The organism is Gordonia rubripertincta (assembly GCF_038024875.1).
Taxonomy (GTDB): Bacteria; Actinomycetota; Actinomycetes; order Mycobacteriales; family Mycobacteriaceae; genus Gordonia; species Gordonia rubripertincta.
In genome coordinates this window covers 230,073-287,113 of record NZ_CP136136.1, presented here as the reverse complement: position 1 = coordinate 287,113, position 57,041 = coordinate 230,073, and the positions used below count along the sequence as shown (strand labels likewise).

Genomic DNA, 57,041 nt, shown 5'->3' with positions numbered 1-57,041 from the left:
TCCGTGCGTCGGGGGAGAAGCGGTCGCGGTAGACATCGGCCATCGGCGCGAGGATCGACTCCATCATCTCGCGTTCGGCAGCACCGGGCAGCGGCATCTCCTCCAGCAGCGCGGCGTCGTTCCAGCGGGGTGCGTGCAGGCCGGCCGCGGCCACGGCGACCGATTCGGCCTGTGCCGCCGTGCATCCGGTGATCTGGTCGCCCTGCACGGCCTCGCCCATGTCCTCGAGCAGGAGCACGAACTCGGTGCCGGGGTCGGAGATCGTGGCGGCGTAACACCGCGGCTTCGGGACGGTGAAGCCGGCGGCCAGATCGCGGTAGAAGCGGACCTCGTTGCGGAACACCCCGGACCCGAACTCGCGTTGCTCGGGAGCGCCGGTGGCCAACTTGGCGACCATGGTGGCGGGCAGGTCCGTCGGACCGCAGTGATCGAGTGTCAGTCGGTACGAGCCGGCCATCTGCCCGGTCCCGACGGCCTCGGAGGTGACCGCGCTGATCGACGCGTCGTGGCCGTTCTCGCCGAGGAAATCCGTCAGCCACGTCGACGTGAGTTGCTCGACGCTCGTGGGTATCTCGAGGGTCCCTGTCATGCGGGTCTCACCGTCACGAGGGCATCCTTCCGGGGTTGACCGGTAGTCCGACCCCGCGGTCGGGGCGAAGGTCGCGGTACGCCGCGACCACCGGTGCCAGTTCGGTCGGCGTCGCGCCGTGCAGGATCACCGAGTCGACGCCGAGATCGAACTGCTCGGCGACGGTCTTCGCGCAGTCCGACGCCGAACCGGTCGCGGAGTCGGCGACCCACGCCTCAGGGATGGTGTCGGCCAGTTCGGCGAGTTCGTCGTCGGTGGCGGTGGCATCGATCGGTCCGCGGGCACCGGTGAACGCGGTTGTCGCCCGCACTCGTTCGAGGTCGGCGGGGTCCCATTGATTGGCACCCATGAGCTGGTCGGGGTAACCCTGCAGGTAGGTCGCAAGGCGCCCGTGCAAACGGCGCACCCGGTCGGCGGGGTCCAGGTCGTCGGACACCGTCGCCACGACCGACCAGATCCGGACGGCCGCCGGATCGCGGCCGGCGCGTTCGGCCGCCCCGCGCACCTGGGCGACGGCGCGCCGGGTGGCGTCCGCGCTGAAGTACGTGTGCAGCACGACGCCGTCGGCGATCTCGCCTGCCAATGCGAGCGTCCTCGGGCTCATCGTCACGAGCATGACCGGCGGCGGGGAGTCCAGGGTCACCCCCAGGCTGAGCAACGGGTATGAGCCGATGGGCCCGTCGTGGCCGACGACCATCTCGCCGGCCCACAGTCTCCGCAGCAGCCCGGTGATGTCGCGCAGGGCCGCGCCGGTGACGAGCGGGACGCCGAGGATCTGCCACTGCGGGGTGATCCCGCGACCGAGTCCGAGAGCGAAACGGCCGCCGGACACCTCGGCCAGGGTGGCGCCCATCGTCGCGGTGATGATGGGGTGCCGGGTGTTGTGGTTGGTTGCCGCGGTGGCTATCCCGAGGTTCTCCGTCGCTCCGGCCAGGGCCCCGCACAGGGTGGCCGCGTCCTTGACGTTGAACCGCTCCGAGACGAAGGCCGTCCCGAGGCCGATCTCGTCGGCCAGCCGGGCCTCGCCGGCGAGCTCACGCGGGGTGACCGGGTGACGGGAGAGTGCGTAGTAGCCGAGCTCGGTGAGCTGTTCCATGGACTCAGGCGCTCGCGCTGACAGCCTCGCGGTATTCCTGCGACCGCGCCTCGCGCACCCAGAGGGTGCCACCGCCGGCGGTCACACCTTCCTGTTTCAGGGTGCGCTTGAGGATCTTGTTGGTGGCGGTCGTGGGCAGGTCGTCGGCGATCCGCACATACCTCGGCCAGGCCTTCGGTGACAGATCAGCCTGTGAGGCAAGCCGTTCCGCGAACGACTCCGGGCTCAGCTCGACGCCGTCCTGGAGCACGACGGCAGCCATGACGGCGTCACCGACGTGTTCGTCGGGCACCGCGTACACCGCGACGCGGTTGATCTCGGGCACCCGCAAGAGGATTCGCTCGATCGGTCCGGCGGCGAGGTTCTCGCCGTCGACACGCATCCAGTCGCCGGTTCGGCCGGCGAGGTAGATCCATCCGTCGGCGTCCTTGTAGGCGAGGTCGCCGGACCAGTACATGCCGTGGCGCAGACGCTCGTTGGTGGCGTCGGCATCGTTGTAGTACCCCATGAACATGCCGCCGCCCTCGACGTTCACCAGCTCGCCGATCGCCTCGTCGGGATTGAGAAGAGCTCCGGTGTCGTCGAATTCGGCTGTGGGACACTCGGTGACCGTCGAGGAGTCATAGATCGCGACATTGGGGAAACCGCGGCCGATCGATCCATGCGGAGTGCCCGGTTCGCGGGTGATGATGATCGCGAGTTCGGTGGAGCCGAAACCGTCCCAGACCGTACAGCCGAAGCGGCGCGAGAACTCGTCGATGTCACGGTCGGTGGCCTCGTTGCCGAAGGCGACGCGCAGCGGATTGTCGGCGTCGTCGGGCTTCTCCTCGGTGGCGAGGATGTAGGCGAGGGGTTTGCCGACGTAGTTCATATACGTCGCGTTGTAGCGGCGGATGTCGTCGAGGAAGGTCGACGCGGAGAACTTGGCGGGCGCGATCGCGGCCCCGCCGCACAGTGCGACGCAGTAGCCGCCCATCAGTGCGGCACTGTGGAAGAGCGGCATCGACAGGTAGCAGACGTCGCCGGGGCCGATGTCGTACTTGTCGGCGAGGACCGGGCCGGCGAACGGGATCATCATGTGCGCGAACTGAACCGGCTTGGGGTTGCCGCTGGTGCCCGAGGTGAAGATCAGCATGAACGTGTCCATCGCACCCGGCACGGACTGCGGGGTGAGTTCGCCCGCCCCGGCGACGAGGTCGGTCCACTGCGGGGTCGAGGTGTCCAGGACGGTCACGCCTGGGAGGCCCAGGCCCTCGAGAAGGGGTCGGTGCTCGGCGTCGGTGATCAGGATCTGGCAGTCGGCGCGCAGGATGTCGGCGGCCAGGCCGTCGCCGCGTCGGGTGTTGTTGATGCCGGCGGTGACGTAGCCGCCGAGAGCTCCGGCCGCGAGCGCGATGAGCATGTCCGGGGTGTTCCCCAGGAGGGTGCCGACGTGCATCGGGCGAGAGGCGTCGGCTACGGACAGTACTGCGGCAGCGGTCTTCTCCGCGTCGCGGACGTACTCCCGCCACGTCCAGCGGCGTCCCTCGTAGGTGATCGCCAGGTTGTCGTCGTCGGCTCGTGCCTGGAGGAGCTGGGTCACTGTCTCGGCCATGCGGCCAAATCTAGAACGTGTTCATCAGGCCCGTGTACAGATCTGAGAAATTGTCTACTGCCACCCTCGGAGACGCCTGACGGCACAGTCGGAGACGCCTGGGGCCACTCAGACGGATGTGTCGGGAAACAACGCGGTCGGGGACGCCGAAGCGTCCCCGACCGAGGGATGTGGGCGGCGGCTAGCGCGTGAAGGTACCGCTACCGGGCACGACGGTGAATGTCCGGTCGTTCTTGCCGATGATCGTCGTGGTGAACTGGATCGACCCGGCGCCGGTGGCGAGGGCGACACCGTCCGACGGGCGCGCATCGGTGCACGCGTCGAAGACGTCGCTGCCGGTCTTGCCGGTGGAGGTGTTGGTCCACGAGATCCCGACGCGTGCGTCCTTGAGGCTCGTTGCGCACGATTCGGTGGGGGTCGTGTTCAGCGTGACCTGGGTGACGCCGGGTTCAGTCGCGGATGCGAGGATCGACGCGAGGAAGCCGCCGGTGACACCGTTGGAGCCGACGGTGATGCCCGTGTTCGGGACCTGCTCGACACTCAGCGGCTGTTCGCCCGGTGCTGCCTGTGCGGTCGTGGCGCCCAGCGTCAGTGCGCCGAATGCGGCAACGGCCCCGAATCCAGCAATGGTCTTACGTCCCATGTGTATCTCCCGTCACTCTGGACACTACGAACCCACAGCGTACGGGAGTGATGTTGGACTCCTCAAGGTGAGGTCGGCGGCACTCTGCTGATACAGAAGACGTATGAGCGATCTGGATCTTCCCGAGTCATCGAACCCGGGGCCGCACGACCCGCTGTCCGCCTTCCACCTCGGCGACCTCACCGTCGAGGAGAAGGGTGTCCGTGCTTCCCAGTTGCTGTGCTCGCAGTTCGCCGACCATCGCGGCCTGATCGAGCTGCCCGCGCTCGCCGTCCTCTTCGATCACTGCGGCGGCCTCCCGTTCCATCGCGTCCACGGAGACCCGGCGGCTGCGACCCTGCAGGCGCGTCTCTCGCTGTCGACACATGGTCGCGCACAAATAGGCGACCTGCTCGCGGCGCGTGCCGAGGTCGTGATGCACGATGACGGCTGGGGTTCGACGAGTATCGAGATCCGCTCTGGCGCAGGGCAACTGTGCTGCTTCGGTACCGCGCGCAATGTTCGGGTGGGGCGCGCTGTGGCGGGTGCGGCATCGGCCGCCGAGCTCGCGACGGCATCGCCGAAGTGCGACGACCACCACGGCGTGACGCTGCCCGCGGCGATCCCGGCGGGTCTGTCCGGCCGGGCGGTGGTGGAAGAAATAGCCACCAAGCAGCGCGATCCCGGGCCGCTCGTCGAGATGCTCAACGGCACGGTCGAGGTGCTCGACGGGGCCACCGAGCGTGAAGCGGGCGTCCGCTTCCGCAGCGCCACCGATCCCTGGATGGGCAACATGTTCGGCACCATGCACGGCGGCGTCATCGCCGCCATCGTCGGTCAGGCGGGTTCGTTCGCCGGCCACCTCCATGCCGGGGTCGGTCAGGAGTACTCGATCGGCGACATGGCCATCGGTTTCTACCGGTCGCCCGCAGTCGACGGCGGTGAGGTCACGGTCGAAGTGACACCGATCAAGACCGGGCGTCGGATCGCCTCCTTCGAGGCGACAATGACTTCGTACGACGACGTCCTGCTCAGCCGCGCAACGTTGGACATCCACTACCGCTGACACGACATCCCCGCGGCGGTTCTCTGTGCGCCGGGTAAGAAACAATCAAGCGTGCTTGATTCCTCCCCGGTCCTGTGTGACGCTGTGCGCATGACCGATCGAGCAGCGGCCGTGTACGGCGTCGTGGCAGACCTCGAAGCCGAGTCAGACCAGCTCGACGCGCTGGTCCGTGACCTCGACGACGCGGGATGGGCCACGCCGACGCCGGCCCCGGGGTGGACCATCGCCCACCAGATCGCGCACCTTGCGTGGACCGACGAGGTCGCCGCCATCGCGGCGACCGATCCCGAGCGCTTCACCGAGCTGGTGACCGAGGCTCTGCAGAACAGCCCCGAGACCTACGTCGACGATGCCGCCGAGGCCGGGGCGGGTGCCCCGGTCGAGGAGATCCTCGCGGGCTGGCGACTCGCGCGAGCAAAGCTGGCGGACGCGCTCCGGGAAGTGCCCCAGGGTGTGAAGATCCCGTGGTTCGGCCCGCCGATGTCGGCGGCGTCGATGGCGACCGCGCGGCTGATGGAGACCTGGGCGCACGGTCTCGACATCGCCGACGCCCTCGGGGTGACGGTGCTGCCCAGCGACCGCATCCGCCACGTCGCGCACATCGGTGTGCGCACACGCGATTTCGCCTACATCGTCAACGGCAAGGTCCCGCCGGCCGAACCGTTCCGCTACGCCCTGACCTCGCCGGCGGGTGAGTTGTGGACCTGGGGTCCCGAGGACGCGTCGAACATCGTGCGCGGCTCGGCGCTGGACTTCTGCCAGCTCGTCACCCAGCGACGCGCCGTCGCCGACCTCGACCTGGAGTTCGTCGGCGAGGATGCGCTCGAATGGTCCGGTATCGCACAGTGTTTCGCCGGGCCTCCGGGTGCCGGCCGCGAGCCGCGCGGCGCCTGAACGCCCGTCTCGAACCCTCCATTCGTTCCACACCGCAGCCACATCACCTAAGGAGCCTCGGGTGCCCATCACCAGCCCCAACGTCTGGGACACGCCGGAACGTCTCGAACTGCGTTCGATGGTCCGCAAGTTCGTCGAGAAGCACATCCTGCCCTTCCAGGACGACTGGGAGCGCGACGGCGAGATCCCGCGTTCGCTTCACCTCGAGGCCGCCAAGCTCGGCCTGTTCGGCCTCGGGGTGCCCGAGGAGGTCGGCGGCTCCGGCGGCGACATCATCGACACGACGATCCTCGCCGAGGAACTGCACTACGCCGGTGCGGCCGGCGGCATCTTCGCGGGCCTGTTCACCCACGGCATCGCCCTGCCGCACCTGATCGCCGCCGGCGATCCGGAGCAGATCGACCGCTGGGTACGCCCGACTCTCGCCGGTGAGAAGATCGGCTCGCTCGCGATCACCGAACCCGGTGGTGGCAGCGATGTCGGCCACCTGGCCACCAAGGCCGAGCGCGACGGCGACTTCTTTGTCGTCAACGGCGCGAAGACCTACATCACCTCGGCCGTCCGGGCCGACTTCGTCGTGGCGGCCGTCCGCACCGGCGGACCGGGGGCCGGCGGCGTGTCCCTCCTCGTCATCGACAAGGACACCCCCGGATTCACCGTCACCCGCAAACTCGACAAGATGGGCTGGCGCTGCTCGGACACCGCGGAGCTGTCCTTCGTCGACGCACGTGTCCCGGTGAAGAACCTCGTCGGACCGGAGAACTCCGGATTCGCCCAGATCGCCATGGCTTTCGTCACCGAGCGGTCGGGTCTGGCCGTCCAGGCCTACGCCAGCGCCCAGCGGTGTCTCGACCTCACCGTGCAGTGGGCCCGTGATCGCGAGACCTTCGGCAAGCCGATCATCGCGCGACAGTCGGTGCAGGACACCCTGACCGAGATGGCGCGTCGTATCGACATCGCCCGCATCTACACGCGCGCCGTGGTGGAGCGGAAGGCGACCTCGCACGACGACCTCATCGCCGAGGTGTGTTTCGCCAAGAACACCGCGGTCGAAGCCGGAGAATGGGTGGCCAACAAGGCCGTTCAGCTGCACGGTGGACTCGGTTACATGACCGGCACCGAAGTCGAGCGCCAGTACCGGGACATGCGCATCATCGGCATCGGCGGCGGCACCACCGAGATTCTCAACGGACTGGCCGCCAAGCGACTCGGCTTCCACGCCTGAGCCGCCGCCATCATCCGAAACCACACCTACACAGAGGAAAGACGCGATGACAGCCTTGGAGAACCCCTTCGTCGAGACCCCGGAGCGTGCCGCGCTGCGTTCCGCGGTCGCCGGTCTGGCCGCGAAGTACGGCCAGGAGTATTTCCGGGATTGTGCCCGTGAGGGGCGCAAGACCGACGAACTGTGGGCGGAGGCGGGCAAGCTCGGCTTCATCGGCGTCAATCTGCCCGAGGAGTACGGCGGCGGCGGTGCCGGGATGTACGAGCTCGCGATCGTCATGGAGGAGATCGCCGCCTCCGGTACCGGCCTGCTGATGCTGGTGGTCTCGCCGGCGATCTGCGGCAACGTGATTGCGCGCTTCGGCACCGACGAGCAGAAGCAGCAATGGCTGCCGGGCCTCGCGGACGGCTCGATCACGATGGCGTTCGGCATCACCGAACCCGACGCGGGATCGAACTCGCACAACATCACCACCACCGCCCGTCGGGACGGGGCGGACTGGCTGCTGTCGGGCCAGAAGGTCTACATCTCCGGTGTCGACCAGGCCCAGGCCGTCCTGATCGTGGCGCGTACCGAAGACGCCAAGACCGGCAAGCTGAAGCCGGCGCTGTTCATCGTGCCGACCGACGCGGAGAACTTCTCCTACACCATGATCGACATGGAGCTGCAGAACCCGGAGAAGCAGTTCCAACTGTTCCTCGACGACGTTCGGTTGCCCGCCGAGGCACTCGTCGGCGACGAGGACGCGGCCCTCAGCCAGCTGTTCGCCGGGCTGAACCCGGAACGGATCATGGCTGCGGCCTCGGCTGTCGGCATGGGACGGTTCGCACTCGACAAAGCGGTCTCCTACGTCAAGGAGCGCACGGTGTGGAAGACGCCGATCGGCGCACACCAGGCCATCGCGCATCCGTTGGCGCAGGGCAAGATCGAGCTCGAGATGGCCAAGCTCATGATGCAGAAGGCCGCGACGATGTATGACGCGGGCGACGACTGGGGTGCCGCCGAGCCGGCGAACATGGCGAAGTACGCCGCTGCCGAGGCCGCGGTGAAGCTCGTCGACCAGGCTGTGCACTCGATGGGTGGCAACGGGCTGACCACCGAATACGGCATCGCACCGATGCTGAGTCTCGTCCGCATCGCCCGCGTCGCACCGGTCAGCCGCGAGATGATCCTCAACTTCGTCGCACAGGCCAGCCTCGGCCTCCCGAAGTCGTACTGAGGTAGTACCGATGGTTTCCGCGCGAGTCTCGTCGAATCGTCGTGAACCGCAGCAGGAACGCTCACGCCTGACGCGTGAGCGCCTGCTGCGGGCGACGATCGACGCACTCGCGGCGGACGGCTGGGCGGCTGCCACCGTCGCCGCGGTCGCCGAACGCGCCGGCGTCTCGCGAGGCGCTGCGCAGCATCACTTCCCGACGCGGGAGTCGCTCATCACCGCTGCGCTCGAGCAGGTCTTCGACGACCTCACGACGGCGGCGGACAGCAGGTCCGGGGCGTCGGTCGAGCCGGGCGGGCCGATCACCCCGGCGCGCGTGCTGGCAGCCGTCCAACGAATGGTCGAGGTCTACACCGGAACGGAATTCAAGGCGGCCCTGCAGGTGTGGGCGGCCGCAGCCTCCGATCCCGCCCTGCGCACCCTGATCCTGCCGCTGGAGGCGAAGTTCGCCCGTGCGGCCCATCAGCGCACGATGGCGGCGATGGGGGTTTCGCCGGCCGACGAGAAGGGGCACCGTCTCGTGCAGGCGACCCTCGACTTCGCGCGCGGGCTCGGCCTGGCCGACACCCTGACCGACGATTCGGCGCGCCGTGCGCAGGTCGTCGACACCTGGTGCGAGCAGCTCGCGGTGTCGCTGGGGGTCGACGAGAACGACTGATGTACGGGGGCGGTCAGGCCGGCGACTCGTCTCGCGACCGCCCGCGCGTCCCGACCCAGTACACGCCGAAGGACATGAGCGTCATACCGACGAACACGACCACCAGCGAGATGGTCATCGACACGTAACCCTGCTCGCGCGGGTCGAGGAACGGGTACGGGTACCAGTCGACGATGGGCCCGCGGATGAGTGAGTACACGCCGTACACCAGCGGGATGGCCAGCCAGGTCAGCCAGCTGCGATCGGGAAGTCGCCTGGCGCGCACCAGGGCCCAGTCCACCAGCATCACCAGGGGGACGATGCGGTGGAGCACGTCGTTCACCCAGCTGTAGGTGACGTCCACGTCGACCCCGCTGAGCAGCAGCGCGTAGACGATGCCGGTGATCACCATGCAGGTGGTCACGGCTCCGCGGAACCACTCCCACGCCGGCCCGGTGGGGGCGAGTAGTCCGCCGACGAGCAGTACGACCGCGGCGGCGATGTTGCTGAGCACCGTGAAGTAGCCGAAGAAGTTCCACAGGGTGAAGTCGGGGTCGTCGAGGCGGACCATCACCTGATAGATGAGGGCCCAGGTGCCAAGCGCCGCGAACACGATACGGAGTACACGGATCCACCAGGTCGCAGTCACACGGTGATTGAAGCACCACCGCTCGAGTAGGCGTGTGCGACCGCACCCGAGCGGCACGAACATGCTGCTGTGACGCCGGGCGTACCCATCCGGCGATGAGATGATTCCGGGCATGGCACCGCCTTTCGCACTGACCGCTCTGCTCACCACGCGTGACCCCGGAGCGGCCCGCTTGCGCAAGGCGGCGCGGGGCGCGTCGGCGATGGCCATCGGCGCCCTGGTGGTGCTCGCGATCCGCTCCGTGGTGAGCCTGCCGGTCGCCGCCGAACTGTCGGCCGCCTTCCTGTCGCTGTGGGCGACGGTCGGTGCGGTCAAGGACACCACCGCGCGCGCGCGGATCATCACGACCGTCGCGCTGCTCGTCCCCGGCTTCGCGGCGGCACTCCTCGCGTGCCTGTTGCATCCGTGGCCGGTCGCGCGGGCGGTCGCCTTCGTCGCGATCGCCGGTCTCGCCGCCTGGACGACGCGCTACGGGCCGCGGGGGAGTGCGCTCGGCTTCTTCGGCTTCTTCGCCTTCTTCTTCGCCGTGGTGATGGGGGCCGACCTGCACACGCTGCCGGTGCTGTGCGGCCTCGTCGTCATCGCCGTGGCGAGCGCACTGTTCGTGCGCCTGGTGCTGGTCCCCGACCGGCCGGGTGAGGAACTGGGGCGCCTCCTGCGGAGCGTGGAGGTCTGCGCCGACGATCTGCTCAGGGTCGCGAGCGAACCGGAGACCGGGCGGCAGCGGCTGGCGGGGGCGGTGACCCGGCTGTCGGCCGCGACGAGCGCGGTCGCCGGATGGCAGAAGAACTACGATGCCGCGCACTACACGGATCTGGATGACACCACCCTGTCGCGCCGGGTCTCGATGCTGCATCTGGCGAGCGAACAGACAGCTTTCCGGGTGGCCGAGCACCCAGCGGATCCCGCCGTCGCCCAGGCGGTGTCGCAGGTCCGCGGTGCGCTGAGGTCGCCGGGTGACGCTGCCACCCCGGCGTTCGTCGCGCCGGACCCGACCCGCGAGACGTTGCGCAACGTCGTGTCGGCGACGGCCGATCTGCGCTCGATCACCGTCCGGCGCCGAAAGGCGACCACGCCTGCGACATCAACCGGGGCGACATCCACCCGGAAGACCTCGGCGCCGTCGAAGAAGGCACCGAGGCCCGACACCACCCGATTCGCACTCCAGGTCATGGTTGCGTGTTCGGTGGCGCTCGCCGTCGGCGAGCTGATCTCGGCGAGCCGCTGGTACTGGGCGGTGCTCAGCGCCTTCATGGTCTTCAACGGAATGGCAACTCGCGGAGCCATTCTCACCAAGGCCGTCAAACGCGTTCAGGGCACGGCGGTCGGCCTGGTGATCGGCGTCGCCGCCGTGTTGGTCATCGGTGAACACCCCGCGGTGCAGTACGTGATCGTGGTCTGCGCGGTCTTCTTCGCCTTCTATCTCGGTGCGATCTCCTACACCTGGACGATCCTTTTCATCACGATCGTCCTCACCAACAGCTACGACCTGCTCGGTGTCCTGAACCGCCACGTCCTCGAGTGGCGCATCGAGGAGACGCTGTGTGGTGCCCTGGTCGGTGCGGCCGCGGCCTTCCTCATTCTGAGCACGCCGACCTCACCCGTCCTCGACACCAAGCTGCGGGCATACTTCGACGCCCTCGTCGACCTGGCCTCCGTCGCCCTGCGCGGAGGCGAGAACCGGCCGGGGGAAGCCGATTCCGACGCGTCCCTGGCCGCCGTACGGGTGCTCGACGGGGCCGAGGCCGCCATGCTCGACACCGCGACCTCTGCGGTGTTCTCTCTCAGCCGATTCCATCGATCGATGTTGCGTCGTCTGCGGCCGCACCTCCACGAGACGACACGCGAGGCGAGGGGGCTCGCGTGGTCGGCGATCGGTCTGGCGCGGTCCGCCGAACACACCGGGAACAGCGACCGAGTCGAGCCGGAGATCGAACAGGATCTCGTCGCGGAGCTCCGTCGTGCCGCCGACGCGACGGTGTCGGCGATCGAACACGGCGGTGTCGCGGCGACGACGATGGGAAAGCGGACGAAGGACGTCAGGGTCGAGAACACCGTCCCTGCGACGGAGCTCGCTGACGCCTCACCGGTCCGGCAGGCCCGACGACTCATCGCCTCGGTGCAGCGCATGCGCGCGGCGATCGCCGGGCCCGTCCGCGCCTCTCGTGCAGACGAACAGCTCGCCGGCGAGTGAGCCGCCGGCGAGCTGTTCGCGTGTTCCGGTCATCGGCTCATTCGCCGTGGATGATGACCCCGCGCAGGTTCTTTCCGTCACGGAGGTCCTGGTAGCCCTCGTTGACCTGGTCGAGGGTGTAGGTCGTGGTGACCAACTCGTCGAGCTTGAGCTGACCCTGATCGTAGAGACGCAGCAGCTTGACGATGTCGTACTGCGGGTTGGCCGAGCCGAACAGGCTGCCCTTGATCGTCTTCTGGTTCAGCGTCAGGTCGGTGCCCGACACGTGCACGGTTAGCTTGGCCGGATCGGCGAGCCCGGTGATGACCACGGTGCCACCCTTGCCGACGACGGCTGTCGCGTTGGACACGACCTCCTCGTCGACCGTGCCCACCAGGATCAGTGCCTGATCGGCGCCCTGACCCCAGGTCAGCTCGTTGACCTTGGCGGCGGCCTCCTGCGGATCGGAGTAGGCGTGGGTCGCACCGAATTTCAGTGCGGCGTCACGCTTCATGTCGACCGGGTCGACGACGACGATGAACTTGGCGCCGGCCGACACCGCACCCTGCACCGCGTTGATACCCAGTCCGCCGATGCCGTAGATGACCACGGTGTCACCGGGGCGCACCCCGCCGGCGTAGACGGAGGTGCCCCAGCCCGACGGCACGCCGCAACCGACGAGCACGGCCTTGTCCAACGGGAGCCAGTCGTCGACCTTCACCACCGAGTGCTGGGAGATGATGGCGCGTTCGGAGAAGGTGCCGAGCATGCACATCGCGCCGAAATCTTCCTTGCCCGAATGGAATCGGAAGGTGCCATCGGGCATCGAGCCCTCGAGGATGGTCGCGCCCATGTCGCACAGGTTCTGTCGTCCCGTCGAGCAGTAACGACAGGTGCCGCAGTTGGGGATGAAGCTGCACACGACATGGTCGCCCGGCTTGACCTTGGTGACCCCGGGCCCGACGGCCTCGATGATGCCGGAGCCTTCGTGACCACCCACGATCGGGTATCGCGGCGGCAGGTCGCCGTCGGTGAGGTGGAGGTCGGAGTGGCACAGACCGGCAGCGGTGTACTTGATCAGGACCTCACCCTCACGGGGCTCGTCGAGGTCGAGTTCGACGATCTCGAAAGGCTTTCCGGGGGCGGTCAGAACGGCGGCCTTGGTGGTGAGTGTCATGTCGTGCTCCTTTGCACTAGGGGAATTCTGGGGTGGAGTGGGAACCGGTCAGAGCGCGATGTTCACGGCCTTCGTCTGGGGTGTAGAGGTCGATCGCCGAGGAACCGAGTTCGCGGCCCCAGCCGGACTGCTTGTAGCCGCCGAAGGGCATCGCGGTGTCGAAGCCGTTGTATTGGTTGACCCAGACCGAACCGGCCTTGATCTGCCGGGCCGTCCGATGGGCCTTCGACAGGTCGGTGGTCCAGATGCCCGCGGCGAGTCCGTAGATGGAGTCGTTCGCGGCGGCCGCGACCCCGGTGTCGGCGTCGAAGGGCAGCGCGGCGACGACCGGTCCGAAGATCTCCTCCCGCACGATGGAGAAGTCCGGTTCGACGTCGACGAACACCGTCGGCTCGATGAAGAATCCCTCGTCGCCCCAACGCTTTCCGCCGGTCAGCGCACGAGCTCCGTCGGCGATTCCGGCCGCGAGATAACCGGAAACGCGGTCGAACTGTTCCTGACTCACCAGCGGACCGAGCTCGGTGGCGGGATCGAGGCCCGGCCCGATCTTCGCCTGGGATGCCGCCTCGGCGACCGCCGCGGTGAAGTCGTCGAAGATGGGGCGTTCGACGTAGAGTCGGGTGCCGGCCACGCAGCACTGGCCGTGATTGAACATCCACGCGGCCACCGAGCCGGCGACCGCCTTCTCGAAATCGGCGTCGGCGAAGACGATGTTGGGGCTCTTGCCGCCCAGTTCGAGCGACACCTTCTTGAGGTTGCCCTTGGCCGCCTCGACGATCTTCTTGCCGACCTCGGTGGAACCGGTGAAGGCGATCTTGTCGACGTCGTCGTGGGCGGCGAGGGCTGCTCCGGCCTCGCCGTAACCGGTGACGATGTTGACCACACCCGGCGGGAACCCGGCCTCGTCGAAGATCTCGCCGAGCAACAGGGCGGTGAGCGGTGTCTGCTCGGCGGGCTTGAGGATGACGGTGTTGCCCGCGGCCAGCGCCGGCGCGAGCTTGAAGGCGGCCATCAGCAGCGGGAAGTTCCACGGGACGATCAGCCCGCACACGCCGACCGGCTCGCGAAGGGTGTAGGCGTGGAACTCGCCGCCCGGCACGAAGGGCATCGACACGTCGACCGTGGAACCGGTGATCTTGGTGGCCAGGCCCGCGTTGTAGCGGAAGATGTCGGCGGACCAGGCGGTGTCGACGGCGGCGGCGATGGTCGCAGCCTTGCCGTTGTCGAGTGCTTCGAGCTGACCGAACTCGGCGGCCCGTTCGGTGAGCAGATCGCCGACGCGCCAGAGCAGCCGTTCGCGTTCGTTCGGCTTCATCCGCGACCACGGGCCGGCGCCGAAGGCCTCGCGGGCGGCGCGGACCGCGCGGTCGATGTCGGTGGCGTCGCCGTGAGCAACCGAGGTGAGGGGACGGCCGGTGGCGGGGTCGATGGTCTCGAAGGTGCGACCTGACGCCGACGACACCCACTCACCGCCGATCAGCATCGGACGGTCAGAGCCGATGAAGTCGCGGACCTTCGGCAGCAGTTCGGTGGCGACTGCGGTCATGAATACCTCCTGGTGAAGCGCTCGACGTCGGGGTCGGATCGAGCGGTCGAGATGAGACGGTCAGGGGTGACCTGGGTCATAGCTGTGACCTGACTCATTTCTGCCACCTATCGGAGTGGTCGCCGTGTCCAGAAACTGAACAGTCCGTTTTGTCCTGAACGGCTGCGGTGAGCAGGAGGGCGGGAAAAGTTCGCGATGCGTCGTCGCTAGCGTGTCCGGGGGTGGCGACGGCCGCCCGTTCACCGAGAGGGACCCGATGGCAGCGCGCATGACCGATCGTCTCCGCGGTGCGCTGCAGGCGTGGGGCCCGTCGGGGGCATCGGTGTCGCCGCGTGAAGCGGCACGTGCCGGGGTCGGCTCGGCCCTGGGCCTCGCGCTCGTCGGACTCGTACTCGCGACGTCCGGTACCGACCTGACGACGGGCCTGTTCCTGATCGCGCCGTTCGGTGCGTCGGCCGTGCTGTTGTTCGCCGCGCCCAACAGTCCGCTCGCCCAGCCGTGGTCGGCGGTGATCGGCAACACCGTGTCGGCGTTCGCGGGCGTCGCGGTGACCCTGCTGGTCTCGCCGGGTCAGCTGCGGGTCCCGCTCGCGGTCGGTGTGGCGGTGGTGGCCATGGTGCTGTGTCGTGCGGTGCATCCACCCGGCGGTGCGGTCGCGATGACCGCCGGACTCAGTCCGGACCTGGTCCACGCTCTCGGATTCCGGTTCGCCCTGGCGCCCGTTGCCGTCGGCACGATCGCGCTGGTCGCGCTCGCCGCGGTCTACGCACGCGTGACCGGCCGCCGGTACCCGGCTCGCCGGTTCGACGACGAGTCGTCGGCCACCGCGCGGATCGGTCTGGATGAAACCGAGTTGACCGACATCCTCGACCGGTACAGCCAGTCCCTCAACCTCGGGGTCGCCGACCTCGCGCGACTCATCGGGGCCGCCGAACTGCAGGTCGCCGGGCACCGCGCCGACCCGCTCGTCGCCGGTGACGTCATGTCCCGGGACCTCGTGACGGTGGGGCCGGACTCGACCCTCACCGAACTGGCCCAGATGTTCGACACCCACCGGTTCACCTCGCTGCCCGTGGTGACGCGCGGCGGTCGGTTCCTGGGTGTCGTCTTCCAGATCCATCTCGTCTCCCGGCTACGCGGGGGTTCGGCACGACGCGGTTCGGACCGCATGTTCGGCCGGCTGTTGCGCCGGGACGGGAGCGTCCTGACCGCGGCCGACGTCATGGACACGACCCTGCCGATCGCGTCTCCCGACGCCCCGGTGACCGCGGTGCTCCCCATGCTCGCCGGCAGCGACTGTGACGCTGTCCCCGTGCTCGACGGGGATCTGCTGGTCGGCATCGTCACCCAGACCGACCTCATCGCCGCGCTCGCCCGGCAGACCCTCGCTGACCCGCTCGTCGACTGATGTCCGGCTCGGCCACATCGCGAACCTAGATCCCGAGGGCTCGCATCCGCGCGTACAACGTGGTGCGACTGATCCCGAGGTCCCGCGCGGCGTGGACCTTGTTGCCGCCGGCACGGTCGAGGGCGTCGACGATCGCGGCGCGCTCGGCCTGCTCCCGCCCCGACAGATGGGCCGCCCGACTCGTCGTCCGATAGCCAGACGGGAGATCGGCCGCCTCGACCACCCGTGCCATTCGACCCCGGCACGCTGCCGCGGCCTGCCGCAGAACCGCGATCAGCTCGGTGAAGTTGCCCGGCCAGTCCTGGCTGAGCAGGGCATCGGTCGCCGGCCCGGACAGGGTGAGTTCCGGATCGATGTCACCGACGACTCCGCTCGCGATGGCCGCGAGCTCCGAGGTGCGGTGGCGCAGCGGCGCGGGATCGACGCGTCTCGCACACCGGCCGAGCAGAGCGGCGACCGCGGGTGACGCCTGCGCGCGAGGACCGCTGACGAGGATCAGGGGAGACGCTGCCGGCGTCGATACCGTGGCGCGGGTGAGCAGCGCGATCGACCGGTCGTCGAGCAGGTCCACACCGTCGATGACCAGGGGGACGCCCGACGATCTGGCTCGCGCGAGGGCGGTGGTGATGTCCACCTGCCGGCCGTTGATCAGCTCGTCGGCGACGTCGACGATGACCGCCCTGAACTCGGTGTCGACCGCCTCGGTGCCGCCTGTCTCCAGGTCGCCGGCCTCGGTGTCCGAGGCTTCTGCCGCCAACTCGAGCGCCAGCGTCGTGCGTCCGGTGCCGGGTTCACCGGACACCGCGACGGTCGTCGACGACGGCCGGACCGGGGCCGGGCGGGTCGGAGTGGGTGTGATCAGGGGGCGAAAGCGGAACAGTGCGGCCCCCCGGGTACCGGCCACGGGTTCGACGGCGATCTCGACCGACGCGCCCGAGACGAGCGTCAACGGCAGCGTCGTCGCCCGCAGCGCCGGGTCGGTGGCGATCGCCCGGAGCGCACCGATGTCGGTGGGGGAGAGCAGTTCGGCGGCCAGGGCATTGGTGAGCTGCAGATCGTCGCCGATCGCGGCCACCGCGACGTCCCGGCGCGGGGCGGCGCGTTGGAAGGCGTCGAGCACGCGGCGCTGGTGTGCGCGGGACCGGTCGAGCAGACGGTCGGCGATGTCGGCCACGATGCCGTTGACGACCGGGACCGCGAGAGGGTTGATGCGGTCGGCGATCTCGGACATACAGATGATCCCGGCCAGGCGCCGGGTCGCGGGATGGATGATCGGCTGTCCGAAGCAGCTGATCGACCGGAACTGTTCGAGATAGTGCTCGGAGCTGTTGACGATCACCCCGCCGCGCGTCTCCGCGGGTGTCCCGAGGGCAGTGGTCCCGACCATGTCCTCGCCGAACGGGACGCCGGGCGCCGCGCCGATCGCGTCGAGGCGACGTTCGACGGCGGTCCCGAACGCCACCCGCGTCACCATCCGGCACTCGTGATCGACGAGCAACAGTGACACGTCGGTGTCGGCGAGCCGGGCCGCCGCGTCGTCGAGGACGGGACGCGCCGCGTCGAGCAGAGGGTCGGCGGATCCGATGTCGCCCAGACGCGCGGGGATGTTGTCCTCCGGCCGCACTCCCGACAGCGCCGACCGACGCCACGAGTGCTCGATGACCGGGCGGTGCGGCGTTCGATCGGGACGGGCCGGGAGAGTGTCGATGAGACCAACGTGACACACATCACCGGCGAAGGAAAGCCCGGATGCCGTGTCGGATCGGCGTCGGTGCGTCGTACTACCGTGGGCCCATGCGCGTCGCGACCTGGAACGTGAACTCGGTGAAACAGCGGATTCCGCGCCTCCTCCCATGGCTCGACGAACGGCACCCGGACGTCGTCTGCCTGCAGGAGACCAAGCTCTCCGATGACGCCTTCCATGAGGTTCTCGGTGCCGATCTCGCCGAACGCGGCTACGAGATCGCGCACGCGGGGCAGGGTCAGTGGAACGGTGTCGCACTGCTCTCGAGGGTCGGGCTCGACGATGTGCGCGTCGGTTTCGACGGCATGCCCGGTTACCCGACGCCGGAGACGCTCGAGGCGCGCGCGGTGTCCGCGGTGTGTGGCGGTCTGCGCATCCACTCGCTCTACGTCCCCAACGGCCGTAGCCCCGACTCCGATCACTACGCGTACAAGCTCGAATGGCTGGCCGCCCTCGCGAAGGCGGTCGCCGACCCGTCGACGACGCTGCTCTGCGGTGACATGAACATCGCGCCCGCCGACGCGGACCTGTTCGATCCCGACGCCTTCGCCGGGCACACGCACGTCACCCCGCCGGAGCGTGCCGCACTCGCCGAGTTCGCGGCGCTGGGCCTGCGCGATGTCGTCCGTGACCGCTGGCCGGACGACCGGGTCTTCAGCTATTGGGACTACCGTGCCGGAATGTTCCACAAGGACCTGGGCATGCGGATCGATCTGATCCTGGCGGGGGAGTCCGCCGCCGGCCACGTCGAAGCGGCCTGGATCGACCGGAAGGCTCGCAAGGGCAGCAAGCCCAGCGACCACGCCCCGGTCATCGTCGACCTCGACGAGGCCCCCGACGGAAACATCGGGCCGGTGGTTCCGCCGCCGTCGAACCCGGCGAAACCCGGTGGCGCGAAGGTCAAGCTGCCCCAGACCCCGGACTGACGCAGTCTCGCGATCGCCGCGACGGCCGGCGTCGGCGCCGTGTTCGACGCGCCGCCCGCGCCGGGTGATGCTCACCACGAATGGGCCGACCACAACCGCGAACGCCGGGCGACGATCGTGGACCGGCGTTCGGCGGCCAGACCTTCCCCGACCTGACGGTCGATGGATCCGGGCAGTCCCTTCGCGGCGTCGATCGCGCTGGTCCGGGCCCATGTCGGAGGGTCGGCGGGTACCGGTCGGGCTGCGGTTCGCGGAAGTCTCGACGCGCCGGGTCCAGGGGTGTAAGAGTGGACAAGGTAATGCCATGTCTCAGCGTCGCCGGACCCCAGCGCACACGACCTGTTCACCTGCAGGTCGCGCGGAGGATCCGTTTTTTGACCTGTGCAAACCCGATCGGTAGAGTGGATCGTCGGTGCCCGGCCCATGCTGGGCCAGTCCGCATGCCCGGCCAACGGCTCTCGAGTCGGTCCTGATTTCGAAGAGAAGTCGGGGCGGGGCGGCAGGAGGGACTGACAAGCGAATCCGCTGTCGAGTGTATGACACGCCCGACCCCGGGGTAGCGAAAATGTACTGACCAGTGCGAATGCGCTGGTGGGGCGAGTTGTGGAAGCGCGCCGGAGTCGGTGTAGAGCCGATCCGCGGGCTTGCCCGGAGCACCAACCACAACTGACAACAAAGAGGACTGAACACCTAGTGCCAACTATCAACCAGCTGGTCCGCAAGGGCCGTCACGACAAGGCTGCAAAGACCAAGACTGCGGCCCTCAAGGGGAGCCCGCAGCGTCGTGGTGTGTGCACCCGCGTCTACACCACCACCCCCAAGAAGCCGAACTCGGCTCTTCGTAAGGTCGCCCGCGTGCGTCTGACCAGCTCGGTCGAGGTCACCGCGTACATCCCCGGTGAAGGCCACAACCTGCAGGAGCACTCGATGGTGCTCGTCCGCGGCGGTCGTGTGAAGGACCTCCCGGGTGTGCGCTACAAGATCATCCGCGGCTCGCTCGACACCCCAGGGTGTCAAGGACCGCAAGCAGGCCCGTAGCCGCTACGGCGCGAAGAAGGGGAACTGATAAGTCATGCCACGTAAAGGACCCGCACCCCAAGCGCCCCCTGATCAACGACCCGGTCTACGGTTCGCCGCTGGTCACCCAGCTGGTCAACAAGATCCTGCTGGACGGCAAGAAGTCGACCGCCGAGCGCATCGTCTACGGCGCCCTCGAGCAGGCCCGCGAGAAGACCGGCACCGACCCGGTCGTCACCCTCAAGCGCGCGCTCGACAACGTCAAGCCCACCCTCGAGGTGAAGAGCCGCCGCGTCGGTGGCGCCACCTACCAGGTGCCGATCGAGGTCAAGCCGAACCGCGCGAACACCCTCGCGCTCCGCTGGCTCGTGACCTTCAGCCGTCAGCGTCGCGAGAAGACGATGGTGGAGCGTCTGGCCAACGAGCTGCTCGACGCCTCCAACGGCCTCGGTGCTTCGGTGAAGCGCCGCGAGGACACCCACAAGATGGCCGAGGCCAACCGGGCGTTCGCGCACTACCGCTGGTGATCACTGCCGGCCGCGGCGGCCTTCGGGTCGCCGCGGCCGGACTCACCTCAGACCCAACAGCTCTCTAGCGAAATTGCGAGGCGATTAAGTGGCACAGGAAGTGCTCAGCGACCTGAACAAGGTTCGCAACATCGGCATCATGGCCCACATCGATGCCGGCAAGACCACCACGACCGAGCGAATCCTCTTCTACACCGGTGTGAACTACAAGATCGGTGAAACCCACGACGGTGCCTCGACCACCGACTGGATGGAGCAGGAGAAGGAGCGTGGTATCACCATCACCTCCGCGGCCGTGACCTGTTTCTGGAATAAGAACCAGATCAACATCATCGACACCCCCGGACACGTCGACTTCACCGTCGAGGTGGAGCGCAGCCTCCGCGTCCTCGACGGCGCAGTTGCGGTCTTCGACGGCAAGGAAGGCGTCGAGCCGCAGTCCGAGCAGGTGTGGCGTCAGGCCGAGAAGTATGAAGTTCCCCGTATCTGCTTCGTCAACAAGATGGACAAGCTGGGCGCGGACTTCTACTTCACCGTTCAGACCATCAAGGATCGTCTCGGCGCCAAGCCGCTGGTCCTGCAGCTCCCGATCGGTGCCGAGGACAACTTCGACGGCGTCGTAGACCTGATCGAGCAGAAGGCCATCACCTGGCGCGGCGTCGTGCCGACCGGTGCCGAGCCGACCATCGAGGAGATCCCGGCCGACCTGGTCGAGAAGGCTGCGGAGTACCGCGAGCAGCTCCTCGAGACCGTCGCCGAGTCCGACGAAGCCCTCATGGAGAAGTACTTCGGCGGCGAAGAGCTCACCGTCGAGGAGATCAAGGCTGCGATCCGCAAGCTGACCGTCTCCCGCGAGCTCTACCCGGTGCTGTGCGGCTCCGCGTTCAAGAACAAGGGCGTCCAGCCGATGCTGGACGCGGTCATCGACTACCTGCCGTCCCCGCTGGACGTGCCGTCGGTCGAGGGCCACGCCGTGGGCGACGAGGAGGAGATCCTCTCGCGCAAGCCGTCCGCCGACGAGCCGTTCTCGGCTCTCGCGTTCAAGATCGCCGCTCACCCCTTCTTCGGCAAGCTCACCTTCGTGCGCGTGTACTCCGGCAAGATCAACGCCGGCACCCAGGTGCTCAACGCCACCAAGGGCAAGAAGGAGCGCATCGGCAAGCTCTTCCAGATGCATGCCAACAAGGAAAACCCGGTCGAGGACGCCACCGCGGGTCACATCTACGCGATGATCGGCCTCAAGGACACCACCACCGGCGACACCCTGTGTGACGCGAGCGCTCCCATCGTGCTCGAGTCGATGAGCTTCCCGGACCCGGTCATCAACGTCTCGATCGAGCCGAAGACCAAGTCCGACCAGGAGAAGCTCGGCACCGCGATCCAGAAGCTCGCCGAAGAGGACCCGACCTTCTCGGTCCAGCTCGACGAGGAGACCGGCCAGACCGTCATCGGCGGCATGGGCGAGCTCCACCTCGACATCCTGGTCGACCGCATGAAGCGCGAGTTCAAGGTCGAGGCCAACGTCGGCAAGCCGCAGGTGGCGTACCGCGAGACCATCCGCAAGACGGTCGAGAAGCACGAGTACACCCACAAGAAGCAGACCGGTGGTTCGGGCCAGTTCGCGAAGGTCATCATCAAGCTCGAGCCCCTCGTGGACGCCGAGGACGGTGCGACCTACGAGTTCGACAACGCCGTCACCGGTGGTCGAGTCCCGCGCGAGTACATCCCGTCGGTGGATGCCGGTGCTCAGGACGCCATGCAGTACGGTGTCCTCGCCGGTTACCCGCTGGTCAACCTGAAGGTCACCCTGCTCGACGGTCAGTACCACGACGTCGACTCGTCGGAAATGGCCTTCAAGATCGCCGGCTCGCAGGCCCTCAAGGAAGCTGCGAAGATGGCCAGCCCCGTCATCCTGGAGCCGATCATGGCCGTCGAGGTCACGACTCCCGAGGATTACATGGGCGACGTCATCGGCGACCTGAACTCCCGCCGTGGCCAGATCCAGGCCATGGAGGAGCGCAGTGGTGCCCGTGTCGTGAAGGCACAGGTTCCGCTGTCGGAGATGTTCGGCTACATCGGAGACCTTCGGTCGAAGACCCAGGGCCGGGCAAACTACTCCATGGTGTTCGACTCCTACGCGGAAGTTCCCGCGAACGTGTCGAAGGAAATCATCGCGAAGGCCACCGGAGAGTAATTCCCCGGTCGCCCTGGCGACACGCGCTGGCCGACAAGCGGGCGCAACAACGTAAATGAAAACCCCTGCTGGGATCCGCCCAGTAGAGAACGACAGTCCAGGAGGACAATCAAGTGGCGAAGGCGAAGTTCGAGCGGACCAAGCCGCACGTGAACATCGGCACCATCGGTCACGTCGACCACGGCAAGACCACCCTGACCGCGGCGATCACCAAGGTGCTGCACGACAAGTACCCGGAGCTCAACAAGAGCTTCGCGTTCGACCAGATCGACAAGGCTCCTGAGGAGAAGGCGCGCGGTATCACGATCAACATCTCGCATGTTGAGTACGAGACCGAGAAGCGTCACTACGCTCACGTCGACGCCCCGGGTCACGCCGACTACATCAAGAACATGATCACCGGTGCGGCTCAGATGGACGGCGCGATCCTCGTGGTTGCCGCCACCGACGGCCCGATGCCGCAGACCCGCGAGCACGTGCTGCTGGCCCGCCAGGTCGGTGTGCCCTACATCCTCGTCGCCCTGAATAAGGCCGACATGGTCGACGACGACGAGATCATCGAGCTCGTCGAGATGGAGGTCCGCGAACTGCTGGCCGCCCAGGACTTCGACGAGGAAGCTCCGGTCGTCAAGGTCTCGGCTCTCAAGGCTCTCGAGGGCGACCCCGAGTGGGCCAAGTCGGTCGAGGAGCTCATGGCTGCCGTCGACGAGTCGATCCCGGATCCGGTTCGCGAGACCGAGAAGCCGTTCCTCATGCCCGTCGAGGACGTCTTCACCATCACCGGCCGCGGCACCGTGGTCACCGGTCGTGTGGAGCGCGGCGAGGTCAACGTGAACGAGGAAGTCGAGATCGTCGGCATCCGCGAGAAGAGCACCAAGACCACCGTCACCGGTATCGAGATGTTCCACAAGCTCCTCGATTCCGCACAGGCAGGCGACAACGCCGGTCTGCTGCTCCGCGGCCTCAAGCGTGAGGACGTCGAGCGCGGTCAGGTCATCGTGAAGCCGGGCACCACGACCCCGCACACCGAGTTCGAGGGCCAGGCATACATCCTGTCCAAGGACGAGGGCGGCCGTCACACCCCGTTCTTCAACAACTACCGTCCGCAGTTCTACTTCCGTACCACGGACGTGACCGGCGTCGTGACCCTCCCCGAGGGCACCGAGATGGTCATGCCGGGCGACAACACCGAGATGAGCGTCAAGCTCATCCAGCCGGTCGCCATGGACGAGGGCCTGCGCTTCGCCATCCGCGAGGGTGGCCGCACCGTTGGTGCGGGTCGAGTCACCAAGATCACCAAGTGATTCTTGCTTTGACGCACTGACTCTCGGAGTCGACAAGGCGCCCCAGCCGCGAAAGCGGTTGGGGCGCTTTTGTCATTGCGCTGCTGTCGTTACGGCAGGTCGCGACGATCGCGAGTGTGACGCGGTCCGCTCTGCAGCTTTTCGTAGGCTCGTCTCCATGCGTGTGCTCAGTCGACAGGCCGAACCCGACCTCGCGGTGCGGGTGGCCGGTGAACCCGACCGTGGCGTGCCGGTGGTCCTCGTCCACGGGATGGCGTCGGATCATTCGACCTGGCGGCCACTCGCCGCGTCGTTGCGCCGGCAGGGTCGCGGTGTGGTCAGTGTCGATCTACGCGGGCACGGCCGCAGCGGCCGGCCGGAGGGTCCGTACCGACTCGACGATTTCCGCGACGACCTGGTCTACGTGCTCGACAACCTCGGTATCCACGTGGCCGACGTGGTCGGTCACTCGCTCGGCGCCCACACCGCGCTACGTCTGGCGATGTACGAACCGTCCCGCGTGCGTCGGATGGTCCTCGAGGAGGTCCCGCCGATGCCGCACGACGAGGCCGATCTGTCCGAGGGCATCACCATGAAGGCGACACTCGGTGAGCAGATCCGCGGGTTCGTCGCGCTGGCACGCAACCCGTGGCCGGTCATCCGCTTCGACGGCCGGATGGGCGACGAGATCGTCGCCGAGTTCGACGTGTGCGCGCCGGAGTGGTGGTCGGAGCTGCCGCGGGTCACCGCCTCGACGATGGTCATCTCGGGTGGGGAGCGCAGCTTCCTGCCGCCCCGCCACCTGCGGACGGTCAGCGACGCGCTGCCGGACTCACAATTCGTCACCCTCGACGCCGGGCACAGTGTGCACCGCGACCGTCGTGCGGAGTTCATCCGGCACGTCGAGGAGTTCCTGGGTCGCTAGGCCGCAGGCCTGTTGTGCAACGGTCTGGGGTCGATGCCGACCTTCTGCCACGCCTCGTGGGCCCAGGGGACGTAGAGGTACTTGAGCGGGAGCCGGTTCACCAGCGGGTTGACCGCGCGCATGAACGCGGCGAAGCGCTGGAAGTTCTTCTCCTTCTTGTCGTCCCACTCCAGGTCGCAGACGTCCCGCATCTGCTGGGGGAGCGTCCCCACGATGACCGTGCGGATGAACGCGTTGAGCGGAGCAGACAGGACCTTCCACACCGGGGCCGGGATCTTCTTGGGCCGCGGCAGGCCCTGGCGGATGTAACCGGTCGCGTAGACGATCGTCTTGTGGGGGACGAAGCGGTCGAGCATGTCCTCCCAGTAGGCGACGAACTCCTCGTACGTCTGGGGCTGGCCGCGGTCGCTCACACCGTAGAGCTGGTACCAGACCTTGCTCTCCTCGAAGATCTGGACCTTCTCGGCATAACTGAGGCGACGGATGAACGTGTCGGTGATGTAGAGGACCTGGTCGACGAAGGTCGCGTGCGCCCAGTAGAACAGTTCGGGATTGAGCGCGTGGTAGCGCGAGCCGTCGCTGATGGTGCCCTTGATGTCGCGGTGGAAGTCGCGCACCGTCCGGCCCCATTTCTCGGGTTCGGTGCTGTACACGGTCTTCATCACCGGCGGCCCGGTGCGCTTGGCGCGGCCGAGGAAGTCGCTGAAGATCACCGAATGGTCGAGGACGGCCTGCCCGAGCTGCTCGATGCAGTTCTCGGTGCCGGCCAGGCGCTGGAAGCCGAGGATGCCCCGCGAGTCCCCGTAGAACTTCCACACGAGTGACTCGGCTCCGAGCCGAGGTCGCACGATCTCGCCGGCGGTGTCCGGGGTGTCGTCGACGATCATCGGTTCCGCCTCGCGGATACCGGCATCGAATCCCTGGTTGACTGACATGAGAGCGAGGGTAGCGGACTTGGAACAAACTGAAAAGGTTGTTCCATCGAATTCACATAACCCTCGTTCAAAGCTGACGCGAGCGACTCAGGAGGAAGCGATGCCCAGCGGCATGAGAGGCGAGTGGGAGCTCCCGGACGTCGAGGAACTGCTCTCGACTGCCGTGGTGGTCCGCCTGCCCATGCGGACCCGGTTCCGGGGGCTGACCTCCCGCGAGACGATGGTCTTCGCCGGCCCGGCGGGCTGGGGCGAGTTCGGTCCCTTCGTCGAATACGACGACGCGGAGGCATCCGCGTGGCTGCGCGCCGGCATCGAGGCCGCGTACCTCGGTCCGCCGCCCGCAGTTCGCGACACCGTGCCGGTGAACGCGACGGTGCCCGCGATCCCGGCCGAGGAGGTGGCCGACCTGTTGAAGCGGTACCCGGGGGCGGGGACGGCGAAGGTGAAGGTCGCCGAACCGGGGCAAACCCTCGACGACGACGTGGCGCGGGTCGCGGCCACGCGTGAGGTGATCGGGCGGGTGCGGGTCGACGCGAACGGCGGCTGGTCGGTGGACGAGGCGATCACCGCCTTGCGTGCGATCGGAGACATCGAGTACGCCGAACAGCCCTGCCGCACGGTCGAGGAGCTCGCGCAGGTGAGGCGTGCCGTCGAGGTCCCGATCGCCGCCGACGAATCCATCCGCAAGGCCGACGACCCATTACGCGTGGTGGCGGCGGACGCGGCCGACGTCGCGGTCGTGAAGGTGGCGCCCCTGGGGGGGATGCGAGCCACGCTCGAGCTGGCCGACACACTCGGCCTCGAGGTCGTGGTGTCGAGCGCCCTCGACAGTGCGGTCGGTATCGCGGCCGGGGTCGCCGCGGCCGCGGCACTGCCTCGGCTCGACCTCGCCTGCGGCCTCGGCACCGGATCTCTGTTCACCGCCGACGTCGCAGCGTCGTTTCTGATGCGCGAGGGCGTCGTCGAACCGCGCTGGTTCGGGCCGGGTGCCGAACTCGACCCCGTCGCTCACGCCGCGCCGGAGGACCGTAAGCAGTGGTGGTGGGATCGGTTACGACGGTGTCATCGGCTGCTCGCCGAGATCTGAGTTAGGAACGCTTTTCCTGAATTGTCTCAACATGGTCTAGTATGCGATGTGGATCACATTTCCGTAGGACTCTACCCCGGAAGGAGACGGTCATGGCATCGGTACTGGCGACCCCGCCGGCGGGGAGCGACCTGCAGGCCATTCCGTGCTCGGACCGCAACAGCTTCCTCGAGATCATGTCGATGCGGCGTGACCCGTTCGCCTTCGCCGACCGTCGCCGGGCGCAGTACGGCAGCGTTTCCGGACTGAACGCCTTCGGCGTGCAGATGGTCATGACCGGGAACCCGCGCGCCGCCCAGGAACTCTTGATGAACAAGGACCGGGCCTTCGCCAACGGTCCGGCGTGGAGCTATTTCATCGGCCCCTTCTTCAATCGCGGTGTCATGCTCCTCGACTTCGACGAGCACCGTCATCACCGGCAGATCCTGCAGCAGGCGTTCAGCACGACTGCGCTCAAGGGGTACATGCAGGAGATGCAGCCGATGATCGCCGAGCGCGTCGCGGAGTTCCCGGTCGGTTCGGTGAAGCTGTTCGAGCAGTTCAAAGCCCTCACCCTCGACCTCGCACTCGAGGTCTTCCTCGGGCTGAACCTACCCCGGGATGAGGCCGACCGGATCAACAAGGCGTTCATCGACACCGTCCGCGCAGGTGTTGCCTACGTGCGCCAACCAGTGCCCGGTGGCCGCTGGTGGAAGGGCCTGCGTTCGCGCAAGGTCCTCGAGGAGTTCTTCTACGCCAACATCGCGGCCAAGCGTGCGCGGGAGACACCGGATCTCTTCTCGGTCCTGTGCCACGCGGAAAGCGATGAGGGACACAGCTTCTCCGACGACGACGTGGTCAACCACATGATCTTCGTGCTCATGGCCGCGCACGACACCTCGACCATCACCATGACCCAGATGGCCTACAACATGGCCAAGCATCCCGAATGGCAGGACCGCGCCCGCGCCGAGTCCCTCGAACTCGGGCCGGAGCTCGGTTATGACGGTCTCGCCGGCATGACGGCCCTGGACCTGGTCATGAAGGAGTCGCTGCGGCTGTGCCCGCCGGTCCCGGCGCAGCCCCGCATGGCCGTGAAGGACACCTCCATCGAGGGCTTCTTCGTTCCCGAGGGCACCATCGTCACCACGTCGTCCCTGTCCAGCCATCGCGATCCCGAGTTCTTCACCAACCCCGACATGTTCGACCCGGAGAGGTTCAGTCCCGAACGCGCCGAGGACAAGTCCCACCGGTTCGCCTGGATGCCATTTGGTGGTGGCGTTCACAAATGTATCGGCCTGTATTTTGGCCAGATGGAGATCAAGACGATCATGCATCACCTGCTCCGCGGGTACGAGTGGTCGGTACCGGCCGACTACGTGTTGCCCATGGACTACAGCGCGCTGCCCGTGCCCAAGGACAAGCTCCCCGTGACCCTCCGGCGTCGGTGATCGCGTGTCGGACAATCTCGTGAAGGACACCGTGAACAGCGCTGCAAGGGGAAAGGGCGCTCGCTCGTCCAACCGCAAGGTGCGCAACACCGCCAGCCCGGCCGACCAGGAGGCGGCGATCCTGGCCGCTGCAGGTTCGGAGTTCGCCGAGGTCGGGGTGCGACGTGCCAACATCGACGAGGTCGCGGCCCGTGCGGGCGTCAGCCGCAGCACGCTATACCGACGCTTCCCCAACAAGGAGGCCCTCCTCTACGCCGTCGCCAACGACGCCTACGAGCGGGGCATGAAGAGGCTCGAGGAATCGGTCAAGGGGATGGGCCCCAAGGATGCCCTGGTCGAGGCTTTCGCCGTGGGCGCCGAGCTGGTCAAATCCGACCCGTTGCTGAGCCGGATCGTGCTCACCGACTCCGAGATCAAGAGCGTCACCGCGAAGATGACGTCGCTGTTCATCGACATGGTCACCGATCGGGTCGCCGCCACGTTGCGCGACGAGGGTGCGCAGATGCCGGTGGAAGATCTTCTCGAGGCCGTCGAGATTCATGTGCGCCTGGTGATCTCGCTTCTGGAGACCCCGCCGTCGGACCCGGCCCGTACGGATCCGCAGCAGGCGCGTGCGTTCGCCGCGAAATTCCTCGCCCCGATGATCTGGTGATCGACACCTGACTCTCGGTGGCCCGTGACGCCGTCACCCGCTTTCGATTCAACGACAACCACCCGAGGGGGAAACCGATGAGCCTGCGCGACAAGCTGTCCGGAAAGCCTGATCACGACGCCATCCGAACGGCGCTGAAGGACAAGGTCGTCGTCGTGACCGGTAGTGCGCGCGGAATCGGATTCGAGACCGCGACGCAGCTGTTCCAGGCGGGAGCGAAGGTCGCCATCGGTGACGTCGACGGCGAGGCGGTGGGCAAGGCCGCCGCCGACCTCGGCATCGAGGGCATCGAGGTCGACGTCACCAAGCGGGAGTCCTTCGACGCGTTCCTCTCCGAGGTCGAATCCCGGCTCGGACCGATCGACGTCCTCGTGAACAACGCCGGCATCATGCCGGTCGGTCCGTTCCTCTCCTACGACGACACGATCATCCGGCGCACCTACGACATCGACGTCCTCGGCGTCATCATCGGCTGCCAGGAAGCCGCCCGCCGGATGGCCCCGCGTCGTACCGGCCACATCGTCAACATCGCGTCGACGGCCGGCCGCATCCCGACCCCGGGTCTGACCATCTACAACGGCGCGAAGGCCGCGGTGATCGAGTTCTCCGAGGCCCTCGGCGCGGAGCTGGAGCCGGAGGGCGTCACCGTCAGCGCTGTTCTCCCGACCTTCACCCGCACCGCCCTGATCTCCGGTCTGCAGACCAATAAGTTCATCCAGACCGTCGCGCCCGAGGAGGTCGCGGCGATCGTGGTCGAGACCATCGCCCGCCCGGTGACCCGCGTGTACGCCCCGCGGTCGATGCGCTGGGCCGACTCCAGTCCGCTGTTCCCGCAGGCGATGAAGCGGTTCACCCGCAAGCTCACCAAACTGGATTCGATCTTCCTACGACCGGACCAGGAGGCGCGCGCCGCCTATGCGAGTCGCATCCGCGGGGAGAAGATCGAGGACAAGCCGACCACGCGCCTGTCGTAGAGGAGGGCGTGTCGGTGATGGAAGAGGCGCGGTCGGGCGCCGCGGAGATCGCCGCCGAGCGCAGCGCCCGGCGTGATCTGCGCGAGGCACTCGAAGAGTTGCACGCGCGCGAGGTCGACGCCGACCTGCGACGGCGGGTGCCGCGGAGCCGATGGATTCTGGCGACGCTGGTGGCGGTCGTCGCCGTGGTCCTCGCCGGAGTCGCGGTCGTGGCGTGGTCCGGCGCGCGGAATGTCCCTACCGACGACGACTTCGAGCGCGCGGCGGCCGACCGCGTCGCCGTGCTGATCGCACCGGACCATCGTGATCCGAGTCGCGCGCGCAAGATCCTCGCCGGTGCCACCGGTACCTTCTACGACGAATTCGCCCAGTCCGCCGACAGTTACAGCGCTTTCGTGCAGGCCAACGGATCGGTCTCGAAGTCCTCGGTGGACGGTACCGGGGTCTCCGCCCGGGACGGTGACAGTGCCACGGTTCTCGTCGCGGCGACCGTGGTGTTCGACACCGCCGGCGAGACAGGGGAAGGGCAGGCACGCCGGTTCCGGCTTCGTGTGCTCGTGGCCCCGGACGACGGCTCCCTGAAACTCGGGGCGGTGCAATACCTTCCATGACCAAGTCCGGATACATCTCGCTGCGCGCGGGAGCCCTCCGACTGCTGGTGGCCGCGCTGGTGCTGGCCGTAGCACTCGTCGCTGTGGCAGTCGCGTGGCGTGCACACGCGGCGGGAGACGCGCTCCAGCAGAGCCGCGAACAACTCCGCGAACGCGCGGGGACGATCGTCGCCGACGTCTTCTCGGTGGATTCCGCACGGTGGCAACAGGATCGGTCGCGGGCCCGTGCGCTTGTCGCCCGCGACTTCATCGACAGTTACGGTGCACAGCTCACCAGGCCGCCGGAGCAGGGGACGGCTGCCGTGGTGTGGCGGCCCGAGACCGTCAGCGTGGTCGACGCAGACGCCACCGAGGGACAGGCGCTCCTTCGGGTGGCGGTGACCGTACGACCGGACGCCCCCAGCCGGCCCGACGCTGCTGCGACGACTGTCCGCCGATCGGTGCTGGCCCGTTTCATCCGAGCCGACGACGAGTGGCTGCTCGCCGCGGCCGATGTGATCGGGTGATGACGATGACCGATGCTGGGAGAGCCGATGCTGCGAGAACCGATCGGGGGACGACCGACGCGGCGATCACGGCGCGCGTGCAGCTCGCCCGGGACCGGGCCGACGAGGCGACGCGGACCGCGCGCACGGCCCGGATCGCGGCCGCACCCGCACTCCGGGAGCGTGCCGTGCGACGGACCCGCGTTGTTCGGACGGTCCTCCTCGCCACGGCGGTCGCCGTCGCCATCCTCGCGATCGTGGGTGCGGTTCTGGGCTGGCAGATCCGTGGGCAGCGCGCCGAGATCGATCGTCAGGCCGAGGTTCTGGAGTCGGCGCGTGCCGCGGTCACGGCCATGCTGACCGCAGACCCGGCGGATCCGGCCGGCTTCGTGGACGGCGTACTCGCGGTGAGCACCGGCGCCCAGCGTGACCGCATCGAGAGCGCGCGCGACGCATTGCTCGCCGAGGTGCGCACACAGGCCGGACGCAGCGTCGGACAAGTGGTCTCGGCCGGGCTGGTGACCGATCCGGCGTCGGACGAGGTCGGCACCGCCGTGGATGTACTCGTCGTCGCGGACGCCACCAATCCGCTGCTGCTCGGTTCCGATGGAACGGACGGGCAGGCCGCGGCCGTCGACACGACCGCCGAACGGATCACCGCGCTGATCACCATGGAACGCGTCGGGGACGGGTGGAAGATCGCGGGGGCAAGCCAGTCGTGAGCGATCTCCTGGAACCGCGTCCCACCCGTCGGCAACGCCGCCGTCTCGCAGCCCTGGCCGTCGTCACCGTGACTGCGCTCGTCGTCGCGCTGGTCGCCTGGGTCGGGGTGCTGCGATCGGACCCGGAGCCCGGGGAAGCCGAGCGCGCGGCGATTCTGTCGGCGGCGGGCGGGGCGGTCGCGGCACTCACGACATTCGGGCCGGACGACCCTCCAGACCAGCGTCGCCGAACGGACACATTGCTCACCGATCCGTTGCGACTCGAATACCGCAATCGCGGTGTCGACGTGGTGCTGCCCGGTGCACGGGCCGCCTCGGTGTCGATGACCGGACGAGTCGTCGGGACCGGTCTGACCGACAGCTCCGCCGACCGCGCGCGGGTCCTCGTGTTCGTCGACCAGACGGTGGCTGTCACAGACGGCGTAAAACCTATAGGCTTTAGGGAACCTGCCGATGGGGGCGGGGAGACGACCCCTACCGCGAGGTGGGCACTTATGCGTAAGGTCGACGGGAATTGGCTGTTGTCCGACCTGCAACCGGTCGGAGACGTGACCCGCTGAGGCAAGTCGTCGGGGTGTCCTCGGACATCCCGGGAGGAACGGTGTCCGCGGTGAGAGGGGACGAAATGAGTGGATCAGGGGCGGGCGTCGTGATCGTCGGGGCGGGCCTGGGCGGGATCAGGGCCGCGGAGAACCTGCGCAACAACGGGTTCACCGATCCGATCACCCTGGTGGGGGCCGAGAACCATCCTCCCTATGACCGTCCGCCGCTCTCGAAGTCGGTGTTGCTGGGCAAGGACGATCGCGTCGACCTCAAACCGGCCGAGTTCTACGGCGAATCCGACATCACCCTGCGGTTGGGCTCCGCGGTGACCTCGGTGTCGCCGACGGAGAAGACCGTCACCCTGGCCTCCGGTGACAGGCTCGCCTACGACACCCTGGTGCTGGCCACCGGTCTCGACCCGCGGCCGTTCCCGGGCCTCGCCGACGCCGTTGCCGGGGTACACATGATCCGCACCTACGACGACGCGGTCGCACTGCGCGAGGAGATCGATTCCGCCTCGACGGCCGTGGTCATCGGCGCCGGCTTCATCGGTTGTGAGGTGGCCGCAAGTCTCACCTCGCGCGGGTTGAGCGTGAGCCTCGTCGAACCCGCCCCCACCCCGCTGGCGGTGGCGCTCGGCGAGGAGATCGGCAAGCTGGTGTCCCGGCTCCACATCGACAACGGCGTGGATCTGCGCACCGGGGTCGGTGTCGCCGAGATCGTCGTGACCGAGGGCGCGAACGGACCGAAGGTCGCCGCGGTGAAGCTCGCCGACGGCACCGAACTCGCCGCCGACCTCGTGGTCGTCGGCATCGGTTCCACTCCCGTCACCGGCTACTTGGAAGGCTCCGGGATCGAACTGGCGCCGCGCGAGGTGGGCGGCGGAATCGCCTGCGATGCAACCGGACACACCAGCGTCGACGACGTTTACGCACTCGGTGACGTCGCCAACTGGCGCGACGACGAGGGCGCCCCGCATCGCGTCGAGCACTGGAATCACACGGTCGATCAGGCTTCGGTCGTCGCGCACCAGATCACCGGTGGTGACGCCGTGACCGCGGCGGTCTCGTACTTCTGGAGCGACCAGTTCGACGTCAAGATCCAGGTCCTCGGTGCTCCTCGCGCCGGCGACACCGTCCACGTCGTCTCCGACGACGGAAAGAAGTTCGTGGCCTATTACAGCCGGGACGGCATGCTCACCGGCGTCGTCGGCGCGGGCAAGGTCGGTGCGGTGATGAAGACCCGGCCGAAGCTGCAGACGCCGACCCCCATCGCCGACCTGCTCTAGCGCCGGTGGGTGCCGAGCTGACGGCCGCGGCGGTGCGCGCTGCCGCCGCCGAGGTCGCCGACCCCCGGCGTGCCGTCGACCTCGCCAGGTTCTTCCAGGCCCGCCCCGGCGGCTACGGCGAGGGCGACGAGTTCATCGGCCTGCGCGTGCCGCAGCAGCGGGCGATCGCCAGACGCTTCCGCGGCATCGACGCCGGCGAGGTTGTCGCCCTGCTGGATTCGCCGGTCCACGAACATCGATTCATCGCGCTGGCCCTGCTCCGAGGTGAGTTCGAACGAGCCCTGCGGCCGCGATCGGGCCCGGACTGGGACGAGGCCACGCGGTGGGTCGAGCTGTACCTCGATGCGGTTCGTCGAGGCCGGGTGAACAACTGGGATCTCGTGGACTCCTCGGCCGATCCGGTACTCGGCGAGTTCTGCAGACTCTGCGGCGAGCTGGGCGTGATCCTCGCCCATGCGGCCGACGACGACCTGTGGCGGCGTCGGGTGGGGATCATCGCGACCTTCGCACACATCGAACACAGTGATGCGTCAGCACTTCTCGCCGTGGCGCCGCTCGTCCGCGACGACCGTCGCGACCTCATCCAGAAAGCCTTCGGGTGGATGCTCCGGGAGACGGGCAAGCGCGTCGACGAGCAGACACTCCTGACGTACCTCGAGGAGAACGCGGCTCGAATGGGCCGCACGGCACTGAGTTACGCGATCGAGCACCGGACGCCCGAGGAACGCGCGTACTTCCGTGGGCAGAGATGAGTCAGCCCTCGCGCGCCACGCGGATGGCCGCCCAGATCATCGGGAACTGCAACGGCAGGCGTGCCACGGCGACGATCCGGTAGGGCAGCGGCTTGTCCCACCACAGTCGCACCATGTTGAGGTTGGCGGGATAGACGGCGAGAAACAACAGGGCCGACAACGCTCCGGAGATTCGGCGAGTCCGAGGCACGAGAAGTCCGGCGCCCAGGCCGATCTCGGCGACGCCGGACAGGTGGGTCAGCGTACGCGGATCGCCGGGGATCTCCTCCGGGATGATCTCGTCGAACGGTTTGGGGTGCGACGAAATGGAGCACGCCGATGCCGAGGAGCATCACCGCCAGGCCGCGAGCGAGGTGGACCGGTCGAGACTTCCGGATGGGTGTCACGTCGTCGTGCTCCTTCGGGTTGTTCGCCAACTACCGGTCAGAACTCGATCTTGAGCGAGTCCGAGGTCGGGTGGGCCTGGCAGCCCAGGATGTACCCGTCCGCGATGTCCTCGGGGTCGAGGGCGCCGGCGTTGTCCATGTCGACGGAGCCCTCGGTGAGAGTGCAGGCGCAGGAACCGCATTCGCCTTCCTGACAGGAGTACGGGGCATCGAGACCGGCCGCCAGCATCACGTCGATGAGCGTCCGCTTGCGCGGCCAGGTCAGGGTGTGGGTCTCACCGTCGAGTTCGACTTCGACGGTGGCGGCGGACGCCTGGTCCTCCTCGCTGACCTCCTCGAGCTCGACGTCGGCGAACGGGTCGCCGGACAGCGAGTTGTACACCTCGGTGTGGACGTTGTGGTGCGGGAAGTTCGCCTGTGCCAGGGCCTTGTGGACGGCATCCATGAAGGGGCCGGGTCCGCACATGTAGGCGGTGTGGGTGGTCGAGTACGGCGCGAACACCGAGGCCAGAGCCGCCGCGGTGGGTAGCCCCTGCAGGCTCTCCAGCCAGTGGACGACGGTGAGCCGGTCGGCGTGGGCGTGGAGCAGGTCGCGCAGCTCGGCGGCGAAGATCACGTCGCTCTCGGTGCGATTCGCGTAGAAGAAGACGATCGGCGCGCTGCTCTTCTTCAGCGCCGCCTTGAGGATCGACATCACCGGCGTCACGCCACTGCCCGCGGCGATGAGGAGCAACGGGTCGTCGTAGGACTTGGGGGTGAAGACGCCCGACGGCGGCAGCACCTCGACCTGGGAGCCGGGGGCGAGGTTGTCGCAGACCCAGTTGGAGCCGTACCCGTCGACGGTGCGCTTCACGGTCACCTTGGGGCGAGCGTCGGTGTACGGCGACGAGGCCAGCGAGTAGCAGCGGGCCACCGAGCCGGTCTGCTCGCTCGGGATGCGCAGGGTGAGGAACTGTCCCGGCTTGTAGTCGGTGAATGCGGCCGACGACGTCTCGGGGACCTCGAAGGCGATGGACTTGGCATCGGACGTCTCATCGATCACCTCGGCCACCGTGAGGATCACGCTTCGTGAGCCGTGAGGGGTCAGGTCAGGCATGTAGCAGCTCTCCGACGTCGAGGACCGGGCGAACCGGGCCGAATTAGAACACGTTCTACTTCAGGATAGACCAACCGGTGGGTGTCCCACGAGGCCCTCTCGGGGCCGGCGTGGTCGGCCCCGCCGATCATGGCACGCGGGTCAGTGATGCGACACCGGTGGCGACGGTCCGCGCGCCGTCGCTGATCAGTCTCTCGAGGTCGGCGTCGGGGTCGGCCAGCCACTGCTCGTAGGCGGCGAGTGCCGCGCCCAAGCACAACCACCCGATGGTCTGGGGCAGGTGATCGTTCTCGTCCAGACCGAGCCGGGCCGCGCAGAACTCGGCGATGACGTGGCGCCAGTCCGCGTACATGATCATCGAATGTGCTTGGAGTGCCGGAACTCCGAGCAGCAGGGACATGCGCCGGCGGTGGTTCTCGAGCTCTTCCGGTGGCACCCGGTTGAACACGACCAGGGCATCCACGAGGGCGTCGGCCATGGGGATGTCGGTGGGGATCTGGGCGAGGAGTCCGCGTAGCTCGCCCAGATGCTCGTCGAACTCTCCCCACGGGATCTCGTTCTTCGACGAGTAGTACCGGAACAGCGTGCGACGCGCGATGCCCGCGGCCTCGGCGATGTCGTCCACGCTGGTCTCCTCGAAACCCCGGGTGGTGAACAGGCCGATCGCGAGCGCGCTGATCCGGGCGCGTGAGGAGATCGGGCGTCGCCCGGGTGCGGCCCGCCCGGGGGCCGCGTCCTGCTGTGTCGTCGGAGTCATCGAGACCTCACCATATGGGATCCGTTCCCGCGCAGCGGGCCGAAGGGGCCCGAATCGCCTGTCCGAACGGGCAGTTTTGCTCTAGCGGTAGAAATCTGCACCGAGTGCCACTATAGTCCATCGTGATCCGAGTCACTTAGAAGATCAGGAGGTATGGATCATGGCCGACCAGTCCGCGGTTACCGCTGCAAACTCGAACGAGACCGAACTCATCGCCGAGTCGCTCGTCGAAGAGGTGTCGATCGATGGGATGTGCGGGGTCTACTGATGTCAGCCCCGACATCGAATCCGACCTCCGGCGACCGTTCTGCGGTCGCCGGGGTCCGGTTCGACACCCCAGCCCCCGATGCCCCCGCCGGCTTCGACACGTTCGCCGCGTGGGAACTCAACCCGAAGGTGGCGCTGCGCCCCGAGCCGTTCGGCGCCCTGCTGTACCACTTCGGTACCCGCAAGCTCTCGTTCCTCAAGAACCTGACCGTGGTCGGGATCGTTCAGTCGCTCGTCGATCACGACTCCGCCGAGGCAGCCCTCCTCGCAGCGGGCGTCACGCCTGCACAGCGGCCCCTGTACGTGCAGGCGCTCACGGCACTGGCCGACAGCGCGATGATCACGCCCCGCGCGGCCTGACCGACCACCACCGCCGATCGACAGCCCCGATCGGTGCTCCGCTTCCGCCTCGACCCTAGGACCGACACGATGACGACCATCGAGATGCCGCCCACCGCAGCCGAACTCGTGACCTCCCCGCGGGCGAGTGCGCCCGCCGACCAGGTGCCCAAGGTCGGACGCCTCGTCGACCAGTTCGAGCGCGGTCTCGACGCGCCGATCTGCCTGACGTGGGAACTCACCTACGCCTGCAACCTGGCATGCGTGCACTGCCTGTCCTCGTCGGGCAAGCGTGATCCGCGCGAGCTGTCGACCGAACAGTGCAAGGCGATCATCGACGAACTGCAGCGCATGCAGGTCTTCTACGTGAACATCGGCGGCGGCGAGCCGACCGTGCGCCCCGATTTCTGGGAGCTCGTCGACTACGCCACCAGCCACCAGGTGGGAGTCAAGTTCTCCACCAACGGTTTGCGCATCGACAAGAAGGTCGCCGCACGCCTGGCCGCGTCGGACTACGTCGACGTCCAGATCTCCCTCGACGGCGCGACCGCCGAGGTCAACGACGCCGTGCGCGGTCCGGGTTCGTTCGACATGGCGGTCCGGGCGCTCGAGAACCTCGCCGAGGCCGGCTTCTCCGATGCCAAGATCAGTGTCGTCATGACGCGGCAGAACGTCGCGCAGCTCGACGAGTTCAAGGCCTTGGCCGACCGGTACAACGCCACCCTGCGCATCACCCGCCTGCGTCCGTCCGGCCGTGGCGCCGACGTGTGGGACGACCTGCACCCGCTGCCCGAACAACAGCGTGAGCTTTACGATTGGCTTGTCGCACATGGTGATCGCGTGCTGACCGGCGACTCGTTCTTCCACCTGTCGGCCTTCGGCGGGGATTCCGGCGGCGGTCTGCCCGGTCTCAACCTCTGCGGTGCAGGACGCGTCGTGTGCCTCATCGACCCGGTCGGCGACGTGTACGCCTGCCCGTTCGCGATCCACGAGAACTTCCTCGCCGGGAACATCCTGTCGGACGGCGGATTCCAGGAGATCTGGCAGCGCTCGGATCTGTTCACCGAACTGCGTGAACCGCAGAACGCCGGTGCCTGCACCAAGTGTGCGCACTTCGACGCCTGCCGTGGTGGCTGCATGGCGGCCAAGTTCTTCACCGGTCTGCCGCTGGCCGGACCGGACCCCGAGTGCGTGCAGGGCTACGGCGAAGAACTCCTCGCCGGCGAACGCACCAAACCGACGGCGAACAAGGATCATTCGCGCGGAACCCCGCTGACGCTCATGACGCGTCGGCCCGACGGTGACCTCACCCCGGTCGGTCGGCCCACCAAGTCCTGTGATGAGAACCCGCTCGCCGGGTTCGCCCCTGCTGCGCGGTAATCCGCCCGCGGCCCAACAGTGTCGAGTCCTCCCCTGGGTACACGTGTATCCCGGGCGATGGCACGCATCCGAGAATAGTGAGTGAGTAGGATAAATGGCTCTCAACCCCTGGGCGAAGAACCCCTGGTTCGAAACGGTCACCGAGGCCCAGCGCCGGGCGAAGAAGCGACTGCCGAAGTCGGTCTACTCGTCGCTGGTCGCCGGCACGCAGGCCGGGGTGACCCTCGACGACAATGTGCAGGCTTTCAACGAACTGGGTTGGGCGCCACACGTTGTCGGCGCGCAGCCGGAGCGTGAGATGACCACCTCGGTGATGGGGCAGGAGCTGTCTTTCCCGGTGATGATCTCGCCGACCGGTGTGCAGGCCGTCGATCCCGACGGCGAGGTCGCCGTCGCACGTGCCGCGGCCGCTCGTGGCACCGCGATGGGCCTGTCGAGCTTCGCCTCGCACGCCGTCGAAGAGGTCACCGCCGTCAACGACAAGGTGTTCTTCCAGATCTACTGGCTCGGCAGCCGCGAGGACATCCTCCGTCGTGCCGAGCGCGCACGGGCCGCCGGCGCAAAGGGTCTCATCGTCACGACCGACTGGGTGTTCAACGTCGGCCGCGACTGGGGCAGCCCGGAGATCCCCGAGAAGGTGAACCTCAAGGCGCTGGTGCGTCTCGGCCCGGAGATCGCGGTCAAGCCGCGGTACGCGCTGGACTGGGTCAAGGGCGGCAAGATCACCATCCCCGACCTCACCGCGCCGAACCTCACCCCGCAGGGTGTCCCCGGCCCGACCTTCTTCGGCGCCTACGGCGAGTGGATGGGCACCCCGCCGCCCACGTGGGAGGACCTCCAGTGGCTGCGTGAGCAGTGGGGCGGACCGTTCATGGTCAAGGGCATCACCCGTCTGGACGACGCCAAGCGCGCCGTCGACATCGGTGCGACGGCCATCTCGGTCTCCAACCACGGCGGAAACAACCTCGACGGCACCCCGGCGACGATCCGTCTGCTGCCCGACATTGCCGATGCGGTCGGCAACGACATCGAGGTCCTCCTCGACGGTGGCATCCGCCGCGGCAGCGACGTCGCCAAGGCCCTGGCACTCGGCGCCCGGGCCGTGATGATCGGCCGCGCCTACCTGTGGGGCCTCGCCGCCAACGGTCAGGCCGGCGTCGAGAACGTCCTCGACCTCATGCGTATGGGCCTCGACGGCGCGCTGATGGGCCTGGGACACAAGAGCGTGAACGATCTGTCCGCCGACGACCTGCTCATCCCGGACGACTTCAAGCGGTCCTTCGGGCACGTCTGATCCGAGTGGACACACACCTCCGCCCGCCGCCGGACATCCGGCCGGCGGGCGGAGGTGTCCCGAGGTCGCTCCCGGGTAGAACCCGCGGGAAACAGCGCCCGCGGCAGAACTAGAACGTGTTACAGTTCTGTCATGGGACAGTTCGACGGCAAGGTCGTCTACATCACCGGCATCGCCCGTGGTCAGGGCCGTAATCACGCGGTCCGGTTCGCTCGTGAGGGCGCCGCGATCGTGGGTCTCGACATCGCAGGTCCGATCATCGACCACGCCACCTATCCGCCCGCCACGGCCGAGGATCTCGACGAGACGATCCGCCTCGTCGAGGGCGCGGGCGGCAAGATCCTTGCGCGGCAGGGTGATACGCGCGACCTGGCGTTCCAGCAGCAGCTGGTTGCGGATGCGGTCGAGCAGTTCGGCCGGCTCGATCACGTCATCGCCAACGCGGGCGTGCTCACGTGGGGTTCGGTCTGGGAACTGACCGAGGAACAGTTCACCGACGTCGTCGACATCAACCTCGTCGGCGCCTGGAAGACGCTCAAGGCCACGGTCCCGGCGATGCTCGAGGCCGGCAACGGCGGCTCCATCACCATCATCAGCTCGGTCGCCGGACTGAAGGCGATGCCGATGCAGGCGTCGTACACGGCGTCGAAGCACGGCCTCGTCGGCCTGGCGCAGACCGCGGCCAAGGAACTCGGTCACCATCGGATCCGCGTCAACAGCGTGCATCCCTACGCGGTCGACACCCCGATGGGGGTGGCCGACACCGAAGCCCACCGACTCTTCGAAAAGCCCTGGGTCACGCCGCATTTCGTGTCGATGCTGGACTACCATCCGGTCGCCTCGTGCGACGAGATCTCCGACGCCGTCCTGTACCTGTCCTCCGACAGCGCCAAGGGCATCACCGGTGCGGAGTTCCAGATCGACATGGGGCACTCGAAGGTCTAGACGTCGACCCCTCGGACACGAGAATCGCCACCTCCCTCAGGGAGGTGGCGATCTTCGTATCCGGTGACGGATCAGGCCCAGAGGGTCTTCGGGTCGACGGCCTCGGTCGAGGGTCCGGCCGGGGTCTCCGGCTGGGTGCGCGAGAAGCGCGGGGCGACCTGCGCCTGGGTGACGCCGTCGATGTCGACCAGGTTGGCGCGCGCGGCCATGTGCGGATCGGCGGGGGCCTCGGCGAAGGTCAGCACGGGCGAGGTGCAGGCGTCGGTGCCGTCGAAGACCTTGGCCCACTCGTCGCGGGTACGGGACTTGAAGGTCTCGGTGAAGATCTCCTTCAGCTTGCCCCAGTTCGCGATGTCGTTCTGTGCCGGCAGGTCGGCGTCGGCCAGGCCGAGGCCCTTGAGCAGCTCGGCGTAGAACTGCGGCTCGATGGCGCCGACGGCCATGTACTTGCCGTCGGAGGTCTCGTAGACCTCGTAGTAGGGGGCGCCGGTGTCGAGCATGTTGGTGCCGCGCGTATCGCTCCACAGGCCGGTGCCGCGGAACGCCCACATCATCTGTCCCAGAACGGAAGCGCCGTCGACCATGGCGGCGTCGACGACCTGTCCCTTGCCGGAGATGCCGCGCTCGAGCAGAGCGGCGAGCACGCCCACGACGAGGAACATCGATCCGCCGCCGAAGTCGCCGGCGAGGTTGAGCGGCGGTACCGGTCGATCGTCCTTGCGGCCGATCGCGTGGAGCAGGCCGGTGAGCGAGATGTAGTTGATGTCGTGGCCGGCGAGGTTGGCGCGGGGGCCGTCCTGGCCCCAGCCGGTCATACGGCCGTACACGAGGCCGGGATTGACCTCGGTGAGGTCGTCGGGGCCGAAGCCGAGACGTTCCATGACGCCGGGGCGGAAACCCTCGATGATGACGTCAGCCTTGGCAACCAGATCGAGGATCGTCGCGCGGTCGGTCTCGTCCTTCAGGTTGGCCTCGACGACGCGACGGCCGCGCAGCAACGCGTCGGCGTTCACGCCGGGCTTGGGGAGTGTGCCGGGGCGCTGGACACGGACCACGTCGGCGCCGAGGTCGGCGAGCAACATGGCCGCGTGGGGTCCCGGGCCGATACCTGCGAACTCGATGACCCGGATGGAGCTGAGTGGGCCGGGTTTTCCGCTGTGGTGGGGTGTCGTACTGCTCATGTGTCGTCCTCCGGTCGTTGTACCGCCACTGTGTCAGGCGTCACGTGTCACGCCTTAGCATTCCATAACCGATCGAACGCTCGTCAATGTGGTCGGCACGACGTTTTCGGCCCGTTTTTCTCCTTGTTTTTGGACCGAGGGGCAGAAGCTTGGGAGCGCGATGGCTAGCATTGGTCAGATGACAGGACCGTCGACGCTGGGGCAGTGCAGCTGGCCGGACCTCGATGGAAAGGTGATCACTCTCGTGGTGCCTCTCGGTTCTGTCGAGCAGCACGGTCCGCACCTGCCGCTGGACACCGACACGCGGATCGCGACGGCGGTGGTCGACGTCGTCTGTGAGCGCCTCGGCGATTCCGACATCCTCCGTGCCCCCGACCTCAACTACGGCGCGAGTGGCGAACACGAGGGCTTTGCCGGGACGATCTCCATCGGTCATGACGCGCTTCGCGGGATGCTCATCGAGTACGGCCGCAGTGCCTGCCGGTGGGCGCGGCGCATCGTGTTCGTCAACGGGCACGGCGGCAACACGCGGACTCTGATCGACGCGGTGACCCGCCTCCGGTACGAGGGGCGGGATGCCGCCTGGTTCCCGTGCGCCTTCCCGGGCGCGGACGCACATGCCGGTTTCACCGAAACCTCGGTGCTGCTTCATGTCTCGCCGTCGACGGTCGACACCTCGCGGGCGGTCGCGGGTAATCGTGAGCCGGTCGGAGCGCTCCTCGGTGCCATGCGCGAGGGCGGGGTCGGGGCGGTCAGCCCGAACGGCGTCCTGGGTGATCCCACCGCGGCCTCCGCCGACGAGGGTCGGCGCCTGGTGGCCGAGGTGACCGATCGGCTCGGTGCGGCGCTCATCTCCTGGGAGGTCGACGACCAGGGGCGACTCGGATGACCGCACTCGACGATTCGGCCCCTCGGCGCAGCCGCACGGCCCAGAGAATCAGTGGCGACGACGCGACCGAGGGCAGGGACGTGACCGGCCGGAACCCGGCCGACGGGGACACGCTCGGCAGCGAAGCCGGCACCGAAGAACGCATTGGCGCACAGACTGATTCGGATGACGCCCCGAGTGAGGATGCCGGCACCGCGCATACTCCGGAGAACCGTACCGACCTGCCCGACGGCTTCCAGGTCCAGATCGACCTGCGGTCCGCGCGCGGCGGCGACCTGCGGTACCTCGTCGGGGGCTCGCCGACGCGGCTGATGCGCATGTCCGACACCGCGCTGGGGATGACCTCGGATGACGGTCGAATCGAAGTGTGCGACAACGTGACCCGTCGTCTCGCGCGCGCACTCCTGGACGCCGGGGTGGCCAACCCGCGCCCGATGTTCGGCCCGCGGCCCGCCGATGTCACCGTGGTGATCCCGGTCAAGGACAACCAGGCCGGTGTCGATCGCCTCCTCGATGCACTCGACGGTCTGACCGTCGTGGTCGTCGACGACGGGTCAGACGTCCCGATCGTCGCCGACCGGCCGGGTGTGAGCGTCATCCGATTCGACGAGAACCGTGGCCCCGCTGCCGCGCGGAACGTCGGAGAAGCCGCTGCCACCACGGATTTCGTGGCCTTCCTCGATTCCGACGTCGTGCCCGACCCGGACTGGCTGACGGTGCTGCTCACCCACTTCTCCGACCCCACGGTGGGGATCGTGGCCCCGCGTATCGTCGGGCTCCGGTCCGCCGACCGGTCGTCCTCGCTGGCCGAGCGCTACGAGAACGGCTGGTCGTCGCTGGACATGGGTCCCGAGGAGTCCGCGGTCCTGCCGTCCACTCGGGTCCCCTACGTTCCCAGCGCGGCAATCGTCGTGCGGCGCAGCGCATTCTGCGGATTCGACGAGTCACTCAGGGTCGCCGAGGACGTGGATGCATGCTGGCGTATGCACGCTGCAGGGTGGCGGATTCGCTACGACCCGGTCGCGCGGGTCGCACACGATCACCGCACCGACATGCGGTCGGTGCTGTCCCGCCGGTGCTTCTACGGAACCGGCGCGGCCCACCTCGCCGCCCGTCACGGAAACCGGGCCGCCCCGCTGGTGATGTCGGTGCCGATGGCCGCGGCCGTCGCCGCCCTGCTGACCCGCACCCGCTTCGGCGCCGCGCTGGCGATGCTCATCCTGACCCATCTCGCGACCCGGCTCCGCAAGCGGCTGGGCGACCTGCCGGCGGCGCCGCTCGTCTCGGCGCAACTCACCGGCCGGGCCGCCGGCTTCGGACTGCTGCAGGCGGCTGATGCGATCTGCCGGCACTACTGGCCGGTGGCCCTGCTGCTGGCCCTCGTGTCGAGACGGTTCCGCACCCTCGCGATCCAGGTGGCGATCGTCGAAGGGGTGGTGTCCTGGTTCCGGGACCTTCTCGCGGACCCGACGACCCCGCCGGCCCTGGGGCCGTTCCGCTACCTGCTGATGCGCCGCCTCGACGACCTCGCCTATGGCGCAGGTCTGTGGCAGGGCGTCATCACCCACCGGGACGCAGAAGCGTTGCGCCCGGTCATCTCCCGATGACGTTGCCCCGCAAGAAACATCTGATCCCCGATGTGATGAGCGCGGTGTCGTGAGCGCCGACGACTCGAGCGCCGAGGCGATGAGTGCCGACGTCGTCATCGTCGGTGCGGGGAGCGCCGGTTGCGTCCTCGCGGAGAAGCTGTCGCGGGACACCGGGCGGGACGTCGTGCTGCTCGAGCGGGGCCCCGGGCGGTGGCCGGGCCCCGAGGAGCGAGACCTGCGACGTCTTCCCATCGGCGACCACGCGCCCCACGCGGTCCGGCACACCACCGATCTCGACGGGCTCACCGCCGCGCGGGGGTGTGCGATCGGGGGCTCCTCCGTGGTCAACGGCGGATACTTCCTGCGCTGGCATCCGGATGACTTCGCGGCCTGGCCGGACGGCTGGGGCCTCGACGCGATCGATGCCGCCTACTCCGAGCTCGACGGGGGCGAGGGTGGGGGCACGATGAGTGTCACACCGGTCTCCGACGACGAACTCGGTGATGCCGGAAGGGCTTTCGAACGGTACTGGTCGGCCCGGACGGCAGTTCGGCCGATTCATGACCGCTGGCCGGTGGTCGGCGTGAACCGTGTGCTCGGCAACCGGTCCGGGATGCTGCGCCGGACCGCCGCCGAGGCCTACCTCGCCCAGGCCCTGGGCCGGCCCAATCTCCGCGTCGTGCCCGATTGCGAGGTCCGGCGGCTCCAGGTCTCCGACGGTCGCCGTGTCGCCGGTGTGCACACCGATCGGTTCACCGTCCGAGCCGGCGAGGTGGTCCTGACCGCCGGCACGCTGGGCACCGCCCAGCTGCTGCTCGCCTCGGACCTCGAACCGCTCGACGGGGCGACGTTCCTCGAGGCCGGTGAGCATCGGGGGCTGGCCGTCTCCTACCGCCGAAAGGAACCGGCCGAACCCGGCATGGTGCTGCCGTCCGTGCTGCACACCGACGGCGGTCTCGAGATCCGTTGCTATCGGGATGATTTCGCGACCTACATCGACGGTCTCCCACACAGTGGACCGATGGTCGAGGTGACCGCGATGCACCGTTCGCCGGTGCGGCTCGTCGCCGGCGGCGAACGTGTCCGTCTCGAGTTCGGAGAGCCGTCGGCAGAGGTCACCGCCGCGATGCGGGCGGGTGCCGACGAGATGGTGGAGATGCTGCACTCGTCCGAGTTCGCCGACATCGTGGTGCCCGACAGTGTCTCGGTGGCCACCGTGCCCGGGTTCTCCCAGCACGCGTGGGGCACCATGCCCATGGGAGTGCGCACCGACGCACTCGGTGCGGTCCATGGAACCGAGGGCTTGCGGATCGTCGACGGGTCGATCCTGCCGACGGGAGGCCGTAGCGGGCCGCACGCCACGATCATGATGGTGGCCGCACACATCGGCAACCGACTCTCGGATGGGGGGTGAGCGAGCAATTGTTCGTCCTGGATACCGCGGGACCGCTTCCTTCCCGCGGTGTCTGTTTCCTTCCCGCGGGCGCTATCCGGTAAGCGGTAAAGAATCGGCCACGCGGGAACGTGTACCTTCGGCCGGGAACACCTAGGCTGGATACATGTCTGGAACGTCGCTGTCGGATCCCGCGGTCCGGGGATTCCTGGCCGCCGGTACCAAGACCGGCCACCTCGGATACACCGCCGCCGATGGCAGGCCCCTGGTGGTCCCGGTCTGGTTCGTCGTCGACGGTGACCGGTTGGCCTTCAACACCGGTGCCACCACTGCGAAAGGTCGTGCACTCCTGCGTGATCCGCGCGTGACGATGTCGGTGGACCTGCAGGAGCCCCCGTATGGCTTCGTCCAGGTGCAGGGTCGTGCGCTGGTGACCGAGGACCTCGACGAGGTGCGCCGGATCGCCACGATGTGCGGCGGGCGGTACATGGGTGCCGACCGCGCCCGGGAGTTCGGCGCGCGCAACGGTGTGCCGGGTGAGCTGGGCGTCTGGATCGTACCGAGCAAGGTCATCGCGAGTCTCGATGTCACCGCCTGAGCGGTCGGCACCCCGAATGCCGACGCGGCGTCGTGCCTGGCCCACCGCCCCGTTCGCGCCCACGCTGCCGAAGCAGTGCTGGGGATTCATGGTCGGGTCGGCCCTGTTCGCTCTCGGCTCGGCACCCGGATTCGGCGATCTCGCCGGCGCCGATGTCGTCAACCTGTGTTACTTCGTCGGCGCGTTGTTCTTCACGGGCGCCGGCCTGATCCAGTTGGTGCGTAGCGCATCGCCCGTCGAGCTGGAGGCATCGATGCCGGGGTCGGCAATCCGTGCCGAATGGTTCAGCGCCGCAACCCAAACCGTCGGGACCCTGCTGTTCAACATCTCGACGACGAGCGCCCTGTTCGCCCACACGGTTGCCGGTGAACGCCACCTCGTGTGGTCTCCCGACGCCGGTGGCTCGGTTGCCTTCCTGATCAGCGGCGCGGTCGCCTTCGCCGCGTACTCCCGGTCGACGGGTCACGGTCTCGACTTCGAGGACCGCGACTGGTGGTCGGTGCTGGTGAACTGGGTGGGGTGTGTCGCGTTCGGGGCGTCGGCAGTCGGCGCTTTCGTGAACAAGGACGGTGTGACGGCCGATGCCATCGCCGCCAACGCCGGGACATTCGTGGGCGCGCTCTGCTTTTTCGTGGCATCGGCGATCGTGCTGCCGGGAACCCGGGATCGCTTATCCGCGTCGCACGGGAGAACCTGACGACGCCGGCCGGGATCTGCGTGGGCGCGACCGGTGCCGGGTTCTCCGCCACCAGCACCCGCCGAGCCGAAGTACAGTGTGAGCCGTGCGCCACGGCATCTGCATCCTCCCCGACCTGACCTGGGAACAGTCCCGACCTCGGTGGATTCTCGCCGAGGAGATGGGTTTCGACCATGCCTGGACCTACGACCACCTCGTCTGGGGAGGTCTGCCGGACTCGCTGTGGGCGGGCTGCATGCCGCTGCTTTCGGCGGCCGCCGTGGTCACGAGCACCATCGAACTCGGTGCCTTCGTGGTCTCGCCGAATTTCCGTCACCCGGCGGCGTTTTCGCGCGAGGTCGAGACCCTCGCGGACATCTCCGACGGCCGCTTCCTGCTGGGGTTGGGTGTCGGCGGCACGCCGGACGACGCCGTGCTCGGGCAGTCGGAACTGACCGTCGGGCAGCGGGTCGACCGATTCCAGGAGTTCGTCGGGCTGCTCGACCGGACCTTGAGCGAGGACCACGTCGACGCGGACGGCCGCTACTTCCGCACCCGGGACATGCGACTGGGGCGTGGACCGGTACGTGATCGGGTGCCGTTCCTGCTCGCCGGCAACGGTCCGCGCTCGGTGCGGTTCGCTGCGCGTCACGGCGACGCCTGGGTGACCACCGGCCAGGCGGCGGAAGGTCTCGACGAGTGGTTCGCATCTGTCGGACGGGCCGTCGCGGCCCTCGACGACGAACTGGATCGGCACCCGGGCCGTCGGATCGACCGATACCTCAGCCTCGAGGCCGCACCGCGCAACCCGATCGAGAGCGTCGGCCTGTTCGACGACATGGTCGGCCGCGCAGCCGAACTCGACTTCACCGACGTCATCGTCCCCTGGCCGCGCGACACCGAACCGTACAAGGCGTTGATGGACGTTCTCGAGGCGATCGCGGCCCGCGGGCTCGGTCCGACCCCTTAGACGCGAATCGGGCCGCGCGGGGAGATCGCGCGGCCCGATCGTTCAGCTGTCAACCTTCCCGGGATGTGTTGCGGCCGAGGGCGAATCGGTCACATCAGTTGCCCGGTGCCTCCTCGGTGATGGCACCGGCGACCGCCGGTGCCGGAGCCGGAGCGACGACCGGTTCACCCGCGGCGTCGACCGCGATGTCGGTGGTGGTGTGGGCGGTCGGTGCCGAACCGTGGATCAGGTGGGTGGGAACGAATTTCATGCCGAGCCAGTAGACCGCCATGCCGAGACCGGCGCCGATGAACCAGGTGAAGCTGGCCTGGTAGGCGGTGCCGAAGATGACGACACAGATCGGCAGGATGGAGGCGACGATGGTCGAGCCCACGGCGACCGGGTTCCAGCCGTTGCGGTACCAGTAGGTGCCCTCCGGCTTCATGGTGAACAGGTCGTCGACGACGATCTTCTGCTTCTTGACCAGGTAGAAATCGGCGATCAGGATGCCGAACAGCGGACCGATCACGGCGCCGAGCGTGTCCATCGTGTAGTGGATCGCGGTGGGGTTGTTGAAGAGATTCCACGGGGTGATCAGGACCGAACCGACGGCGGCGATCATTCCGCCGGTGCGCCAGCTGATCTTGGTGGGGGCCACATTCGAGAAGTCGAAGGCGGGGGACACGAAGTTGGCGACGATGTTGATGCCGATCGTGGCGATGGCGAAGGTCAGCACACCGAGCACCGCGGCGGTGGTGTTGTCGATCTTGTCGACGATGTGGACCGGATCGGTGATGATGTTGCCGTCCGCGTCGGTGCCGATCACCGTCACAGCCGCCGAGACGGTACACACGACGAGCAGCGAGAAGAACAGGAAGTTGACCGGCAGGCCCCAGAAGTTGCCCTTCTTCACCTCGCCGAAAGTCTTTCCGTAGCGGGAGAAGTCGCCGAAGTTGAGCATCGGGCCGGAGAAGTAGGAGACCACCAGCGCGAACGCGCTGATCATCATCGTGATAGACGACCATCCGGTGAGACCGTCACCCACCGACAGGTCGAGGCTCACGTTGTCCCAACCCGCCTTTGCGATCAGGTAACCGGCGAGCGCGATCATGACGACATAGACAGCGGGACCGCAGAAGTCGATGAACTTGCGGATGGTGTCCATGCCGTTCCAGAACACGAACGCCTGCAGGATCCACATCAGGAGGAAGCCGGCCCAGCCGAGGACCGACAGTCCCAGGAACCCGTGCTGGTCGACGTCGCCCCACGGTTCGAGACCCGGCCAGAACTTCAGCGCCAGCAGGCCGAAGGCGACCGAGGCGAGGTAGGTCTGGATGCCGTACCAGACGACCGCGATCGCGCCGCGGATGATCGCCGGGATGTTGGCGCCCTTCACGCCGAAGGACACCCGCGTCGTGACCGGGTACGGGACGCCGGCGATCTGCGAGGGCTTGGCGACGAGGTTGCAGAGGATGTTGACGGCCACGATGCCGACCAGGAGGGCGACGAGGACCTGCCAGGCGGCGATGCCCAGCGCGAACAGACTGCCGGCGAAGACGTAGCCGCCGACGCTGTGCACGTCGGACATCCAGAACGCGAAGATGTTGTACCAGGTCCACTTCTGTTCTTTCAGTGGAGCGAGATCGGTGTTGGTGAGCCGGTCGTCATAGCCGGCCTTGATGACGCTCTCGCCCGCGGCGCCGTGATGCGACTGTGCAGCCTCGGCAGGGGTCGGTGTGGACATGTGGTCTCCTGGTTTTGTCTTACAGCGCGAAAACCGCTCTCAGGTGCGGAAATGCTGATGGGACAAAAGTAGGAACGGTTTGTTACCTGGTGATGAACGCGCAAATATATTCCGCTGGGCACATCGACGGGTGCGGTGATTCGACGGTCCTGGGATGGGTCAATCGTGGCGGACGCCGAGGAGATCGGCCGCTTCGACGATCGCGCTCTCGAGTCGCTGGTGGTGCCGGCGTGCGACCTCGAGAACCGCCGGGGTGTCGCGGTCGGCGAAGGCGTCGAGGAGGTCTTCGTGGTCGGTGTTGAGTGCGGCCTGGGTCTCTGAGGTCACCGCCCGCATCATCTGGAAGGGTTCGGTGAGGTTCCAGGTCGCCTCGAACATGTTGAGCAGTCGCGGCATCGCGCACGGGGTGGTGAGGGCGCGGTGGAACTCGCGGGACACATCGTGAAATGCCTTGCCGTCGTTGTACTTCACCGCGACGAGGAGTTCGGCGTGACGGTCCCGGGCGATCTGCAGTGCGGACTCGTCGATGAGCTCGACCGCTCGGGTGAGAGCGGCCTGTTCGAGGGTTCCACGGACGAAGTAGATCTCGCGGAGCTCGTCGGTGGACGGCTGGCTGACGTGGTACCCGGCGTTGGGTCGATGGACGACAAGACCCTCGCCGACGAGGGTCTTCAGCGCTTCGCGCACCGGTATCGGACTGACATGGAAGGCGTCGGCGATCTCGGCGGGCGGGATCTGGGTGCCCGGGGGTGCGCCACCGGACAGGATCAGCCGGCGGAGTTCCTCGAGCACGTTGGCACGCTCGTTGCCGGTGCGGGTGTCCGCCAGCTGCGCGAGCAACCGGTCGGTCATCCGCCGGTTCATCGCATCACCCCGGGTCGCGTCGGGTACCTGGCGATCCACTCGGCGACGGCCTCGGTCAGCCGATGCTGGTTGCTGCGCTTGACGATCTCGTGACCCTCGTCGTCGAACATCAGCATCTCGGCGACCGCGCCGCGGGCCTGTAGTTCGGCGACGATCTGTTGGGACTCGCTGACCGGCACGTTGGTGTCGTGTGCGCCGTGCACCACGAGCAGCGGTGCCCGCATGGCGTCGATGCGGTGGATGGGGGACAGATCGGCGAGCAGTTCGCGGTCCGAGTCGGGATGGCCGTACTTGGTGTAGGCGGCGACGGCGATCCACGGTTCGGTGTTGCGGAAGAACGACTCGAGGTCACTCATGCCGCAGATGGCGATGCCGGCTGCGAACAGGTCGGGGTGGAAGGTGAGGCAGGCCAGGGTCAGGTAGCCGCCGTAGGAACGGCCGGAGCAGTACACCGCGTCCGGATCGGCGATTCCCTGGCGGCACAGGAACTCCGCGCAGTCGGCGGCATCGTCGATACCCGCGTAGCGGCCGTACCGGTCGTCGGCGTGGGAGAACAACCGGCCGTAGCCCGACGAGCCGCGGACGTTGGGGGCGAAGACGGTGATCCCGGCGTCGACGAGGGGACCGAACAGGAACTGGTAGTCGGGCCGCGTCTGGCCCTCGGGTCCGCCGTGGAAGTAGAGCAGCGTCGGGCCGGGCCGCTCGTCGCGGTTCTCCTTCGCGGGTCGGTAGAGAAAGCCGGAGAGCGGCATGCCGTCTCGCGCGAAGAACTCCACGAGCTCGGGGCGGAGAAGACTCGACGGGCCCGCGCCGGGCACTACGTCGTCGCGGACGGGCGTCACCGACCGGTTCGCGACGTCGATCAGGTGGACGAGCGGGGAATGCTGCGGGCTCGACACCGTCACCGACACCACCGAACCAGCTGCGCTGATCGACAGGTCATGGGCAACCTCGCCGGGGAGATCGATCGGCGGGTGCAGCGTCTGGTCGGGCAGCGTCAGGATCTGCAACTGGCTGCGGCCCTTCACATTCCACAAGAGGGCGACGGTGGACTGGTCGTGGCTGACGGCGAACTCGTCGAGCCCGATGTCGACGCGCTGCGCCATCACCCGGAACCGCACGCCGAACTTGCTCACCTCGACGCCGAGGAGACGGGGGAACTTCGCGTCGAAGTCGCTGCGCACCAGGGCCTGGACGCTGTCGAGGTCGCGGGTGGGTTCGTTGGGTGCGGGGACGAAGACCAGTGACGGGTGATCGAAACCCTGGTCGAGGACATACCCCTGGTCGGTGACGGCGCCGGGATCCTGGGGGAGCAGCGGCGTCATCGTGACCTCGTCGTCGGGCGCGTCGGGACGGCGGCGGATCAGCAGCATGTCGTGATAGCCGCGCGGGCCGACACGGACGAGCGTCGCACCCTTCCAGGAATCGATCAGTTCGCTGCCGACGCGCAGGTCGAGGATTTGGGTGGTCTGGGTCCCGGGGTGGACGCGCAACGCATGCGTGGTGCCGTCGTGGTCGATCGCGGTGAGCAGCACCCAGTCGGTGTCCCAGCCGACGAGGCGGACGGTCCCGTAGGACCGGCCGTCCGGCCGGGTGGCCGCGATCCGGTGCGCGGTGTCGTCGTCGGGGTCGGTGGTGACGACCCAGACCTGGTGGTGCTCACCGCCACCGGGCGCCATCTCCACGGCCAGCCACCGGCTGTCGGTGGAGTGCACGATCTTGCGGACCGGGCCGGTGGACCGCAGCTTGACCCATCGCAGGTCACCGACACCGTCCCGGGACAGCGAACGTTGTGCGGCACGCGGATACCCGTTGCCGTCGTCGACGATGTAGGCGAACGCACTCCCGTCGGGGGAGAGTGAGGCGCCGTATGTCTTCCAACCGCGGTCGTCGAAACGCAGGGTGGTCACCGTCGGGCGTTCGCTTCCATCGTCTGGAGCCACATCTCGAGGAGCGCGACCTGCCAGAGCTCGTTGCCGTCGAGGCGCGTGCGGATGCCGTTGGGGTCACCGAAGAGCTTGTCGAGCGCCTCGGGCCGGTAGAGCCCACGGTCGACGGCGGACTGCGACCGGAGGGTGTCGTTGACGAGGTCGAGTACCCCGCCGGTCAGGTGGCGGATGCCGGGCACCGGGAAGTAGCCCTTGGTCCGGTCGATCACCGCCGACGGCAGGAGCGCCCGGCTCGCCTCCTTGAGAACGCCCTTGCCCCCGTGCGCGAGTTTGAGTTCGGCCGGGCACGTGGCGGCGAGTTCGACGAACTCGTGGTCGAGGAAGGGCACGCGGGCCTCGAGCCCCCACGCCATAGTCATCGTGTCGACGCGCTTGACCGGGTCGTCGACGAGCATGACGGTGGTGTCGAGGCGCAGGGCCGCGTCGACCGAGGTGTCGGCCCCCGGTGCCGACTGGTGTGCCTGGGCGAAGGCGAAACTGGGGTCGTAGCCGGCCTCGAGGAGGTACTCGTCGGCAAGGATGCTGCGGATGTCGGCGTCGTCACGGTCGAAGAAGACGTTCGCGTAGGCACGGGTCGTGTCCCGGCGCGGCACGCCGCGCAGCGGCGGATACCAGCTGTAGCCGCCGAGGATCTCGTCGGCGCCCTGTCCGGACTGGACCACCTTGATGGACTTGCTGACCTCCTGCGACAGGAGGTAGAAGGCCACACAGTCGTGACTGACCATCGGCTCGCCCATCGCCGCGACGGTGTCGGGGATGGCGGGCAGCAACCGGTCGGTGCCGATGTGGATCTTGTGATGATCCGTCGCGAAGGTGTCGGCGATCAGATCGGAGTAGGCGTACTCGTCGCCGGATTCGCCCGCGGCCGAGTCGAATCCGATGCTGAAGGTGGCCAGGTCGGTCTGTCCCTGTTCGGCGAGCAATGCCACGACGAGTGACGAGTCGACGCCGCCGGACAGGAGCACGCCGACCGGGACGTCGGCGACCATGCGGCGCTTCACCGAGGTGCGTAGCGAGTCCAGGAGTTCGGCATGCCATCGCTGCTCGTCCCAGTCCGCGCGGTCGGGGTGGGCCTCGAAGCTCGGCTCCCAGTACTTACGCTCGGTGCGCCGACCGTCGGGGTGGATGACCATGACCGTGGCCGGGGGCAGCTTGCGGATGCCGTTGTAGATGGTGTGCGGGGCCGGGACCACCGCGTGGAAGCTGAAATAGTGATGCAGCGCAACACGATCGATCGACGTGTCGACGTCGCCGGCACGGAGCAGCGCCTGCACCGACGAGGCGAAGCGCAGCCGCCCCGGGGTGTCGGCGAGATAGAGGGGCTTGATCCCGAGGCGGTCGCGGCCGAGGGTCACCACGCCGGTGTCGGTGTCGACGATCGCGAAGGCGAACATGCCGATGAAGTGGTCCACGCAGTCGGGCCCCCAGGCGTGGAAGGCCTTCAGGATCACCTCGCTGTCGGCGTGGGAGAAGAAGGAGTAACCCTTCCCCTCGAGTTCGGCCCGCAGCTCGTGATGGTTGTAGATGCAGCCGTTGAAGACGAGCGCCAGTCCCAGGACCGGGTCGATCATCGGCTGGCTGCCCTTCTCGGACAGGTCGATGATCTTCAGGCGCCGATGCCCGAGAGCGACAGACCCTTTCGCGAAGACACCGCTCCCGTCGGGCCCCCGGCGCGTCATCTCGCAGGTCATCGCGTCGACGGTCGACACGTCGGGCACGCTGCCGTCGAAACGGATCTCGCCGCAGATTCCGCACATGATTCCTGTCCTCCTGCTCGGTGCCGCCTGTCGGTCGGTTCCCGGTCGATACCGTCCCTCTTCGATACTGCCGCACTACAAGGCGGACCCCGTGGCCCTGCCTCGCTCCGGGGAGGGGCGGCGTCGACGACGGGGGTCATCTCTCACCCTATGAGCATCGCCGTCGGGTGGCAGGCCGAGACGTCTCGCCGAAATGGGCCGACTCCGGTCAAGCAGTGGCTACGATCGCCGCGAGGCGGCGGGAGGGCCATTGTTCACACAGGTCAAGCATCATGTCGGAACAATCGTCGCTGTGGTTGTGGGCGTCGTGCTCGCGGCGGCGGCGGCGGCCGCCGGCCCGGTGCCGGCCTCGGCAACCCCTCAGGGCTACGCGCCGGGCCCGGGGTGTGCGTGGCAACTGATGTCCAACAGCACCGACCTCAACGTCGCCTTCCCCGATGCCAACGCGACCTACTGGGTCCTGCCGTACGCGCTCGGACCGGGCGACTCGATCCGTTTGTCGGGGACGTTCCCGGCCGCCCGGTACTTCTCGCTCAACACCTATGGCACCGACCTCGACACGGTCGACACGCTGCGTGACAACCAGATCCGGCCCGATGCGGGCAGCGTCAACCCCTTCGCCTCGCCGGCGGTGAGACCGCCCGCGTCGAAACGCGCCTGGCATGCGACGGTCGTGCCCGGTGCCGCCGCCGACTCGCGCAACGAGATCCGCGGACTCCCCGCCGGTGGTCAGAGCGTGCCTGTCGGCTTCCTCATCGTGCGGGTTTACGTGCCCGACGACCCGAACTCCCCGAACGGTGGAGTTCCCCTGCCAAACGTGACCTTCTCGATCGCCGGCCAGAAGATCCCCGTCGCGCCGTGCGCGCAACCGTTCAACCCGCGCAACTACAACGGACCGATCGCACAGACCCTCACCAAGGTCTTCGACGACGCGATCGGCAACGCCGCGTCGGCCTCGCTCCCCGGCAACGCGAAGGAGGCGACCTTCGTGAACCCGGCGAGCACGTCGGGCCTCTTCCCCAACGGCGACAACAAGTACATCGGCTCGCTGCTCAATTATCAGCCCGGCCGCGTCGCAGTGATTCGCGGCAAGGCGCCGAGCTTCCCCGACAGTCGGGCCGGGCAGTCGCCGGCCACCCCGGGGGAACAGCTCCGGTACTGGTCGATGTGTCAGAACGACAAGGTGACGCCCTACCCGGTGGTCGCGTGTGCGGCCGACTACGCGACCCGGATCGACGCCGACGGCTACTACACCTATGTGGTCGCGGCACCGTCGGACCTGACCGCTGCACAGGTGGCCGGCTCCGATCTGACCGTCATCCCGTGGGGCAGCACGACGGTCCCGAAGGTGGTGTTCCTCCGCAACATGTTGCCGTCGGCGGAGTTCTATCCGAACAGCGTGCAGGCGTCGCAGGCGAACAGGAGCGACCCGGCGTCGAGCATGGGGCCTTACTATCCGCGCGCGACCTACTGCTCGGCGGAGACGGTGCGCACCGCCGGATGGCAGGCCTGCTACCGCTGAATACTTGGGGGCGACCCTGGCAATGAACTCTGCGCCGCTCGCACGTGGACCCGACCGGGTTGTGGATGGCCACGGCGACGGGGCGCAGGGGCGGATATGCTCCCCACTCGTGACACAGGGGGACAGAGCAGAGAATGTTGCGGTCGATCTTGGGGAGCTCGCAGCGGCGGCACAGTTGACCGGGGTCTGGACCGAAGACTGCGCAGACCGGTTCAGTACCACCGGCAGACGGATGAACGACAGTCTCAGCGGCTGGGCAGGTACTTCGGGTGCGGCAATGGAAAAGATCACCACCCGCTGGGAGGAAGTCAATCGCCGGCTCGTCGAGCACGTGGGATCCCTCTCAGTCGGATTTCAACTCGCGCACTACGAACTGTCGTCCGCTGATCGCGAAAGTGCCGACCAGATGGAGCGCTCCACACTGCTGAATCTGGACTGACACGTGGTCACTGTTCCGGACATCGACAGGTGGGACCCAGAGCAGGTTCGCGAGGTGTTTCGTCAGACGGAAGAGAACATCCGGAACTGCGACACAATGGTCACGCGGTTCACGAACCTGGCGGTCTTCGAAACCTGGTCCGGGAATTCCGCGGAGGCCGCGGATTCCCGCGTGGCAACGGCGGTGAAGGACTTCAACAACTTCCGAAACGAATCCGCTGTGATTGGTGTGGCCGCTCGGAAGGCTGCGGAGTCCATCGATGAAGTCAAGCGGCGACTGGAAGCAATTCGCGAGGGAGCTCGACATCTGGGGCTGACCGTCACCGAGGCGGGGACGATCGACGGACCCACTCCGTCGCCTTCGGACACCACGTTTCCGCTGTTCGAAGTGCTGGCGTTCTCCTCGAAGAAGGAAGACCTGCAGGAGCAGCTCTCCCAAACGTCCACAACATCCCGCACGACAACGCCGGCGACAGCAGGAGATTCGATGGAAGCGCGGGCGCTGAGGACAGCAGGGTGTCCATCTACATCGACTACGACAATGGCGTTGTCGTCATGCGTCAGAACCCGTCGGTCGAAATACCATCTGGAACTGTGAAGGTCGGCAGCCCCACCCTCGGTGTGGCCCAGGATGGAGAGCGCGTGCAAGTCACCTTCGAAGCGAAGGATCCATTCATGCCCTTCTACGACCAGGAAGTAGGGAAGTGGGCTTCGAGCACGGTGGGGGCCAGCGTGCGAGGAACCCTGGTCGCAGAGCCATACGACGGTGTGGAGCCAAGATTGGAAGGTCAGCTCACCAACTACCCAGCTTGGGAGGTCTACGCCGACTCCGACTCCGGAGTTCCGTCGAAGGTTTACGGACACATGCCGGACCCGACCGACCCGTGGGGACCAGTGAGGCACCTACCGGGGCATCACGACGTGAAGGTGGGCGGCAATTGATCGGACGTTGGTTCCGCCCGTATTCGCTCAGGCTCGCGGTCGTCTGCCTGCCGCTGAGCTACTTGGTCTTCGCTGCGGCCTTCTGGGGATGGACCTACT

At 67.7% G+C, this 57,041-nt stretch carries 52 protein-coding genes and 4 pseudogenes (2 of these 56 cut by a window edge); 39 read left to right on the top strand and 17 right to left on the bottom strand.

What is annotated here, in order from left to right; all coding sequences use genetic code 11:
• The 4 genes from RVF83_RS01210 to RVF83_RS01195 all read right to left on the bottom strand — a co-directional run.
• Positions 1-589, bottom strand: partial view of a phosphotransferase family protein gene (locus tag RVF83_RS01210; protein WP_005199956.1) — the 5' portion only. It extends 467 nt beyond the left edge of the window; 589 of the gene's 1,056 nt are visible here — the first part of the coding sequence; the start codon lies at positions 587-589; the stop codon falls past the left edge of the window.
• A 13-nt stretch (positions 590-602) separates the two neighbouring features.
• Complete coding sequence (locus RVF83_RS01205; protein ID WP_005199955.1) at positions 603-1,685, bottom strand: TIGR03857 family LLM class F420-dependent oxidoreductase; 1,083 nt, start codon at positions 1,683-1,685, stop codon at positions 603-605.
• Positions 1,686-1,689: 4 nt separating this feature from the next.
• Entirely contained in the window at positions 1,690-3,279 is a 1,590-nt protein-coding gene (fadD1, locus tag RVF83_RS01200; protein ID WP_005199954.1) for a fatty-acid--CoA ligase FadD1, read from the bottom strand.
• Between the two features lie 181 nt (positions 3,280-3,460).
• Positions 3,461-3,922 (bottom strand): hypothetical protein, encoded by a 462-nt coding sequence (locus tag RVF83_RS01195; RefSeq protein ID WP_005199953.1) that lies wholly within the window; start codon positions 3,920-3,922, stop codon positions 3,461-3,463.
• Positions 3,923-4,025: 103 nt separating this feature from the next.
• Here RVF83_RS01195 and RVF83_RS01190 point away from each other — a divergent pair, with 103 nt between their 5' ends.
• The 5 genes from RVF83_RS01190 (at position 4,026) to RVF83_RS01170 (ending at position 8,960) form a co-directional block, all read left to right on the top strand.
• Entirely contained in the window at positions 4,026-4,967 is a 942-nt protein-coding gene (locus RVF83_RS01190; protein ID WP_005199952.1) for a PaaI family thioesterase, read from the top strand.
• 90 nt (positions 4,968-5,057) lie between these two features.
• Positions 5,058-5,861 carry a TIGR03084 family metal-binding protein gene (locus RVF83_RS01185; RefSeq protein WP_039880935.1) on the top strand — a complete coding sequence of 268 codons (804 nt, stop codon included), beginning with the start codon at positions 5,058-5,060 and terminating at the stop codon, positions 5,859-5,861.
• 61 nt (positions 5,862-5,922) lie between these two features.
• Positions 5,923-7,086 carry an acyl-CoA dehydrogenase family protein gene (locus RVF83_RS01180; protein WP_005199950.1) on the top strand — a complete coding sequence of 388 codons (1,164 nt, stop codon included), beginning with the start codon at positions 5,923-5,925 and terminating at the stop codon, positions 7,084-7,086.
• A 46-nt stretch (positions 7,087-7,132) separates the two neighbouring features.
• Complete coding sequence (locus RVF83_RS01175) at positions 7,133-8,305, top strand: acyl-CoA dehydrogenase family protein (protein WP_005199949.1); 1,173 nt, start codon at positions 7,133-7,135, stop codon at positions 8,303-8,305.
• 10 nt (positions 8,306-8,315) lie between these two features.
• Positions 8,316-8,960, top strand: a complete 645-nt coding sequence (locus RVF83_RS01170; RefSeq protein ID WP_005199948.1) for a TetR/AcrR family transcriptional regulator — start codon at positions 8,316-8,318, stop codon at positions 8,958-8,960.
• Between the two features lie 13 nt (positions 8,961-8,973).
• Here the strand turns inward: RVF83_RS01170 and RVF83_RS01165 are convergent, their stop codons facing one another.
• Entirely contained in the window at positions 8,974-9,588 is a 615-nt protein-coding gene (locus RVF83_RS01165) for a Pr6Pr family membrane protein (protein ID WP_039880942.1), read from the bottom strand.
• Between the two features lie 112 nt (positions 9,589-9,700).
• On the opposite strand from RVF83_RS01165, the gene RVF83_RS01160 reads away from it, so the two are divergent.
• Positions 9,701-11,782 (top strand): FUSC family protein, encoded by a 2,082-nt coding sequence (locus RVF83_RS01160; RefSeq protein WP_039880933.1) that lies wholly within the window; start codon positions 9,701-9,703, stop codon positions 11,780-11,782.
• 37 nt (positions 11,783-11,819) lie between these two features.
• Here the strand turns inward: RVF83_RS01160 and RVF83_RS01155 are convergent, their stop codons facing one another.
• Both RVF83_RS01155 and RVF83_RS01150 read right to left on the bottom strand, forming a co-directional pair.
• On the bottom strand, positions 11,820-12,938 hold the full coding sequence (locus tag RVF83_RS01155; protein ID WP_005199945.1) for an NDMA-dependent alcohol dehydrogenase: 1,119 nt from the start codon (positions 12,936-12,938) through the stop codon (positions 11,820-11,822).
• A gap of 48 nt (positions 12,939-12,986) precedes the next feature.
• Positions 12,987-14,484: pseudogene (locus RVF83_RS01150) on the bottom strand (aldehyde dehydrogenase family protein).
• A 256-nt stretch (positions 14,485-14,740) separates the two neighbouring features.
• Here RVF83_RS01150 and RVF83_RS01145 point away from each other — a divergent pair.
• Positions 14,741-15,892: an HPP family protein gene (locus RVF83_RS01145; protein ID WP_005199943.1), complete on the top strand. Its 1,152-nt coding sequence runs from the start codon at positions 14,741-14,743 to the stop codon at positions 15,890-15,892.
• Between the two features lie 25 nt (positions 15,893-15,917).
• Here RVF83_RS01145 and RVF83_RS01140 read toward each other — a convergent pair whose 3' ends face one another.
• On the bottom strand, positions 15,918-17,618 hold the full coding sequence (locus RVF83_RS01140; protein WP_039880931.1) for a sigma-54-dependent Fis family transcriptional regulator: 1,701 nt from the start codon (positions 17,616-17,618) through the stop codon (positions 15,918-15,920).
• A 68-nt stretch (positions 17,619-17,686) separates the two neighbouring features.
• Here RVF83_RS01140 and RVF83_RS01135 point away from each other — a divergent pair, with 68 nt between their 5' ends.
• The 6 genes and pseudogenes from RVF83_RS01135 (at position 17,687) to RVF83_RS01110 (ending at position 24,508) form a co-directional block, all read left to right on the top strand.
• Complete coding sequence (locus RVF83_RS01135) at positions 17,687-18,562, top strand: exodeoxyribonuclease III (RefSeq protein ID WP_039880941.1); 876 nt, start codon at positions 17,687-17,689, stop codon at positions 18,560-18,562.
• A gap of 693 nt (positions 18,563-19,255) precedes the next feature.
• A pseudogene (gene rpsL, locus RVF83_RS01130) lies at positions 19,256-19,628 on the top strand (30S ribosomal protein S12).
• A gap of 6 nt (positions 19,629-19,634) precedes the next feature.
• Positions 19,635-20,106 (top strand): annotated as a pseudogene (rpsG, locus tag RVF83_RS01125) (30S ribosomal protein S7).
• Between the two features lie 88 nt (positions 20,107-20,194).
• On the top strand, positions 20,195-22,300 hold the full coding sequence (gene fusA, locus RVF83_RS01120) for an elongation factor G (RefSeq protein WP_005199939.1): 2,106 nt from the start codon (positions 20,195-20,197) through the stop codon (positions 22,298-22,300).
• A 113-nt stretch (positions 22,301-22,413) separates the two neighbouring features.
• Positions 22,414-23,604: an elongation factor Tu gene (gene tuf / locus RVF83_RS01115; RefSeq protein ID WP_005199938.1), complete on the top strand. Its 1,191-nt coding sequence runs from the start codon at positions 22,414-22,416 to the stop codon at positions 23,602-23,604.
• A 157-nt stretch (positions 23,605-23,761) separates the two neighbouring features.
• Positions 23,762-24,508 (top strand): alpha/beta fold hydrolase, encoded by a 747-nt coding sequence (locus RVF83_RS01110; RefSeq protein ID WP_005199937.1) that lies wholly within the window; start codon positions 23,762-23,764, stop codon positions 24,506-24,508.
• Here RVF83_RS01110 and RVF83_RS01105 read toward each other — a convergent pair.
• Entirely contained in the window at positions 24,505-25,443 is a 939-nt protein-coding gene (locus RVF83_RS01105; protein ID WP_005199936.1) for an oxygenase MpaB family protein, read from the bottom strand. The two genes, RVF83_RS01110 and RVF83_RS01105, sit on opposite strands and share 4 nt — an antisense overlap.
• 100 nt (positions 25,444-25,543) lie before the next feature.
• Here RVF83_RS01105 and RVF83_RS01100 point away from each other — a divergent pair, with 100 nt between their 5' ends.
• From RVF83_RS01100 to RVF83_RS01055, 10 genes are all read left to right on the top strand, one after another.
• Entirely contained in the window at positions 25,544-26,530 is a 987-nt protein-coding gene (locus tag RVF83_RS01100; RefSeq protein ID WP_005199935.1) for an o-succinylbenzoate synthase, read from the top strand.
• Between the two features lie 92 nt (positions 26,531-26,622).
• Positions 26,623-27,960 carry a cytochrome P450 gene (locus RVF83_RS01095; RefSeq protein ID WP_005199934.1) on the top strand — a complete coding sequence of 446 codons (1,338 nt, stop codon included), beginning with the start codon at positions 26,623-26,625 and terminating at the stop codon, positions 27,958-27,960.
• Between the two features lie 4 nt (positions 27,961-27,964).
• Positions 27,965-28,612: a TetR/AcrR family transcriptional regulator gene (locus RVF83_RS01090; protein WP_005199933.1), complete on the top strand. Its 648-nt coding sequence runs from the start codon at positions 27,965-27,967 to the stop codon at positions 28,610-28,612.
• 77 nt (positions 28,613-28,689) lie between these two features.
• Positions 28,690-29,586, top strand: coding sequence for an SDR family oxidoreductase (locus RVF83_RS01085; RefSeq protein WP_005199932.1), 897 nt, complete (start codon positions 28,690-28,692; stop codon positions 29,584-29,586).
• A gap of 17 nt (positions 29,587-29,603) precedes the next feature.
• Entirely contained in the window at positions 29,604-30,197 is a 594-nt protein-coding gene (locus tag RVF83_RS01080) for a hypothetical protein (protein ID WP_039880938.1), read from the top strand.
• Positions 30,194-30,703: a hypothetical protein gene (locus RVF83_RS01075; RefSeq protein WP_005199930.1), complete on the top strand. Its 510-nt coding sequence runs from the start codon at positions 30,194-30,196 to the stop codon at positions 30,701-30,703. Before RVF83_RS01080 ends, RVF83_RS01075 begins: the two co-directional genes overlap by 4 nt.
• Positions 30,703-31,404 (top strand): hypothetical protein, encoded by a 702-nt coding sequence (locus tag RVF83_RS01070; protein ID WP_005199929.1) that lies wholly within the window; start codon positions 30,703-30,705, stop codon positions 31,402-31,404. Before RVF83_RS01075 ends, RVF83_RS01070 begins: the two co-directional genes overlap by 1 nt.
• Positions 31,401-31,964, top strand: coding sequence for a hypothetical protein (locus RVF83_RS01065; protein ID WP_005199928.1), 564 nt, complete (start codon positions 31,401-31,403; stop codon positions 31,962-31,964). Before RVF83_RS01070 ends, RVF83_RS01065 begins: the two co-directional genes overlap by 4 nt.
• A 65-nt stretch (positions 31,965-32,029) precedes the next feature.
• Positions 32,030-33,235: an NAD(P)/FAD-dependent oxidoreductase gene (locus RVF83_RS01060; protein ID WP_005199927.1), complete on the top strand. Its 1,206-nt coding sequence runs from the start codon at positions 32,030-32,032 to the stop codon at positions 33,233-33,235.
• A gap of 5 nt (positions 33,236-33,240) precedes the next feature.
• A complete protein-coding gene (locus RVF83_RS01055) occupies positions 33,241-33,987 on the top strand; it encodes a DNA alkylation repair protein (protein ID WP_005199926.1) in 747 nt (248 codons plus the stop codon).
• A gap of 1 nt (position 33,988) precedes the next feature.
• Here the strand turns inward: RVF83_RS01055 and RVF83_RS01050 are convergent.
• The 3 genes and pseudogenes from RVF83_RS01050 to mftR all read right to left on the bottom strand — a co-directional run bounded on the left by RVF83_RS01050 (position 33,989) and on the right by mftR (position 36,226).
• Positions 33,989-34,319, bottom strand: a pseudogene (locus tag RVF83_RS01050) (DoxX family protein).
• A 91-nt stretch (positions 34,320-34,410) separates the two neighbouring features.
• On the bottom strand, positions 34,411-35,469 hold the full coding sequence (locus RVF83_RS01045) for a ferredoxin--NADP reductase (RefSeq protein WP_005199924.1): 1,059 nt from the start codon (positions 35,467-35,469) through the stop codon (positions 34,411-34,413).
• A gap of 127 nt (positions 35,470-35,596) precedes the next feature.
• Complete coding sequence (gene mftR, locus RVF83_RS01040; RefSeq protein WP_005199923.1) at positions 35,597-36,226, bottom strand: mycofactocin system transcriptional regulator; 630 nt, start codon at positions 36,224-36,226, stop codon at positions 35,597-35,599.
• A 160-nt stretch (positions 36,227-36,386) separates the two neighbouring features.
• On the opposite strand from mftR, the gene mftA reads away from it, so the two are divergent.
• The 5 genes from mftA to RVF83_RS01015 all read left to right on the top strand — a co-directional run bounded on the left by mftA (position 36,387) and on the right by RVF83_RS01015 (position 40,451).
• Complete coding sequence (gene mftA / locus RVF83_RS01035) at positions 36,387-36,494, top strand: mycofactocin precursor MftA (protein WP_035753529.1); 108 nt, start codon at positions 36,387-36,389, stop codon at positions 36,492-36,494.
• On the top strand, positions 36,494-36,853 hold the full coding sequence (gene mftB / locus RVF83_RS01030) for a mycofactocin biosynthesis chaperone MftB (RefSeq protein WP_005199922.1): 360 nt from the start codon (positions 36,494-36,496) through the stop codon (positions 36,851-36,853). The genes mftA and mftB overlap by 1 nt, the downstream gene beginning before the upstream one ends.
• Positions 36,854-36,922: 69 nt before the next feature.
• Positions 36,923-38,212: a mycofactocin radical SAM maturase gene (gene mftC / locus RVF83_RS01025; RefSeq protein ID WP_005199921.1), complete on the top strand. Its 1,290-nt coding sequence runs from the start codon at positions 36,923-36,925 to the stop codon at positions 38,210-38,212.
• Positions 38,213-38,306: 94 nt separating this feature from the next.
• Positions 38,307-39,506: a pre-mycofactocin synthase MftD gene (gene mftD, locus RVF83_RS01020; RefSeq protein ID WP_005199920.1), complete on the top strand. Its 1,200-nt coding sequence runs from the start codon at positions 38,307-38,309 to the stop codon at positions 39,504-39,506.
• 132 nt (positions 39,507-39,638) lie between these two features.
• The gene (locus RVF83_RS01015) at positions 39,639-40,451 is read left to right on the top strand and encodes a mycofactocin-coupled SDR family oxidoreductase (RefSeq protein ID WP_005199919.1); all 813 of its coding nucleotides are present in this window, start codon (positions 39,639-39,641) and stop codon (positions 40,449-40,451) included.
• A 71-nt stretch (positions 40,452-40,522) separates the two neighbouring features.
• Here the strand turns inward: RVF83_RS01015 and RVF83_RS01010 are convergent, their stop codons facing one another.
• A complete protein-coding gene (locus tag RVF83_RS01010) occupies positions 40,523-41,632 on the bottom strand; it encodes a CaiB/BaiF CoA transferase family protein (RefSeq protein WP_005199918.1) in 1,110 nt (369 codons plus the stop codon).
• A 178-nt stretch (positions 41,633-41,810) separates the two neighbouring features.
• Between RVF83_RS01010 and mftE the strand changes: the two genes are divergently transcribed.
• From mftE to RVF83_RS00980, 6 genes are all read left to right on the top strand, one after another.
• Complete coding sequence (gene mftE / locus RVF83_RS01005) at positions 41,811-42,521, top strand: mycofactocin biosynthesis peptidyl-dipeptidase MftE (protein WP_005196522.1); 711 nt, start codon at positions 41,811-41,813, stop codon at positions 42,519-42,521.
• Complete coding sequence (gene mftF / locus RVF83_RS01000) at positions 42,518-44,128, top strand: mycofactocin biosynthesis glycosyltransferase MftF (RefSeq protein WP_005196524.1); 1,611 nt, start codon at positions 42,518-42,520, stop codon at positions 44,126-44,128. Before mftE ends, mftF begins: the two co-directional genes overlap by 4 nt.
• 79 nt (positions 44,129-44,207) lie before the next feature.
• Positions 44,208-45,524, top strand: a complete 1,317-nt coding sequence (gene mftG / locus RVF83_RS00995; RefSeq protein ID WP_039880173.1) for a mycofactocin system GMC family oxidoreductase MftG — start codon at positions 44,208-44,210, stop codon at positions 45,522-45,524.
• A gap of 145 nt (positions 45,525-45,669) precedes the next feature.
• On the top strand, positions 45,670-46,101 hold the full coding sequence (locus tag RVF83_RS00990; protein WP_005196526.1) for a PPOX class F420-dependent oxidoreductase: 432 nt from the start codon (positions 45,670-45,672) through the stop codon (positions 46,099-46,101).
• A gap of 88 nt (positions 46,102-46,189) precedes the next feature.
• Positions 46,190-46,798, top strand: coding sequence for a hypothetical protein (locus RVF83_RS00985; protein ID WP_039880174.1), 609 nt, complete (start codon positions 46,190-46,192; stop codon positions 46,796-46,798).
• Positions 46,799-46,883: 85 nt separating this feature from the next.
• The gene (locus RVF83_RS00980) at positions 46,884-47,747 is read left to right on the top strand and encodes an LLM class flavin-dependent oxidoreductase (protein ID WP_005196528.1); all 864 of its coding nucleotides are present in this window, start codon (positions 46,884-46,886) and stop codon (positions 47,745-47,747) included.
• Positions 47,748-47,841: 94 nt separating this feature from the next.
• Here RVF83_RS00980 and RVF83_RS00975 read toward each other — a convergent pair whose 3' ends face one another.
• From RVF83_RS00975 to RVF83_RS00960, 4 genes are all read right to left on the bottom strand, one after another.
• The gene (locus RVF83_RS00975) at positions 47,842-49,470 is read right to left on the bottom strand and encodes an NCS1 family nucleobase:cation symporter-1 (RefSeq protein WP_005196529.1); all 1,629 of its coding nucleotides are present in this window, start codon (positions 49,468-49,470) and stop codon (positions 47,842-47,844) included.
• A 159-nt stretch (positions 49,471-49,629) separates the two neighbouring features.
• Positions 49,630-50,322 (bottom strand): GntR family transcriptional regulator, encoded by a 693-nt coding sequence (locus RVF83_RS00970; RefSeq protein WP_039880175.1) that lies wholly within the window; start codon positions 50,320-50,322, stop codon positions 49,630-49,632.
• Between the two features lie 8 nt (positions 50,323-50,330).
• Entirely contained in the window at positions 50,331-52,244 is a 1,914-nt protein-coding gene (locus RVF83_RS00965) for a S9 family peptidase (RefSeq protein ID WP_005196531.1), read from the bottom strand.
• A complete protein-coding gene (locus RVF83_RS00960) occupies positions 52,241-54,040 on the bottom strand; it encodes an N-acetylglutaminylglutamine amidotransferase (protein ID WP_005196532.1) in 1,800 nt (599 codons plus the stop codon). The genes RVF83_RS00965 and RVF83_RS00960 overlap by 4 nt, the downstream gene beginning before the upstream one ends.
• A 283-nt stretch (positions 54,041-54,323) precedes the next feature.
• Between RVF83_RS00960 and RVF83_RS00955 the strand changes: the two genes are divergently transcribed.
• The 5 genes from RVF83_RS00955 to RVF83_RS00935 form a co-directional block, all read left to right on the top strand.
• A complete protein-coding gene (locus RVF83_RS00955; protein ID WP_376741586.1) occupies positions 54,324-55,562 on the top strand; it encodes a hypothetical protein in 1,239 nt (412 codons plus the stop codon).
• Between the two features lie 109 nt (positions 55,563-55,671).
• On the top strand, positions 55,672-56,001 hold the full coding sequence (locus RVF83_RS00950; protein WP_157226799.1) for a hypothetical protein: 330 nt from the start codon (positions 55,672-55,674) through the stop codon (positions 55,999-56,001).
• Between the two features lie 3 nt (positions 56,002-56,004).
• Positions 56,005-56,598, top strand: coding sequence for a hypothetical protein (locus RVF83_RS00945; RefSeq protein WP_005194625.1), 594 nt, complete (start codon positions 56,005-56,007; stop codon positions 56,596-56,598).
• A complete protein-coding gene (locus RVF83_RS00940; protein WP_341261987.1) occupies positions 56,517-56,942 on the top strand; it encodes a hypothetical protein in 426 nt (141 codons plus the stop codon). The genes RVF83_RS00945 and RVF83_RS00940 overlap by 82 nt, the downstream gene beginning before the upstream one ends.
• On the top strand, positions 56,939-57,041 hold the 5' portion of the coding sequence (locus tag RVF83_RS00935; RefSeq protein WP_005194629.1) for a hypothetical protein. Its footprint extends 176 nt past the window's final position; 103 of the gene's 279 nt are visible here — the first part of the coding sequence; the start codon lies at positions 56,939-56,941; its stop codon lies off the right edge, out of view. The genes RVF83_RS00940 and RVF83_RS00935 overlap by 4 nt, the downstream gene beginning before the upstream one ends.

What these genes read in the sequence shown, in the direction of transcription:
- mftC (WP_005199921.1), top strand. Translation starts at nt 36,923, where the DNA reads ATGACGACCATCGAGATGCCGCCCACCGCAGCCGAACTCGTGACCTCC.
- RVF83_RS01195 (WP_005199953.1), bottom strand. Translation starts at nt 3,922, where the DNA reads ATGGGACGTAAGACCATTGCTGGATTCGGGGCCGTTGCCGCATTCGGC.
- RVF83_RS01060 (WP_005199927.1), top strand. Translation starts at nt 32,030, where the DNA reads ATGAGTGGATCAGGGGCGGGCGTCGTGATCGTCGGGGCGGGCCTGGGC.
- RVF83_RS01160 (WP_039880933.1), top strand. Translation starts at nt 9,701, where the DNA reads ATGGCACCGCCTTTCGCACTGACCGCTCTGCTCACCACGCGTGACCCC.
- RVF83_RS01085 (WP_005199932.1), top strand. Translation starts at nt 28,690, where the DNA reads ATGAGCCTGCGCGACAAGCTGTCCGGAAAGCCTGATCACGACGCCATC.
- mftG (WP_039880173.1), top strand. Translation starts at nt 44,208, where the DNA reads ATGAGTGCCGACGTCGTCATCGTCGGTGCGGGGAGCGCCGGTTGCGTC.
- RVF83_RS01190 (WP_005199952.1), top strand. Translation starts at nt 4,026, where the DNA reads ATGAGCGATCTGGATCTTCCCGAGTCATCGAACCCGGGGCCGCACGAC.
- RVF83_RS00975 (WP_005196529.1), bottom strand. Translation starts at nt 49,470, where the DNA reads ATGTCCACACCGACCCCTGCCGAGGCTGCACAGTCGCATCACGGCGCC.
- RVF83_RS01095 (WP_005199934.1), top strand. Translation starts at nt 26,623, where the DNA reads ATGGCATCGGTACTGGCGACCCCGCCGGCGGGGAGCGACCTGCAGGCC.
- fadD1 (WP_005199954.1), bottom strand. Translation starts at nt 3,279, where the DNA reads ATGGCCGAGACAGTGACCCAGCTCCTCCAGGCACGAGCCGACGACGAC.
- RVF83_RS01015 (WP_005199919.1), top strand. Translation starts at nt 39,639, where the DNA reads ATGGGACAGTTCGACGGCAAGGTCGTCTACATCACCGGCATCGCCCGT.
- RVF83_RS01155 (WP_005199945.1), bottom strand. Translation starts at nt 12,938, where the DNA reads ATGACACTCACCACCAAGGCCGCCGTTCTGACCGCCCCCGGAAAGCCT.
- RVF83_RS01185 (WP_039880935.1), top strand. Translation starts at nt 5,058, where the DNA reads ATGACCGATCGAGCAGCGGCCGTGTACGGCGTCGTGGCAGACCTCGAA.
- mftR (WP_005199923.1), bottom strand. Translation starts at nt 36,226, where the DNA reads ATGACTCCGACGACACAGCAGGACGCGGCCCCCGGGCGGGCCGCACCC.
- RVF83_RS01175 (WP_005199949.1), top strand. Translation starts at nt 7,133, where the DNA reads ATGACAGCCTTGGAGAACCCCTTCGTCGAGACCCCGGAGCGTGCCGCG.
- RVF83_RS01145 (WP_005199943.1), top strand. Translation starts at nt 14,741, where the DNA reads ATGGCAGCGCGCATGACCGATCGTCTCCGCGGTGCGCTGCAGGCGTGG.
- RVF83_RS01110 (WP_005199937.1), top strand. Translation starts at nt 23,762, where the DNA reads ATGCGTGTGCTCAGTCGACAGGCCGAACCCGACCTCGCGGTGCGGGTG.
- RVF83_RS00970 (WP_039880175.1), bottom strand. Translation starts at nt 50,322, where the DNA reads ATGACCGACCGGTTGCTCGCGCAGCTGGCGGACACCCGCACCGGCAAC.
- RVF83_RS01170 (WP_005199948.1), top strand. Translation starts at nt 8,316, where the DNA reads ATGGTTTCCGCGCGAGTCTCGTCGAATCGTCGTGAACCGCAGCAGGAA.
- RVF83_RS01100 (WP_005199935.1), top strand. Translation starts at nt 25,544, where the DNA reads ATGCCCAGCGGCATGAGAGGCGAGTGGGAGCTCCCGGACGTCGAGGAA.
- RVF83_RS01070 (WP_005199929.1), top strand. Translation starts at nt 30,703, where the DNA reads ATGACGATGACCGATGCTGGGAGAGCCGATGCTGCGAGAACCGATCGG.
- RVF83_RS01135 (WP_039880941.1), top strand. Translation starts at nt 17,687, where the DNA reads ATGCGCGTCGCGACCTGGAACGTGAACTCGGTGAAACAGCGGATTCCG.
- RVF83_RS01205 (WP_005199955.1), bottom strand. Translation starts at nt 1,685, where the DNA reads ATGGAACAGCTCACCGAGCTCGGCTACTACGCACTCTCCCGTCACCCG.
- mftB (WP_005199922.1), top strand. Translation starts at nt 36,494, where the DNA reads ATGTCAGCCCCGACATCGAATCCGACCTCCGGCGACCGTTCTGCGGTC.
- RVF83_RS00990 (WP_005196526.1), top strand. Translation starts at nt 45,670, where the DNA reads ATGTCTGGAACGTCGCTGTCGGATCCCGCGGTCCGGGGATTCCTGGCC.
- RVF83_RS00985 (WP_039880174.1), top strand. Translation starts at nt 46,190, where the DNA reads ATGGTCGGGTCGGCCCTGTTCGCTCTCGGCTCGGCACCCGGATTCGGC.
- RVF83_RS01045 (WP_005199924.1), bottom strand. Translation starts at nt 35,469, where the DNA reads ATGCCTGACCTGACCCCTCACGGCTCACGAAGCGTGATCCTCACGGTG.
- mftF (WP_005196524.1), top strand. Translation starts at nt 42,518, where the DNA reads ATGACCGCACTCGACGATTCGGCCCCTCGGCGCAGCCGCACGGCCCAG.
- RVF83_RS01105 (WP_005199936.1), bottom strand. Translation starts at nt 25,443, where the DNA reads ATGTCAGTCAACCAGGGATTCGATGCCGGTATCCGCGAGGCGGAACCG.
- mftE (WP_005196522.1), top strand. Translation starts at nt 41,811, where the DNA reads ATGACAGGACCGTCGACGCTGGGGCAGTGCAGCTGGCCGGACCTCGAT.
- RVF83_RS01075 (WP_005199930.1), top strand. Translation starts at nt 30,194, where the DNA reads ATGACCAAGTCCGGATACATCTCGCTGCGCGCGGGAGCCCTCCGACTG.
- RVF83_RS01080 (WP_039880938.1), top strand. Translation starts at nt 29,604, where the DNA reads ATGGAAGAGGCGCGGTCGGGCGCCGCGGAGATCGCCGCCGAGCGCAGC.
- mftD (WP_005199920.1), top strand. Translation starts at nt 38,307, where the DNA reads ATGGCTCTCAACCCCTGGGCGAAGAACCCCTGGTTCGAAACGGTCACC.
- RVF83_RS01010 (WP_005199918.1), bottom strand. Translation starts at nt 41,632, where the DNA reads ATGAGCAGTACGACACCCCACCACAGCGGAAAACCCGGCCCACTCAGC.
- mftA (WP_035753529.1), top strand. Translation starts at nt 36,387, where the DNA reads ATGGCCGACCAGTCCGCGGTTACCGCTGCAAACTCGAACGAGACCGAA.
- RVF83_RS00960 (WP_005196532.1), bottom strand. Translation starts at nt 54,040, where the DNA reads ATGTGCGGAATCTGCGGCGAGATCCGTTTCGACGGCAGCGTGCCCGAC.